General features: G+C 55.5%; 53 protein-coding genes (1 of these 53 running past the window's edge). 23 read left to right on the top strand and 30 right to left on the bottom strand.

Annotation, left to right across the window (positions count from 1 at the left end):
* The 6 genes from PEH01S_RS00265 to PEH01S_RS00240 form a co-directional block, all read right to left on the bottom strand.
* Positions 1–116: the beginning of a response regulator gene (locus PEH01S_RS00265; protein ID WP_127483540.1), read on the bottom strand. The gene continues 1,480 nt to the left of window position 1, outside the view; 116 of the gene's 1,596 nt are visible here — the first part of the coding sequence; its start codon is at positions 114–116; its stop codon lies off the left edge, out of view.
* Between the two features lie 32 nt (positions 117–148).
* Positions 149–1,852 carry a sensor histidine kinase gene (locus PEH01S_RS00260; protein ID WP_127483539.1) on the bottom strand — a complete coding sequence of 568 codons (1,704 nt, stop codon included), beginning with the start codon at positions 1,850–1,852 and terminating at the stop codon, positions 149–151.
* A gap of 599 nt (positions 1,853–2,451) precedes the next feature.
* Complete coding sequence (locus PEH01S_RS00255; RefSeq protein ID WP_025850880.1) at positions 2,452–3,795, bottom strand: ABC transporter substrate-binding protein; 1,344 nt, start codon at positions 3,793–3,795, stop codon at positions 2,452–2,454.
* A 112-nt stretch (positions 3,796–3,907) separates the two neighbouring features.
* Positions 3,908–4,744 (bottom strand): carbohydrate ABC transporter permease, encoded by an 837-nt coding sequence (locus tag PEH01S_RS00250; protein ID WP_025850881.1) that lies wholly within the window; start codon positions 4,742–4,744, stop codon positions 3,908–3,910.
* Positions 4,745–4,760: 16 nt separating this feature from the next.
* Positions 4,761–5,699, bottom strand: a complete 939-nt coding sequence (locus PEH01S_RS00245; RefSeq protein WP_174807083.1) for a carbohydrate ABC transporter permease — start codon at positions 5,697–5,699, stop codon at positions 4,761–4,763.
* Positions 5,700–5,927: 228 nt separating this feature from the next.
* Complete coding sequence (locus PEH01S_RS00240; RefSeq protein ID WP_127483537.1) at positions 5,928–6,836, bottom strand: stalk domain-containing protein; 909 nt, start codon at positions 6,834–6,836, stop codon at positions 5,928–5,930.
* A gap of 160 nt (positions 6,837–6,996) precedes the next feature.
* On the opposite strand from PEH01S_RS00240, the gene PEH01S_RS00235 reads away from it, so the two are divergent.
* The 4 genes from PEH01S_RS00235 (at position 6,997) to PEH01S_RS00220 (ending at position 11,417) form a co-directional block, all read left to right on the top strand.
* On the top strand, positions 6,997–8,067 hold the full coding sequence (locus PEH01S_RS00235; protein WP_127483536.1) for an FUSC family protein: 1,071 nt from the start codon (positions 6,997–6,999) through the stop codon (positions 8,065–8,067).
* Positions 8,068–8,215: 148 nt separating this feature from the next.
* Positions 8,216–8,812, top strand: coding sequence for an RNA polymerase sigma factor (locus tag PEH01S_RS00230; RefSeq protein ID WP_127483535.1), 597 nt, complete (start codon positions 8,216–8,218; stop codon positions 8,810–8,812).
* The gene (locus PEH01S_RS00225; protein WP_127483534.1) at positions 8,787–9,932 is read left to right on the top strand and encodes a DUF4179 domain-containing protein; all 1,146 of its coding nucleotides are present in this window, start codon (positions 8,787–8,789) and stop codon (positions 9,930–9,932) included. The genes PEH01S_RS00230 and PEH01S_RS00225 overlap by 26 nt, the downstream gene beginning before the upstream one ends.
* 30 nt (positions 9,933–9,962) lie before the next feature.
* Entirely contained in the window at positions 9,963–11,417 is a 1,455-nt protein-coding gene (locus PEH01S_RS00220) for an ABC transporter substrate-binding protein (protein ID WP_127483533.1), read from the top strand.
* Positions 11,418–11,537: 120 nt separating this feature from the next.
* Here PEH01S_RS00220 and PEH01S_RS00215 read toward each other — a convergent pair whose 3' ends face one another.
* From PEH01S_RS00215 to PEH01S_RS00205, 3 genes are all read right to left on the bottom strand, one after another.
* Positions 11,538–11,837: a putative quinol monooxygenase gene (locus PEH01S_RS00215; protein WP_025850888.1), complete on the bottom strand. Its 300-nt coding sequence runs from the start codon at positions 11,835–11,837 to the stop codon at positions 11,538–11,540.
* Positions 11,837–12,832: a helix-turn-helix transcriptional regulator gene (locus tag PEH01S_RS00210; protein ID WP_025850889.1), complete on the bottom strand. Its 996-nt coding sequence runs from the start codon at positions 12,830–12,832 to the stop codon at positions 11,837–11,839. Before PEH01S_RS00210 ends, PEH01S_RS00215 begins: the two co-directional genes overlap by 1 nt.
* A 120-nt stretch (positions 12,833–12,952) precedes the next feature.
* The gene (locus PEH01S_RS00205; RefSeq protein WP_127483532.1) at positions 12,953–13,495 is read right to left on the bottom strand and encodes a DUF1697 domain-containing protein; all 543 of its coding nucleotides are present in this window, start codon (positions 13,493–13,495) and stop codon (positions 12,953–12,955) included.
* 221 nt (positions 13,496–13,716) lie between these two features.
* Between PEH01S_RS00205 and PEH01S_RS00200 the strand changes: the two genes are divergently transcribed.
* From PEH01S_RS00200 to PEH01S_RS00165, 8 genes are all read left to right on the top strand, one after another.
* Positions 13,717–14,262 (top strand): GrpB family protein, encoded by a 546-nt coding sequence (locus PEH01S_RS00200; RefSeq protein WP_127483531.1) that lies wholly within the window; start codon positions 13,717–13,719, stop codon positions 14,260–14,262.
* A 24-nt stretch (positions 14,263–14,286) separates the two neighbouring features.
* Positions 14,287–14,703: a GNAT family N-acetyltransferase gene (locus tag PEH01S_RS00195; RefSeq protein ID WP_127483530.1), complete on the top strand. Its 417-nt coding sequence runs from the start codon at positions 14,287–14,289 to the stop codon at positions 14,701–14,703.
* Positions 14,704–14,728: 25 nt separating this feature from the next.
* The gene (locus tag PEH01S_RS00190) at positions 14,729–14,923 is read left to right on the top strand and encodes a hypothetical protein (protein ID WP_025850893.1); all 195 of its coding nucleotides are present in this window, start codon (positions 14,729–14,731) and stop codon (positions 14,921–14,923) included.
* 8 nt (positions 14,924–14,931) lie between these two features.
* The gene (locus PEH01S_RS00185; protein ID WP_025850894.1) at positions 14,932–15,732 is read left to right on the top strand and encodes a methyltransferase domain-containing protein; all 801 of its coding nucleotides are present in this window, start codon (positions 14,932–14,934) and stop codon (positions 15,730–15,732) included.
* A 6-nt stretch (positions 15,733–15,738) separates the two neighbouring features.
* Entirely contained in the window at positions 15,739–16,080 is a 342-nt protein-coding gene (locus PEH01S_RS00180; protein ID WP_127483529.1) for a cupin domain-containing protein, read from the top strand.
* Between the two features lie 428 nt (positions 16,081–16,508).
* Entirely contained in the window at positions 16,509–17,360 is an 852-nt protein-coding gene (locus tag PEH01S_RS00175; RefSeq protein ID WP_127483528.1) for a muscle M-line assembly protein unc-89 Uncoordinated protein 89, read from the top strand.
* 212 nt (positions 17,361–17,572) lie between these two features.
* Positions 17,573–18,190, top strand: a complete 618-nt coding sequence (locus tag PEH01S_RS00170) for a hypothetical protein (protein WP_025850898.1) — start codon at positions 17,573–17,575, stop codon at positions 18,188–18,190.
* An 83-nt stretch (positions 18,191–18,273) separates the two neighbouring features.
* Positions 18,274–18,732: a DinB family protein gene (locus tag PEH01S_RS00165; RefSeq protein ID WP_127483527.1), complete on the top strand. Its 459-nt coding sequence runs from the start codon at positions 18,274–18,276 to the stop codon at positions 18,730–18,732.
* 70 nt (positions 18,733–18,802) lie between these two features.
* Here the strand turns inward: PEH01S_RS00165 and PEH01S_RS00160 are convergent, their stop codons facing one another.
* The 12 genes from PEH01S_RS00160 to PEH01S_RS00105 all read right to left on the bottom strand — a co-directional run bounded on the left by PEH01S_RS00160 (position 18,803) and on the right by PEH01S_RS00105 (position 33,863).
* Positions 18,803–20,329, bottom strand: a complete 1,527-nt coding sequence (locus tag PEH01S_RS00160) for a DUF4127 family protein (RefSeq protein WP_127483526.1) — start codon at positions 20,327–20,329, stop codon at positions 18,803–18,805.
* Between the two features lie 29 nt (positions 20,330–20,358).
* Positions 20,359–21,036 (bottom strand): N-acetylmannosamine-6-phosphate 2-epimerase, encoded by a 678-nt coding sequence (locus PEH01S_RS00155; protein WP_127483525.1) that lies wholly within the window; start codon positions 21,034–21,036, stop codon positions 20,359–20,361.
* Between the two features lie 29 nt (positions 21,037–21,065).
* A complete protein-coding gene (locus tag PEH01S_RS00150) occupies positions 21,066–22,121 on the bottom strand; it encodes a Gfo/Idh/MocA family protein (protein WP_127483524.1) in 1,056 nt (351 codons plus the stop codon).
* Between the two features lie 40 nt (positions 22,122–22,161).
* Complete coding sequence (locus PEH01S_RS00145; protein ID WP_127483523.1) at positions 22,162–23,025, bottom strand: sugar phosphate isomerase/epimerase family protein; 864 nt, start codon at positions 23,023–23,025, stop codon at positions 22,162–22,164.
* A 30-nt stretch (positions 23,026–23,055) separates the two neighbouring features.
* Positions 23,056–23,943, bottom strand: coding sequence for a carbohydrate ABC transporter permease (locus tag PEH01S_RS00140; protein WP_127483522.1), 888 nt, complete (start codon positions 23,941–23,943; stop codon positions 23,056–23,058).
* Entirely contained in the window at positions 23,943–24,869 is a 927-nt protein-coding gene (locus PEH01S_RS00135; protein WP_025850905.1) for a carbohydrate ABC transporter permease, read from the bottom strand. Before PEH01S_RS00135 ends, PEH01S_RS00140 begins: the two co-directional genes overlap by 1 nt.
* Positions 24,870–24,942: 73 nt before the next feature.
* Positions 24,943–26,289, bottom strand: a complete 1,347-nt coding sequence (locus PEH01S_RS00130; RefSeq protein ID WP_127483521.1) for an ABC transporter substrate-binding protein — start codon at positions 26,287–26,289, stop codon at positions 24,943–24,945.
* Positions 26,290–26,730: 441 nt separating this feature from the next.
* The gene (locus tag PEH01S_RS00125) at positions 26,731–28,257 is read right to left on the bottom strand and encodes an ABC transporter substrate-binding protein (RefSeq protein ID WP_127483520.1); all 1,527 of its coding nucleotides are present in this window, start codon (positions 28,255–28,257) and stop codon (positions 26,731–26,733) included.
* The gene (locus PEH01S_RS00120; RefSeq protein ID WP_127483519.1) at positions 28,254–30,527 is read right to left on the bottom strand and encodes an AraC family transcriptional regulator; all 2,274 of its coding nucleotides are present in this window, start codon (positions 30,525–30,527) and stop codon (positions 28,254–28,256) included. Before PEH01S_RS00120 ends, PEH01S_RS00125 begins: the two co-directional genes overlap by 4 nt.
* 460 nt (positions 30,528–30,987) lie before the next feature.
* Positions 30,988–31,917, bottom strand: coding sequence for a metallophosphoesterase family protein (locus PEH01S_RS00115; protein WP_127483518.1), 930 nt, complete (start codon positions 31,915–31,917; stop codon positions 30,988–30,990).
* 158 nt (positions 31,918–32,075) lie between these two features.
* Positions 32,076–32,849, bottom strand: coding sequence for an MgtC/SapB family protein (locus PEH01S_RS00110; RefSeq protein ID WP_127483517.1), 774 nt, complete (start codon positions 32,847–32,849; stop codon positions 32,076–32,078).
* Positions 32,850–32,861: 12 nt separating this feature from the next.
* A complete protein-coding gene (locus PEH01S_RS00105; protein ID WP_127483516.1) occupies positions 32,862–33,863 on the bottom strand; it encodes a PHP domain-containing protein in 1,002 nt (333 codons plus the stop codon).
* Between the two features lie 389 nt (positions 33,864–34,252).
* On the opposite strand from PEH01S_RS00105, the gene PEH01S_RS00100 reads away from it, so the two are divergent.
* The 6 genes from PEH01S_RS00100 (at position 34,253) to PEH01S_RS00075 (ending at position 38,178) form a co-directional block, all read left to right on the top strand.
* Positions 34,253–34,693 carry a GNAT family N-acetyltransferase gene (locus PEH01S_RS00100; protein WP_127483515.1) on the top strand — a complete coding sequence of 147 codons (441 nt, stop codon included), beginning with the start codon at positions 34,253–34,255 and terminating at the stop codon, positions 34,691–34,693.
* Positions 34,690–35,205, top strand: coding sequence for a GNAT family N-acetyltransferase (locus tag PEH01S_RS00095; protein ID WP_025850913.1), 516 nt, complete (start codon positions 34,690–34,692; stop codon positions 35,203–35,205). Before PEH01S_RS00100 ends, PEH01S_RS00095 begins: the two co-directional genes overlap by 4 nt.
* A gap of 4 nt (positions 35,206–35,209) precedes the next feature.
* Positions 35,210–35,731 (top strand): hypothetical protein, encoded by a 522-nt coding sequence (locus PEH01S_RS00090; protein WP_127483514.1) that lies wholly within the window; start codon positions 35,210–35,212, stop codon positions 35,729–35,731.
* Positions 35,732–35,741: 10 nt separating this feature from the next.
* On the top strand, positions 35,742–36,383 hold the full coding sequence (locus PEH01S_RS00085) for a histidine phosphatase family protein (RefSeq protein WP_127483513.1): 642 nt from the start codon (positions 35,742–35,744) through the stop codon (positions 36,381–36,383).
* Positions 36,384–36,479: 96 nt separating this feature from the next.
* A complete protein-coding gene (locus PEH01S_RS00080; RefSeq protein WP_218032690.1) occupies positions 36,480–37,190 on the top strand; it encodes a GNAT family N-acetyltransferase in 711 nt (236 codons plus the stop codon).
* A 94-nt stretch (positions 37,191–37,284) separates the two neighbouring features.
* Positions 37,285–38,178 carry an ATP-grasp domain-containing protein gene (locus tag PEH01S_RS00075; protein WP_127483511.1) on the top strand — a complete coding sequence of 298 codons (894 nt, stop codon included), beginning with the start codon at positions 37,285–37,287 and terminating at the stop codon, positions 38,176–38,178.
* Positions 38,179–38,182: 4 nt separating this feature from the next.
* On the opposite strand, the gene PEH01S_RS00070 is transcribed toward PEH01S_RS00075, so the two are convergent.
* Positions 38,183–39,466: an NCS2 family permease gene (locus PEH01S_RS00070; protein ID WP_025850918.1), complete on the bottom strand. Its 1,284-nt coding sequence runs from the start codon at positions 39,464–39,466 to the stop codon at positions 38,183–38,185.
* 713 nt (positions 39,467–40,179) lie between these two features.
* Here PEH01S_RS00070 and PEH01S_RS00065 point away from each other — a divergent pair.
* The 3 genes from PEH01S_RS00065 (at position 40,180) to PEH01S_RS00055 (ending at position 42,556) form a co-directional block, all read left to right on the top strand.
* A complete protein-coding gene (locus PEH01S_RS00065) occupies positions 40,180–41,151 on the top strand; it encodes a nucleotidyltransferase domain-containing protein (RefSeq protein WP_164827586.1) in 972 nt (323 codons plus the stop codon).
* Positions 41,152–41,158: 7 nt separating this feature from the next.
* Positions 41,159–41,632, top strand: a complete 474-nt coding sequence (locus tag PEH01S_RS00060) for a VanZ family protein (protein ID WP_127483509.1) — start codon at positions 41,159–41,161, stop codon at positions 41,630–41,632.
* Between the two features lie 69 nt (positions 41,633–41,701).
* Positions 41,702–42,556 (top strand): Rpn family recombination-promoting nuclease/putative transposase, encoded by an 855-nt coding sequence (locus PEH01S_RS00055; protein ID WP_025850922.1) that lies wholly within the window; start codon positions 41,702–41,704, stop codon positions 42,554–42,556.
* 90 nt (positions 42,557–42,646) lie between these two features.
* On the opposite strand, the gene PEH01S_RS00050 is transcribed toward PEH01S_RS00055, so the two are convergent.
* The 3 genes from PEH01S_RS00050 to ilvB form a co-directional block, all read right to left on the bottom strand.
* A complete protein-coding gene (locus PEH01S_RS00050; protein ID WP_246062743.1) occupies positions 42,647–43,162 on the bottom strand; it encodes a hypothetical protein in 516 nt (171 codons plus the stop codon).
* Between the two features lie 233 nt (positions 43,163–43,395).
* A complete protein-coding gene (ilvN, locus tag PEH01S_RS00045) occupies positions 43,396–43,899 on the bottom strand; it encodes an acetolactate synthase small subunit (protein WP_127483507.1) in 504 nt (167 codons plus the stop codon).
* Positions 43,900–43,902: 3 nt separating this feature from the next.
* Positions 43,903–45,711, bottom strand: coding sequence for a biosynthetic-type acetolactate synthase large subunit (ilvB, locus tag PEH01S_RS00040; RefSeq protein ID WP_218032689.1), 1,809 nt, complete (start codon positions 45,709–45,711; stop codon positions 43,903–43,905).
* A gap of 125 nt (positions 45,712–45,836) precedes the next feature.
* Between ilvB and PEH01S_RS00035 the strand changes: the two genes are divergently transcribed.
* On the top strand, positions 45,837–47,894 hold the full coding sequence (locus tag PEH01S_RS00035; RefSeq protein ID WP_127483506.1) for a LuxR C-terminal-related transcriptional regulator: 2,058 nt from the start codon (positions 45,837–45,839) through the stop codon (positions 47,892–47,894).
* A gap of 97 nt (positions 47,895–47,991) precedes the next feature.
* Here PEH01S_RS00035 and PEH01S_RS00030 read toward each other — a convergent pair whose 3' ends face one another.
* The 5 genes from PEH01S_RS00030 to PEH01S_RS00010 all read right to left on the bottom strand — a co-directional run bounded on the left by PEH01S_RS00030 (position 47,992) and on the right by PEH01S_RS00010 (position 55,130).
* Positions 47,992–49,557 (bottom strand): response regulator, encoded by a 1,566-nt coding sequence (locus tag PEH01S_RS00030; RefSeq protein WP_127483505.1) that lies wholly within the window; start codon positions 49,555–49,557, stop codon positions 47,992–47,994.
* Positions 49,535–51,430 (bottom strand): cache domain-containing sensor histidine kinase, encoded by a 1,896-nt coding sequence (locus PEH01S_RS00025; protein WP_246062742.1) that lies wholly within the window; start codon positions 51,428–51,430, stop codon positions 49,535–49,537. Before PEH01S_RS00025 ends, PEH01S_RS00030 begins: the two co-directional genes overlap by 23 nt.
* Before the next feature lie 112 nt (positions 51,431–51,542).
* Entirely contained in the window at positions 51,543–53,225 is a 1,683-nt protein-coding gene (locus tag PEH01S_RS00020; protein WP_127483640.1) for a type 2 periplasmic-binding domain-containing protein, read from the bottom strand.
* A 47-nt stretch (positions 53,226–53,272) separates the two neighbouring features.
* Entirely contained in the window at positions 53,273–54,160 is an 888-nt protein-coding gene (locus PEH01S_RS00015) for a carbohydrate ABC transporter permease (protein WP_025849083.1), read from the bottom strand.
* Positions 54,161–54,179: 19 nt separating this feature from the next.
* Positions 54,180–55,130, bottom strand: coding sequence for an ABC transporter permease (locus PEH01S_RS00010; RefSeq protein WP_036713624.1), 951 nt, complete (start codon positions 55,128–55,130; stop codon positions 54,180–54,182).
* Positions 55,131–55,390: 260 nt separating this feature from the next.
* On the opposite strand from PEH01S_RS00010, the gene PEH01S_RS00005 reads away from it, so the two are divergent.
* Entirely contained in the window at positions 55,391–57,442 is a 2,052-nt protein-coding gene (locus PEH01S_RS00005) for an alkaline phosphatase (protein WP_127483503.1), read from the top strand.
* Positions 57,443–57,671 lie beyond the last annotated feature (229 nt).

Below are 57,671 nucleotides of genomic sequence, written 5' to 3'. Positions count from 1 at the left end.
TTGACGCTGGAGTACGTATCCGCGACGATCTGCAGGCCGAGCGCGTTCCAATCGATCAGCTGCTTCAAATATTTCAGCATCGGCACATCATCGTCGATGATCAGGACTTTGTACATGACTATCCTCTCCCGTTGTCCATTGTCGCCCGTCAGGCTCGCATATTCAAAATAACGGTCAAGCCCCCGGACGGATTCGCCTGAAGCTTCATCGTCGCATCCGGCCCGTACGTCAGCCGAAGACGCTGCAGCACGTTGATCAATCCGACCCGCCGGTATGTCTGCGGTTTATCCGTCTCGGGCCCCTCCAGCATCCGGTTCAGCGCCTCCCGCTCCGCGTCCGGCATCCCCTCGCCGTTATCCGTTACCCGGATTTCGAGGCGCGAGCCCAGCCTTTCGGCCTCGATGTCGATTCTCGCATCGTCCAGTTTTTCGGCAAACCCATGCAGCAGCGCATTTTCGACAATCGGCTGCAGCAGCAGCTTCGGCACCTCGAATTCGGCCGCCTCGGGAGCCAACGTTACCCTCAGCTCGACGTGCAGCTCGCTGCGCAGCCGCATAATGTCCATATAATGCTCAAGCAGCTTGCATTCCGCGGCCAAGGAGGTCGGCTCGTTCACCTTCATATACGCCCGCAGCAGGCTCATCAGCGAATCGATCTGGCGGCTGTGCAGCCGGTCGCCGCCCAGAATCAGGCTGCATTTGATCGAATTAAGCGTATTGATCAAAAAATGCGGCCGGATTTGCGCGAACAACGCCTGCAGCTCGATGACGCGCTTCTGCTCCTGCTCCTGCTCAATGTTCGTGATGAGCTGCTCGATCTCGTCGAGCATCCGGTTCCACGTCTGTCCGAGCTGGGCAATCTCGTCCTTGCCCTTGCCCTGAAACCGGATCAGCCGGTTTCCCTGACTGAACTGCTTAGCCATAAAATCCAGCTTCTGAATCGGCCGGTGCAGCCGCTTGGCCAGCAGCAGCGACACGATGAAGAACAGCGCAAAGAACGGAACGACGAACAGCATGGCGATATAAAAGATTTTATAAATTTGCCCGGTCACTTCTTGGTCGGACGTCTCATAAATCATTTTCCAGCCGGTCTTGGACAGCACGGCTTCGCTCCGCAGCGTTTGGTCGGACGCGCCTCCGCCGCCGAACAGGACGGAAGCGTCCCCCGCGATAAGCCGTCCTTCCTCGTCGTATAACGCAAAGGTGCCGGAGGCCGCCTGCCGGAACAGCTTCTCGAAGTACGGATTCGTAATGCCGATGTAGAGCGTAGCCAAATAAGCGTTGTCCGCCGGGTCCCGGATCACTCTGGCCGCGTAATAAACGGGCTCGCCCTTGCCTCCCTCGGTCTGGACGCGGCTCAGCCACTGAAGCCGCTTCGGCGTATCGAGGTCGACCTGAGACTGAAGCTGCTCCCAGTGCTGGCGGAACGGAGCCAGCTGATCCGGCTCGCTGGACGGGATGATGAAGCCCTGGCCGTTAACCAGAAACATCCGGATATCCGTATTGAGCGTCTTCGCCAGCACCAGACCGAAAAAGTCCTGAATGTGCTGCTGTCTCTGGTAATCGGCAAAGCTGGCGATTTGCCGGGTATCGGTGAAGCTGCGAAGCTGAGCCCTCGCGCTCGGATCTTGTATGAAAAAATTCGACGCATACGTCAGATCGTCGATCGTCTTCGTAATATCCTTCGCCATCACGTCGACAACCGACTGGTTGGTGAGGCGAATTTTCTCCATCACCGCATCCCGCGTCATAGACAGCAAAAATACGGACACGATGACGATCGGCAGCAAAATGAGACTCAGAAACGAGAGCTGAATACGCCGGTAGTAGGAAAATTGAAACATGCTGTTCATGGTGTCGAAAGCTCCCCTCTCTTTCCTGTCCCCATTGTATCACCGGTCCTGCGCCGACCCAAGACGTTTGCTTCGACTAAGCAAAAAATAAAGGAACGGATCTGCCGCTATCCTGCGCGGTTCCAACGGCTTGAGCAAATAGAGGAACGTACGTTCGTTATCCATGTCGAATTTGATTTGGTGCAGCCCATTTTGCCCATATAACTCACCCAGGATGCTTTATTCCTGCTTTATCGTCCGTTTCGCGTTCATTAACGCATCTGCGATGCGCTATTTTTAGCGACCGTGCCCGGAAAAGCCCGCCGCGGCCTCCGTGCGCTTCCTGTCATACCCTCTAACGCTGGTGCAAACCGGACTCTGCAGGCGCAGCAGCCTTGGCCACAGGAGAGCTCCCGCTCAGCGTACGTCCCGCCTTCCTCCGTTGCGGCTCTGCGCGGCGGACGTTCGTTTCTCCGCCCTCGCTCCACTCGGACTGCCCGCTGTACAGCGGCAGCCGGTCTTCCCGACGCTCCCTCGCACGCTAACGGTATGCCCATCGCGAGTCCGCCCGATTCGTCGTGGCGCAAAGAAAGGACGCCCTGCGGCGCCCCTTTCCTTGACTACTTTTTGCTGTTCTCTTTGATGATTTTGTTCGCCTGCTCGACCATTTGCTTCTGGGCGTCCTCGGCAGACTTGCCGTCCAGAATGAACGAGCTGAACCCGTCTTCGAGCACTTTTTTCAGCTGCGGCGCATACGGCGCAACGACCTCGGACGGAGCCGGCGCGTGGATGCGTTTGTCGAACAGCGCTTTGTCAAGCGATTCGGTGTTGAAGAGATCTTTGCTTTTCGCGATCGTGCCTTCGATGATTTTCTTGTCGTCGGCCTTCTTCCAGCCGGACAATTCCTTCCTCGCATCCGACGTATTCGTCGTTACGAAACGGATGAATTGATATGCTTCGTCTTTATACTTCGAACCGGCAGCAACGGAAATGAACTGTCCGCCGATGCTCGTTTGACCGAGCTCCGCATCCTTCGAGGAGCGCGGCACCGGCGCGAACGCCACTTTGAAGTTATGCGGATACTTCTGCACGTCCGCCGAGTCGGCAACCATCCAACTGCCCGTAACGAGCATCGCCGCTTTTTCGTTGAAGAATTCCGTCCGGTACGCCAGCTTCGCGCCTACGACGTCGGCGAACGGCGTCGTGGACTTGTCTTCTTTCTCCATCGCGCGGCGGAGGTTGAAGAACGAAAGCATCGACGGATCGTCGAATTGGGTCGTACCGTCTTCCTTCAGGAACGGATTCCGCTTCTCGTTGAACAGAATCGGGTTGGCGTAATCGCCCCAGTTATGGAAGTAAGCCCCATACCGTTTGTTGTTGCCCTCGCCTTTGGTCAGCTTCTTCGCGTATTCGCGGAAGTCGTCCCAGGTCCAGCCGAGCTCCGGCACCGGCAGCTTCGCTTCATCAAGCGCCTTCTGGTTCAGCAGGACGATCCAGTTGCTGCGCTGGTACATCGCGGCGTAGTTTTTGCCTTTGTACTTCGGATTGACGTAGTACTCATCTTCCGGCTTCACGTTCTCTTTAGCGTACATATCGTCCAGAGGAGCCAGCACGCCTTGCGCCGCGCGGGCCAGCGTCTCGTCGATGCTCGGGAACAGCACCAGGTCGATCTGCTCGCCGGAGGACATCGTCACGTCCAGTTTCTTGAGCGTCTCTACCGAGTTGCCCGGCACGAGCGGCACGGACTCGACCTTGATGTTCGGGTATTTCGCCTGGAACTGGTCGATGAGCGCTTTCGTCGTCGCCCCCATGACCTCGTTGTCCCAGTTGTAATATTTCAGCGTAACGTTCTTCTGACCGCCCTCGCCTGACGCTTCCTGCTTCTCCGCCCCTTGGCCGCAGCCGCTCAGTACGGAAACCGCAAGTACCGCCCCGCTCAACAGCAACGCGCTTGTTTTCTTCATGTGAACTCCCCCTCGGGTCATGATGATGTAGGTCTCTATAGCTGCATTCTAAAGCTTTCCCGTCCAAAACGATGTGTCTAATTTTTGCCTGTCCCGTGCAATATTTTGACCTTTATCCCTTCACCCCGCCGAGCGAGATGCCGTTAATGACCTGCTTCTGGAGCACGATGAAAATAATCAGCAGCGGCAGGATCGCGGAGAGCGAAGCCATCATGATCACCGCGTAGTTGTCGGCGAATTCGTCCTTGAACATCTGCATCCCCAGCGGGATGGTGTACAAACTTTTATTGATCAGAAAAATAAGCGGCGTCTGGTAATCGTTCCACGTCCAGATGAACTTGATGATGCCGACCGTCGCCAGAATCGGCTTACAGAGCGGCAGGATGATGCTCCAGTACGTTTTGAAATAGCCCGCGCCGTCGATTTTGGCCGCCTCGATAAAATCGCTGTGAATCCCCATCATAAACTGTCTGAGCAAAAACGTGAAGTAGATCGAGAACATGCCCATCAGAACCATGCCTGCGTGCGTGTTGTACATATGCAGCCATTTCATCAGAAGATAGCGCGGCACGAGCGTCGCCTGCTCGGGAATGACCATGAACGTCAGCAGCACGCCGAAGGCGAGATCCCGGCCCTTGAAGCGCAGCTTCGTGAACGCGAACGCCGCCATCGACGAGAAGAAGATCGTGCACGCCGTCATGATCAGCGCCAGCTTGAGCGAGTTCAAGTAAAAGAGATAAAACGGCACCTTGCCCAGCCACACCTCTTGAAAGTTGCCGATAAAGTTCCAATCCTGCGGAATCCAGCGGATCGGGAACTCCATGACGTCCTTCTCGAACTTCGAGGCGGCCGAGATCATCCAGATCAGCGGAACCAGGAACAACACGGAGAACGCTCCGAGAAGGATCGTCAGGAGCCATTTGGTGAGATCGAATTTTCGTGCAGGCATACCCTTCTACTCCTCTCTAGTAATGTACTTTGCGTTTCTGGAGCTGCCAAGTGGCAAGTGTCGCCAGTCCGACAATCGCGAACAGGAGCCAGGAAATCGCGGAAGCGTAGCCCATCTTGAAGTTGCGGAAGCCTTCCTCGTAGATCCGGAAGACGATCACCGTCGAAGAATCGTTCGGTCCCCCGCCGGTCATGAAGGCGACAAGGTCGAACACCTTGAACGACGACATCAGCAGCGTGATGAACAAAAAGGACGTCGTCGGCCCGAGCAGCGGCAGCGTAATCTTCGTAAACTTATGCCAAGGCGAGGCGCCGTCGATACTGGCCGCTTCGTACATTTCTTCGGGAATGTTCGTCAAGCCCGCCAAGTAAATGACAATCTGGTAGCCGATGCCGGCCCAGATCGCAATAATAATGATCGAGAGCAGCGAGTAGTTGGAATCCGCCAGCCATTTGGGCGGGTCCGTGATGCCGAGGCTCATCAGAAACTGGTTGATTGGCCCTTTCGAAGGATGGTACAGCGCGCTCCATACCGCGCCAAGCGCGACGAGCGACGAAATGTACGGGATGAAGAAAGCGACCTTAAAATAGCTTTTCCCGTAGACGCGCGAATGAATAAGCACGGCGAGAATCAAGGCGAGCAGCATGCCGACCGGCACCGTGAGCACCGTGTAAATCAAGTTGTTTTTGAGCGCCATCAGCACTTTCTCGTCATCGAAGAGCTTCGCAAAGTTCTCGAGTCCGACAAATTTAATGGAAGAAATGCCCCCGACCAGGTTCCATTCGCTGAAGCTGAGATACAGCGAGAACAAGACCGGAAATACGTAAAGCAGCACGATCCCCACAAATTCGGGAGCCAGAAACAGCCAGCCGACCAGCGCTTCCTTCTTCGAATTGTTCCATCTGGATTTGGCCGCGCCGCCCGCCTTCCGGTTCGCAAGCTTGTTTGTCTCCATCGTCATCACCCCTGTAAGTGAACAAAACTATTGTTGATTCTTACTATATAAGAGGCTCCTCTCCCCGCGCTGCGGACGATTCTGACCGAGTTGTGCAAAATTTTTACCATGCAGGCAGGATTAGAAGGAGCGAAGCGGGCGATTTTATTCGACGTCGGGCATAGCAAAAAGGACAATCCGGGTTGAGATTCAACCTGAATTGTCCTGCATCGGAACAATTAAAGAAGATTACTTCTTCTTAAAGTTTTTCACTTCTTCCAAGGTGATGACATTTGCTTCGATTAAAGGCGTCATATCTACGATTTCTTTGGGACCTGCTTTTAATTTGTATTCTTTTCCATTGAACTTAATCCTGCCTTCGTAGCCGTTATGATAAGTCCAGCTGCCTTCCAAATCGATTCCCGTGTTGCTTTTGTATTTTTTCGCAATCGCGCCGTACAGGTCATGGAACTGCACTAAATGAGCTTTATTGACGTCTTTTTCCCAATCAATTCCTAAGTCTTGAGCCTTCTCTCTTTCCTTTCTGACTTCTTCGGAAAGGGTCTTCGCTTCTTCCAGAGTAATAAGTTTCGCATCGATGAGAGGACTGATGTCCACATTAATATGGCCGTTCGCTATCACCGTGGTTAATTTATACTCTTTATCGTTGATCAGAATTGTAGTTTTATCCCCCAAACCGCCTCCGCCGCCGACTCTGTAGTTCTTTTTCTCTAAAACCTCCGTCAAATCCATTAGAGAAAAATAGTAGTCTTCGTTCAACTGGGTGTCGGCTTTCGCCGTTTTCTCAGCTTCCGGGCTTTGCGGTTTCTCCGTTACAGGATCTTGAGGCTTCGCGGTTTCGGTTTTCACGGGGAGCGCATATGTCGTGTTTGTCACATTGGTCAGTTCAATCGTTTGGGTGTCTTCTTTATACGACACGGTGTAGCCAGTTAATTTCCCTACCTCGCGGACCGGCAAATAAGCCGTCCCCTCATACACAAGCGGGCTCGTCTCCAACGGAGTTTCCACACCATTGATTTTGAAATTGAACTTCGCAAAAACCGCCTTGATTTCTTTACCGATATCTTCCGCTGCAAATGCCGTCGCAGCCGACCCAAGCATCATCCCTACCGTAAGACCGACAATGAGTTTCTTCACCCTGCCAAACTCCTCTCCAATTATGGAATAATTTGTACAACCTTAAGACGGAACTTATACGACGAATGTTTCATTTTTTTCTATATTTTTTCATTTTGCCAACAAGCCCGGATTCCGTGTAAGATAGTCGTGAATACTATTTATTAAAGGAGGGGTGACTGTGACGTTCGGAGCCCGCGTGCTGAAAACGGGGATTGCGGTTACCCTGGCACTGTATATTAGCGTCTTGGTCGGATACACGCCGCCCGTCATCGCCGGAGTCGCTGCAATTTTTGCGATGCAGCCCTCTATTTACCGGTCGTGGCGTTATTTCCTCGAACAGCTGCAAACGAATACACTCGGCGCCGTGCTGGCCCTGGTGGCCGGTATGATTTTCTCGAACGACCCGGTTGCGGTCGGCATTGTCTGCATCCTTGCCATAATGATCTGCCTCAAACTCAAAATGGAGGAAACCGTCGGGCTGACGCTGGTAACCGTCATTGCTGTCATGGAAGCGTCCGGGCAGTGGGATTTCGCGCTCAACCGGTTTTTGCTGAGCTTAATCGGAATCGGCTCCGCATTTTTGATCAACATTACGTTCTTCCCTCCCCGCCCCAGAGTGCAGTTCGTGAAGCAGATCGAATCGATTTTCTTCAAAATGTCTCTGCTGCTGCGCACGGTCATTTCGGACGAAATCAAGGAAAGCGTATTCCGCGACGAAAAGCAGGCGTTGGAAGGAGCCCTCAAGTCGCTGACGGACAAGTACACCCTGTTCGAAGAAGAGCTGCATAAGCTCAAGCGCGCCAAATTTAGCGAGGCCCGGCATTTGGTCGTCTACAAGCAAATGCTGCACACGCTGCACAAAGGGATGGAAGTGCTGGAAGCCGTGGAGGAGCATTATTTTCAAGCGACCCGTACGCCGGAGATCGACCGGGAGTTCGACCGCCATCTGGAGAAGCTGATCAAGTTCCACGAGCACGTGCTCTTGAAATTCGAGAATAAGCTGAAAGCGGACATTTCCGAATCCGCAGTCATCGAGGTGGAGAACGAGCGCTTCCTGAAGCAGCTCATGAGCCGCTACGCCGATGCCAGCGACGGCGACCTGCGCCTCTCGATCGTAGCTGCGGCCATGTACGACTACGGCTACCAAACCGGCAGGCTGAACAAGCTGGTCGAGCAGTTCGACCGCGGCGCGGAGGACAAGGAAAATGAGCTGCTGGAATCCGTGTCGTCGTGGATTACTAAGAAGTAAGCGAGCGGCCCTTTTGCAGAAGATGCTCTGTAAGAGGGTTTTTTGTCGTCTGAAATTCTTTAAAGGGAGAATTTTGGTTCACGTCACGAAACGGTTTTTTCATTTCGTTTTATATTATGTAGACGGCAATACATAAGGAGGCGATACTTTGGAACGGCCAAGCCCCGGGGCTGAAAAGATTGCATATAACTCGGAAGTCATCGAATCCGCCATAGATCAGGTGAAATCGGGTGACAAACAAGCGTACGCCTTCATTATTCGCGAATTTGAAAAGAAAATATATACCTACTGCTATTGCATACTAAAAAGCCGCGAAGGAGCGGAAGACGCCACGCAGGATATATTCATCAAGGCCTATCAAAATATAGACCGCTACGAGAAGCAAGCCCCCTTCTCCAGGTGGCTCTACAAAATTGCCTATTATCATTGCTTGGATCAAATTCGAAAGCAGAGCCGTTGGCAGCAGCTGGTATCGCTCTACCGTGAGCGGCAGTCATTATTGTTTTCATCTTATGACAACACGGAACAAGCCGTTCATGAATTGCTCACGCATCTTAACCGGGAAGAGAGAAATATTCTGCTGCTCAAAGTGGTCGAGCAATACAGCTTCGAAGAAATAGGCCAGATCATGGATTGCAAACCGGCAACGCTGCGCCAGAAGTATGCACGGCTTCGAAAAAAATTGACCAAGCAAAAAAAGTATGAAGGGGGGGTGTCCCATGGAGAAATGGCCAAACGAACCTGATACCTGGAACTTATCTCACGCCCGGCGTACGATTCAAAATCTGGAGATGCCGGTGAACAGCTTCAGCGACAAAATTATGAGCAGGCTCGACGAGCAGAGAAGGGGAAATAACAAAAGTAAGCTGATGAAAAAAGTTTTCTTTGTCACCTCGGCGGCAGCGATCATGGGAGTCGGGATCATCGGCAGCGCTCTGGTTTCACCGGCTATGGCGGAAGCATTGAAGGGCATTCCGCTGGTGAACAGCGTCGTCAAGCTGGCGGAAGACCTCACGGGCAAGACCTATACGTTCAACCAGGCCGAACCTTGGAGCATGGGTGAAGATTCAGGCATGGTCTATAAGGCGGAAGGCACGGAATACAGTCAGATCATGTTGAATTCAAACGGTGAAGCCAAAGATATCTTAATGAACGTCAAGTGGAGCGATTTGAAGGACTCCTATAAAAAAGAGATGGAAGCGGCTCTTCAGCAGCTATTCCCCGGCCAAAATACGCAAGTCGACATCGTGGGAATCTCGGTTCAATACGGCCTTCCGGCAGACTATCCCATAAAAAGCGGCGCCGTCTATCTGAACACCCGCGTTCATAATACGTTCATCGAACTCGAGAACGGCAAGCTTCACAGGGTGGTCAGGAGCCTTGCGAATGAAGAAGTAGATCAGGCGGCGCTGAAGGCGGCCGAGTCCATATTTGCAGGCGACGGTCTGGAAGGCTTGCGGAAAGGTCCTTTGGATAATCCAAGTCTTGTAAGTCAAGACGGCAAAGAGGTGTATCAGCTTCATTTTGCAGCTTCCGATAAGTTTCCGGTGGGAGTTGTAGTAGAACAAGGGACGAACAGAATCGTTAAAGTGGTGGCTGGCGATCTGCAGGATAAAGTAGATGAAATCCCTAAAGTAGCCGATAAAATAAACGGATACAGCGAAGCCGAATTGCTGAAAAACGCAATGGTTCAAGCCAAGCAATTATTGAAAATCGATCTGGAAGGCTATAAAGCGACCAAGGATCCGAAAATGATGTCCGTCGTTTATTTTATCAAAAACGGCGCGCCGACCGTGGTAGGTCTCCATAATGCAAAGGGACAATTTTATCATCTAGGGTTCGAAGAATACGATCGGATTTTTTAAGGAGTCTACTTTTGGAAAAGGATGAGGGCAATGAAACTAGGTCGTACAGGTTTAACTGTGGGGTTGGCTTTATCCGTGCTGGCGGCGGGCTGCAATTCCGGCAACCCGGCCGGCTCCGACGAAGGGAAGGGCACCAAGACGTTAAAAGAACTGGGCAAAGACGAAAAAGCCAGTATTAAAGTTGTTTATTACGACAAAAACGCCTTTTTCAATCAATACGGCAATCTATTCTCGGCGAAATATCCGAACATAGAGGTGCAAGTTGTAGAAACGCATGACATAAGCGGCCCAGGCAAGGACATGAAGAAGGAATTCCAGAAGCTGATTGACGAAGAGAAGCCGGATGTTCTTGTATTTCACTCGCCCGACTTGTTTAAGGAATGGGCAAATGACGGAAAGCTTTATAAGCTTGATGAAGTCATTCGGCAGGATAAATTCGATACGGAGAATATCGTGCCGAGCGTAATGGAGCTGATCAAATCGAAAGGCGATGGCAATATTTACGGTTTGGCTCCGTATTTCTATAGTCAGGCGTTGTTCTATAACAAGGATTTATTCGAGCAGTACGGCGTGCCGCTGCCGAAGAATAAGATGAGCTGGGAAGAAGTGCTGCAGCTCGCCCAGCGGTTCCCGAAGGACGGACAGGGGGACAAACGCATCTACGGATTTGCCAGAAACTCTGCCGATTGGTCCGTTTACGGATCAGAAAATAAAGCGCTCCATTATTATCTGATGAGACAAATTGGAGCAACCAGCGGAATGTCCGATATAGACCCGGATAAAGGGGTGACCCTCCAGACCGAGGGCTGGAAACATGCGCTTTCGTTGGCCGCGGCAGCTTTGAAATCGGGTGCGGTCTATACGGGACAGACCGGAGAAATGCCGGCATCGGCCAATTCGGAAGAAGAACGGTTGAAGCAGGATCTATTCGTGACCGGTAAAATTGCAATGACCATTGAATCGCCTTATATGATCGGCAACATCCTGCAAGCCAAAGAAAAGCTCAAGGACGTCGCTCCCGTCAATTGGGATGTCGTCACCGTGCCGGTCGATCCGAAAAACCCCGATGCTTCGAGTTCATTTGACGTTAGTGAAATTTTCGCCGTCAATGCAAACAGTTCCAGCCCGAGAGCGGCCTGGGAGCTTGTCAAATACGTGAACAGCGACGAGATGGCCAGATTGCTGTCCAAAACGGAAAATTTCGGCTTTCTTTCGCGAACAGCTTATGTGAAGGAGCGGGACGGGCGCAGCTTGGAGCCTTTCTATATGCTGTACATGAGCGATAGCGGCCTAATGAATGGAGACGAGAAAATACCGCCTGAATTCCACGATCCCTATGGCGAAATGGCGGGGATCGAGATTCAAGCGGTCATCGACGGCAAGAAATCGGTCGACGAAGCGCTCCGGACAATACAGGCTAAAGGGCAGGAAATCTATATCAGGGCCAAGCAAGCACAGGAGGCTGAAGGTCGGAAATCCGGCTAACCGGCGACGTTCTGGAACCTCGGATGTAACCGAATCGAATGCACATAAAAATGAGTCCCGCCGGCGATGCGTTGGCAAGGGACTCATTTTTCATTGATAAGATCGCGGCCCTCCGGGCATTCAAAACCCTTTTCCGCCGATCGGCCGGACCTTTACGCCGCCGACCTCCGCGATCAAATGCCGGCAGCGCCCAATGAGCTCGCGCACTTTTTCGTTCTTCAGCGATGCGGCATGCGCCTCCTGGCTCTCCCACAGCTCCGTGATCCACAGAACGTCCGGATCGTCTTCGGCCTCATGCAGGATGTAATAGATGCAGCCCTCCATTTCGTTCAGCGTATCGGCTTCCAGCATCATCTTCGCAAGCTCTTCCCGTTTTCCCGGATGGGCCGTCATTTTTCCGAACATGGCGTATTTACTCATCATTCATCTCCCTTTCTACTTGTCTGACCGGATAACATCGCTTCGTAATGCGCGAGTATGCGGGCGCCGGCTTCCGTCATTTTCCGGAGAAGCAGCTCGGACTCAATGTGCAATGCCGTACTGTACGGCATCAAAAAATAAGGCACGTACGTCTGCAGTGTCGAACGTTCCAAGCGGAATACGGCCTCTTCGGGCCTTCGCTCCATAAGCGCATGACCGAACAGCCAATGCCGGCACAGCTCGTTCAGCACCTGTTCCTGGGCCTTGATACGCACGGTCTCGAACTCCGCGGGCCCGGACGGATCGGGAAGCAGATTGCCGAGCAGATGATCCTTGGCGGAGAACCCGGCCGGACGCTCGAAGCGTCCCTCGGTCTCCCGCAGCCCGCGTATGCGGTCCACACGGAAGCTCCGTATCTCCCCCCGGTAACCGCAATGCCCGACCGCATACCAGCTCCCTTTCCAGAAGACAATGCCGTAAGGATCGAACAGCCGCGGAGGAGAGGCCGCCCCCTTGCCCCGGTCATATTCCATTTCCAGCGTCCGCCCCTGTCCGGCCGCCTCCTCCAGCATTTGCAGATAAGCTTGATACCCGCCGTCGGTGGGCGGATAAATGACCGACAAACCGCCGCTGTGGCGCTCAAGCCGGTCCAGCTGCTTCTCGTTCGCGTAGCGCTTGAGCTTGTCCACCGCCCGGGCCAAAGCGTCCGAGTAAGGGTACCCCGCCTCCTTGGCGAAAATCGCAGCGTGAATCAGTCCCTTCTGCTCCTCGGCATCGAAAACGAGCGGGGAATCGGCGAAACGGCTCAGGATGCTGTAGCCGCCGTTTGGACCGGATTCCGCGACGATCGGCACCCCGCTGGCGCATAGAGAATCGATGCAGCGGTAGACCGTCCGCACGTGAATTTCCAGCTCCTCCGCCAGCTGCTTGGCGGTCATCCGCTTGCCCGAGCGCAGCATCCAGAGGATCGCTAACATGTTGTCCGCTTTCGTCATGGCCCAAACCTTCTTTCGCGGAGCTTTTCCCCTCATCATAAGTATAATTTCAGATCCCTGACAGAAACGGTCAGTCATTCGAGCTCGGCCATTCTTTCTTTTCCGGGAGGAAGTTTCCCGTTAAGCCTGCATCGCCTTCGCCAGCGCGGCCAGCTTGTTCATCGTATTCCAATTGCGCGTTGTCGCCGTATCGCCCAGCTTGTGCAAATGTTTCGCCAGCTTGGAATCGAGTATGCTTTGACGGAACAAGAAGTAAATCTCGCGCCCATGGATGTGATATTCATCGATATCGCGTTCGCTGGCGGACAACAGGTCAACCACCTTCTGCGGCGGCGCTTCGGTCCATATGGAAACGTGGATGCTCTCGCCTTCCGTCAAGGGAATATTCGCATAACGGCATTCCGCGACGATTCGCTCCAGTTCCCCGGCCGTTCTTAACACAACGGTGATCGAAATGCCAAAAACCGCTCGAATCTCCTCTTCGATCCGTTGGCGCAGCGTTTCCGGGCCCTCTTCCGATTCGAACAGGACGTTGCCGCTTTGAATATACGTCTGGACCCGGTGCAGGCCCATCGCTTCCAGCGCGCGCTTCAGTTCGGCCATCTTGATCTTATTGTGTCCGCTCACATTAATTCCCCGAAGCAGCGCGATATAAATCGTCATTTTGCCACCTTCTCTGCAGTTTCAATATCAAGCCAGGCGTTCCGACGTGAAATGCTAATTCTTAGTATACCTTCGCTGTACACGTTTGAGTATCTTTTTCAGGAGTGGCGCGATGAGGTCCATGACGGACAATCGCCAATGCTGTGTTGTTTTTTCGCGGCAAGCCAAATTTTGCTATACTAACTGGGAAGTCACTTAAACGGAACAGCGCGAGGTGAATTATGAAAGACCCGGTTATCATCTTACCTTACAACGATTCGTGGCCTGCCGAGTTCAAAACCATCGGCGAGCGCATAAGACAAGCCTTGGGAGACGCCGCCATACGAATTGACCATGTCGGGTCCACTTCCGTGAAGGGGATCGACGCGAAGCCGGTTATCGATATTCAAATTTCGGTGAAGCAGCTTGCATCCCTAGAGACTTACAAGCCGCAGTTGGAAAGTGCGGGCTTCCTTCATCGCGAGGATAACCCTGACAAGTCCAAAGCCTACTTCAGAGAACGCCCGGGAACGAAAAGAACCCACATCCATGTCAGGGAACATGGCAGTTGGTCCGAGCAGCTGACTCTCCTCTTTCGAGACTATTTGCGCGCTCATCCCGAAGCCTGTACGGCCTATGTCAAGGAGAAGCATCGTTTAATGGAGCTATACCGGAATGAGCGGGAGAAATACGTGGACGGGAAAGCCCCCGTGATTTGGAGCATTTTGCAGCAAGCGCACTTCTGGTCTCAAGAAACAGGATGGAAGCCCGGAAAAAGCGATCTATAAAACACAAAACGGAGGAGAAAAACGATGAACTACCATTTGGAAAGGGTTGACAGCGGGTCCGACGAATACGGGTTCGTCCGGAATCAACTGCTAGCCTACAATCTCAAGAACGTGGACGCTTCCTTCGAATTCATAAACTTCGTTGTCAAAAACGGTAGCCAAGAGATCATCGGCGGGCTGTTTAGCCGTCGGTTCGGTGAAGGGATTTTTATTGAAATGCTATGGGTAGATGAAGGCTCGCGTAAATTGGGACTGGGATCGCGGTTGCTTCAAGAGATCGAACAGGCCGGAAGGCGGCAGGATGTAAAGTTCATTTATTTGGACACCTTCAGTTTCCAGGCTCCGGATTTTTACTCGAAACACGGTTTCGAGGTGTTCGGGACTCTGGAGGATTTCCCGGTCCAGGGGTGCAAGAAATACTTTTTAAAGAAGACTTTGTAGCAGGTAACGTTGAGGAGGCGGGAACATGGGGAAAGCCAAGCTAATCGCCCACTCCATTCCAGCTGCCATCGTGTCAAAGGATTCGGGTACCCCAAAAACACTGTCCAGCGCTGTTCTTCTAACGGATGAAGAGACGCTGGACAAATGGATCGATTACAACATGCTAATCAACGAGGACAAGAACTGTTCGGCTATTAATCCAACGTACCTAAAGGGGTGATATATCCTATGGCTTCCAAGACCGCATCATTCTCCAAATCGATCCAGTCCTACTTAGCCTATACCCGGATGCCTTGGGGACAGTTGTTCTATGCGACTGCCTGGCATCAAATCGACCGTTTTCTCGAAGCCTCCGGACAATCGATACTGGATATCGGGTCCGGATTCGGCATCACCAGTTCGGAGTACGCCAGAAGAGGGAACCGGGTAACGGGAATCGACCCTACGCCGGAAATGATCGAATTCGCCAAGCAATCCGCGTCGGACAATCATCTGAGTATCGATTACAGGGTATCCACGTTTCAAGAGGAGCTTGCCTTGCCGGGACGGTATGACTGGATATTTTGCCATAACGTCCTGGAATATGTGGAGGAGCCCGGAGACTTGCTCAAGCGAATCGGCTCTAAGCAGAACGGACGCGGTTATTTATCGCTCATCGCTCATAACCCTGTAGGGAAAGTAATGAAGAAAGCGGTTATTGTTAAAGATCCTGAGGAAGCCTTGCACAGCCTCGAAAGCGATCAGGAATACAGCAGCGTGATTCAAACGGATATCACCACGTATCCCTATGAACAGCTGCAGCAATGGCTTCAGGAAGCGGGCTACGAGGTTCTGGACCGTTGCGGCATCCATAATATTTACGGGTACATTGCCGATAATGAAATCAAGCGGCAGGAAGAATGGCATCGCCGGGCTATGAAACTGGAATTCGAATTAGGACATCTTAGTCCTTATAGAGATATTGCAGTGTTCACCCACCTCATCGCCCGAAAAAAAATCATAGCCTACCCTACAAATAGCAAAGGATGATACGCCATGAAAACAAACCAAGGATTCGAAGTTGTTAATCTGTCGCAATTAAGCGGCAGCGTCAAAGAGCAATACCGCAACGTGGTCGTCAGTACCGTTAACGAAAGCTGCCTTCGGCTGGCCGTATTCACCGGCGAATACCAATGGCATTATCACCCGGCCTCCGACGAGCTGTTTATCGTGCTGGAGGGCGAACTGTTCATCGATTTCCAAGACCGCGACACCGTGTCTTTGAAAGCCAACGACTCCATTACCATCCCGGCCGGCGTCGTTCACCGGACAAGGTCGGAGGTGCGGACGGTTAATCTGTGCTTCGAGCATACGGACGCCGATACCGTGTTTGTTTAACCTGAAAACAATATTAATGGAGGAACCCATGCGGTTTTTGGGGACGGGTGTTGGAAGACAGCATGCAGAATTGTATAATATGGTACAAACTCAAGAGAAGAATTTGCAATCTGTTATATGATGATAGCAAAGAAGTGTTGAATCCCCAAATGAAGGATGATTATGAGCAAGTCATACATCATATTAAGGATTGTATGGAACATAACAAAAAAAGTGAGTATCTCGATGTTACATCCGCAATTCAGGTGATCAAGATACGGGACGCCGTATTCAAGTCTTGAAGCAAAAAACCTCCTTGCACGCCAATCCGCTATGGCCAGCCCTTTCCTTAAACTTTTTTAGTAAATTGTTTAAAATATGAATGAGATTAGACGATATAGTAGAATAAGGATTTCTTTATAAAAAAATTACGGAGGAGGATCATGTTCATGCGCATTTCCTTTGACTCACGGCCCTCGTTTGTCGGCGCATATGGTAGCCACACTTACGCTCGGCGATCCAACGCGAACGAACAACAAGAGCACAAGCAGCAGCAGGATAAGGTTACCATCCGCAAGCCTTTCCTTAACGGTCCCGGTCAAAAAACAGCGGCTACGGCACTGGAGCGGTTAATGGAGCAAAAGCAAAGCTTAACGGAACGCCGTGGAAATTATTTAAGCGAGGCTTTGAAAAAAGGCACGAGTGCGGAAGCGATGAAAGCGGAACTGGAAACCATCGACAAGCAAATCCGAGAGCTGGAAGAACAAATGAGAAAAATCCAAATCGAAGAGCAACGGAAAGCAGCTGGATTGGATGAAGAGAGCAAGAAGAAAGCCGAGAGGTCGAAAGATGTCAGTCTTGGCGTCGGCTCCCCGAATGAGCGGTCCCAAGAAGACTCCGTTTTATCTTCAAATACCATTCAAGCGGTTGTGTCAGCGAGCCAAGAAAAGCAGAATTTCGGCCGCATCAAGATGGCGCAACATACGCTGCGAACGGAGGCCAAAGGCTGGGAGCATAGCGATCCTGCACGCTCAAGCGAATTGAAGGAAAAAGCCGAGAATTTAACCGGCAAACTTATGGAACTCTCCGGCAATATCACAAGCAGTATCGCTAATGCGATCCGAGAGGACAAGAAGACCGCGTCCGCCTTGCCCACGAAACAAACGAAAGAAGAAGAAAGCGTGGATAAGCCGCAGCAATCCGGTACGAGACAGCTAACGACGCAGGAAATCGAGACGTATTTGGAGAAACGTAAAGGAAGTAAATCTCCCGCCGGAACGATCGTGAACTTGACGCTGTAAGCTAAATCGCACATGAGAGGATTCCCGGTTACCCTTCGGATTTGGGATATTTCCAAAATAAAGCGCGTTTCTATGGCGGAAAGGTTGCAGTAAGCGGCAGACCCCATCCCTCATGAAAGGTGCTTTTTTTGTTCCGGACACCTCCAAAAATGGTGAAACCATGGAAACGCCTCGCCGTAAGCATATACAAACTAGATGAGGAGTGGTGCACCATGTGGAAGCCCGTCGATACCCGATTTTACGCCAAACGCTTGCCCGTTGCGATCGCTGCGATCGACGACGGTGGCGAGGCCGATTTTATTCGTACGGTGCTGGAACAATTCAATACGGTTACGCTGTTCCATGCGATCGGCACGCCAGGGGATTTTCTGCAAGTGATCGGACAAGGAGTGGAGAACGCTCCCCCTTACCTGATCATTAGCGCTCATGGGGACAAGGGCGGGATTATTTTCGGCGAATATATCGAAGAAATTGACGTTTCCAGCTTGCACGATGAGGTCATGCTTCCGGAGACGATAGGCCAAGCGATTAACCTGCCGGGAACGGTTGTCATCAATACGGCCTGCTCTGCGGGCGTGGAAGAAGCGGGAAAAGCTTTTATGCAGGGAAACCTTAAAGCGTATATTGCCGCCGATATCGATGTTTCGGGAGAAGCGGCGGCGCTGTTCATCATGCACTTTTTCCATCGGTTGATCAAGACGGAATCGTTGGAAGATGCATGGCAGCACGCAGCCGCTTACGACGAGGAGAGCCGCGCCTACCGATTGTACGTACAGGACGGCTTCTATCAGCTGACGCCGGAGGGACAATGCAGCAAGACTGCGTATTAAGCTTGGGAGCACTGCAAGGCAAAGCTTCATCGAAAGTAACCAGATTATGGAAGTAATCTGAATCGGTCCGGGGAGGAAAACGAATGCTGCGGTTATTCCGCTACAATTGGATGGTAAGGGACGAATGGTTTGAGACCTTCGGGGCAATAAGCGAGGACGAGCTGCTGCGCGAACGCACCGGCGGAGTCGGCTCCATCCTGAAGACGCTATTTCATATCGTCGATGTGGAGTGCAGCTGGATTCGGGCAATCAAAGGCGAGCCGGACCCGGAACCTGCTTTCCATGACAACGCCAGCTTGGACAAAATCCGGCAGCTGTCCGCGCAGTATCGGAGCGAAGTCGAGGACTTTCTCGTCCATTGGACAAATGAATCCGACGGAGACCCTGTTACGCCTTCCGGGATGAACGAAACGTTTACCCAAGGCGAAATTTTAAGACATGTGATCGCCCACGAAATCCATCATGTCGGACAATTGTCCGTCTGGGCCAAGGAATTGGGCTTGCAGGCGGTTTCGGCGAATTTTATCCGGAGAGGCTTGTAGATAGGCAGCCGCCAGCGCCTTCCGGCTTCTCACCAGGGCTGGCGGTTGCTTTGGCTAGGACAAAGCCCCTCTATCTCCTCTCGACACGCACGCGCAGGCCGACCTCGAACATCCGGCTCCACGGCATTCGGCAGTCGTCAATCACGACGCGATGCCCATCGTCATCAATCTGCTCCCGGGCGAACCGCTGCAGCTCCCGCTTCACGAGGTCCGCCACCGCCCCCCGCTCCCCGTCGACCGAGAAGTACGTATGTCCCATAGACGGCAAGCACGACTGGGTGACCTGCTGACGGACGGAGGCACAGTAGCCCGCGTCCTCTACGAACCGCAAGGCCAGAAAATCGCGATGGCCCGGCGTATCACCGTACAAGTAATAGAGGAGCCCCTGCGCGAGACAGGTGCCGAGCGTATTGCCATTGGTGTTCCAACCCGCGTAGGCAGCCAAGCGGAACAGCAGTCCCTTTTGCCGGAGCAGCGCAAGCAGCTCCAGATCGGAGCCGTTGGCATAAGCGACGTCGGCGACCAGACACGGCTTCTTCCAGCGGTGAACGACCTCATGCGCCATCTCGGTCAATTCGACGAGGTTCCGCAGCACGGTATATCCGCGGTTCGGATTCGGCAGAGCCTGCTCGCCGGCTTCCATCAGATGCTCTCCCGGCGTATTCAAGCACAGAACCAAGTCCGCTTCGCTGACGGAGGAAGCCATCAGCGCGCCCGCCGCCACGATGTGGCATTTTAGCGTCTCGTACAGCATCCGGTCTTCGTACAACGGCGTTACGAACGGACCCTGCACGCTTGAAAAATGCGGGTAAATGAGCGGACGGACGCCCATAAACCCGTTGATCATACGGGCCAGCAGCGTGCAGCCGACCTCATCGGCTCCCGGGTACATATGCACCTGGAGCTGCAGACTCAGGCTCCGGATATGCTCGCGCACGCGCTGCTGGTCTACGGCCGTCAGCCCGAAGGGCGCCGAGTCGTCCTGCGGCACGATCATGAAATCGACGACCCGTTCCTTCACCAGTTCGACCGCCCACCGGTTGACCTGCAAATTAACGTCCCGGCGGTCTGTGTAATCCTGCCACACCTCGGCAGGAATGGCCGTATCCAGCCGTTTCAGCTCCGCAAGCTCCTTCTCGTCCGCCAGCCCAAGCTCCGCCCGGTGCCGGAGCACCCCCCGCCGGAAAATATCCTTGCCCCACGTTTCGTAATAGTCCGGCTCCTCGTCGCTGCTCGAGTAGCTCGGACAGCGCATGATCAGGTTAAAGGCGTACAGCCGCAGCTTCGGATTGATTTGCTTCAGCTTGCGCAGCCTATCCAACCGCTCCCGGCACTGCTCCGGGGACAGCCGGTGCAGCCTCGACGGCACGATCCCGCCGTACACCAACGTATCCAGCGATACGATGGCACCGTCAGCTTCATCCGCTTGCTCGAACAGCCAGGCCCACAGCCGCTCCACGTCCGCGGGCGATGTTTTGCGCCCCATCGCTCCCGGCTCCGGCCTCACAAGCCGAAAGTCCGTACCGGCAGCCAAATCGGCCGGAAAATCGAAGTTGCACGGACGTTCGTCCAGCGGAACATATAATATGGTTCGCATGGCTTCTCCCTCCTCCGGCCGCTTCAGCTCTAGCCGCTCTCCCGAATGGCATGCACGAACCGCTCGGTAATGTGCTGCGGACGCGTAATCGCCCCGCCGATGACGACGAACTGCGCACCCGCGTCCAGCGCCCGCTTGGCGTCCTCCGGCCTGCCATACCTTCCTTCCGCGACAACCGGAACCTGTACGGCCGCGGCCAAGCGAGCCACCAACGCAATGTCCGGCCCGGCCGATTGCGTGCTGTACGGCGTATAGCCCGACAAGGTCGTCGATATCCAGTCGACGCCGAGCTGCGCGGCGTACCGACCTTCCTCCTCGGTCGAAATATCCGCCATAATCAGGATGCCCCGCCGCTTCAGCTCCTTCACCGTATCCGCCAGCGTCCGGCCGTCGGGCCGCGGCCGGTTCGTGCCGTCCAGCGCAATAATATCCGCGCCGGCCGCATGGACAGCGAGCGCATCCTCCAGCGTCGGCGTAATATATACGTCGCTGTCTTTGCTGCTTCGTTTGTTCAAGCCGATCACCGGCACGGCAACCGCTTGCTTCACGGCAAAAATATCCGCGAGCCCGTTCGCGCGAATGCCGACCGCCCCGCCAAGCACGGCCGCTTTGGCCATCTCTGCCATATGATGGGGACCGAAGAGCGGTTCCCCCTCATACGCTTGGCAGGAGACGACCAGGCCTCTCTCGGTAATTCTTTGTCTCATCATATGATCTCCCAACCGCAAATAGGATGCTAAAACCGGATTTCCTCGCCCGACTGGGCCGATTCGTAAATGCCGCACAGCATTTTCATCATTTCCACGCCGTCCTGAACCGGGCTGATCGTCTGTTCCCGGCCTTGGCAGCAATGGATAAAATGATCGATCTCGTTCTGGAAGCCGCGTTCGAAATCGAAGGCCAACTGATCGATCTGCGGCGTGACGTTCAAGATCGTATCGTGCCGCTCCGTGACAATCGTCAGCTCCGGCTCGACCTCGACTCCGCCTTTGTCCCCGTACAATTTGACGGCGAATTCATCTTTCTTGGCTTGAAGCGTGAAGCTGACGTCAACGAGCAAGGAGGCGCCGTTCTCGAAACGGATCAGCGCGTTCGCCAGATCCTCCACCGTATTGTGCTCATTGTAGTCGGCCGCCTTATAGTAATCCAAATGTTGAATATGGCTTCGGTTGCCCAGCTTCCGGTACGCATTGCCGCTGATCGATTTGACCTTTGGCTTGCCCATCAGGTACCAGCACAGATCGATGATATGGACGCCGAGATCGATGAGCGGGCCGCCGCCCGAGCGCTCGATGTCGGAGAACCAGCCGCCCGGATTGCCGAGCCGGCGCAGGCAGGTCGCTTTGGCGTAATAAATTTCACCCAGCTCGCCCGCATCGATGAACTTCTTCAGCACGCGCACATTGGTGCCATACCGGCGCACATAGCCGATCTGCAGCGTCTTGCCGCTCCGGCCGACCGCCTCCTCTACCTGAAGCGCCTCCTCCACCGTCTTGCACAGCGGCTTCTCGCACAGCACATGCTTGCCCGCCTCCAAGGCGGCTATGCTGATGGCGGCGTGGCTGTCGTTCCACGTGCATACGCTCACCGCGTCGATGTCGGGATCGGCAAGCAGCTGCTTGTAATCCGTAAATATTTTTCCCGCCCCGTAGGCTTCCGCCTTGGTTCTTGCCCGCTCCCCGTTCAAATCGCAGATCGCCGCAAGCTCCACCTCCGGGTTGCCCGCATAAGCCTTCAAATGCATTTCCGAAATGCTTCCCGCTCCGATAACGCCGATTCTCACTTTACTCATGACGAATCCTCCCGATCCGAATATACTAAAGCTTAAAAGTTTACAGTTCCTTCCACAGCGTACGGACGTATTCCATGCCGATTTTGGCTCCCTGCCTGCAATCTTCCATGCCTTCAAACTCGATGGACACGTACCCGTCGTAGCCCGACGCCTTGATGATGCGCAGCACCTCCGGCATATCGATGTCGCCTTGACCGACAATCGCCCCGCGCAAATAGCTGCCGCCCGCCGACCGGAACCATCCCTCGCCGGGATTCCGGTACGAAGGCCGGACGTAAAAATCCTTCACGTGCACCATCGAGGCGATGGAAATATTTTTGCTCACGGCCGGAACGGACAGCTCGTCGACGCACAGGAAATTGCCCACATCCAGCGTCGTCCGGAAATTGTCCCGGCCGACCCGTTCCACCAACCGCTGCACCCGGTCGCTGTGCTGGATGTAATACCCGTGATTTTCCACGCTGGTGACGATGCCGTACGATGCGGCATGGTCGGCTACTTGACGGCAAGCCTCCGCCACCCGCTCCAGATCAGCCTCGAACCGGGAGATCGTCGTTTCCGGCAGCGGCCGGGACGCCGCATCGTGCCGCATGAGCCGGATGCCCATGCGATGCGCTATATCGACGTGCTTTTTGACCCGCTCGATTTCCGCCAAGTACGCCTCGTCGGAGTCCGTCACAAAGTTGGCCCCGATCGCGTAATTGGACAGCTCGATGCCGCACTGCGCCGCTTTCTCCCGGATCCGGTCCGCCAGCTCCGGCTGCTCCAGCAGGTCGTACTCCAGCGGCACGATTTCCGCATGCTCGCCCCCGTTCTCCGCAATCCATTCGATTATGTCCAGGATGGTCCAGCCTTCGCGCTGCACCGCCTGATACAAGCTGTAGGAGCTGATGCCCAGCTTCATTGTCGTTTCCTCCCCGGATGCTGCTGTATGTTATTTCATCCCCGTGATGGAGATGCCCTCGATAAATTTTTTCTGCACGAAAAAGTACATAATGATGATCGGAACCGTGAACAAGGTCGAAGCCGCCATCAGCTGTCCCCAAGCCACTTGATTCTCGCGGATGAACTGCTTCAGCCCGATCGACAGCGTCCACTTCTCCGGATCGTTCAAATAAATGAGCGGGCCTTGAAAATCGCCCCACGCCGCAAGAAACGTGAACAGCCCCACGGTTAATATCGCCGGCTTTGCCAGTGGAAGGATAATTTGCGCATAGATGCGGAACTCCGAAGCGCCGTCAATCTTCGCCGACTCCGTCAGCTCGTGCGGGATGCCCATAAAGAACTGCCGCACCATGAAAATGTAGTACGCCATCCCGGTGCCGAACCACGAGGACAGCACGATCGGCCAGTACGAATTGATCAGCTCCAGCTTGTTGAACAGGACATAAAGCGGAATCATCGTCACTTGAAAAGGAAGCATCAGCGTGCTCATCATCACGAGGAACAGCGCATTCCTGCCCTTAAAATGAATCCGCGCAAACCCATAAGCGACAAGCGGCGCGATCACGACGACGCCGAGCACGCAAAGGGCGGAAATCCAGATCGTATTCATCGTATATTGGAAAAACGGAATGGCCTTCATCGCATGGACGTAGTTGCTCCACTGGACCGTCTCGGGCCACCACCGGACCGGCACGACGAAGATTTCTTCGTCGGTTTTGAGCGACGTGATGACCAGCCAGATGAACGGCAGCAAAAACAGCAGGCCGACGAGCACGAGCGGCAGGTGCGCCGCCCAGCTTGAGCGTGCCCCGAGGGCGCGCTTCCGTTTATTCCGGCTTACAGAGAAGGAAGACGTTGCGGCAGTTGCCTTGGACATTAGCGCTCACCTCCGTAATACACCCAGCGGGCCGATGTTTTGAAAACCAGAAAGGTCAGCAGGAAGACGATGACGAACAGTACCCAAGCCATCGCCGACGCGTAGCCCATCCGCAGGAACGAGAACGCTGTCTGGTACAAGTACACCGCGTAGAACAAAAGCGAATTTTCCGGCCCGCCGATCGCCTGCCCGTTACCGTCTGCGAACACGTAGCCTTGCGTGAACATTTGCAGCGCCCCGATGACGCCCATGATGACCTGAAACAGCGTCATCGGCGAGATCGCCGGCAGCGTAATATGGCGGAATTTTTGCCAGGCGTTGGCTCCGTCGATCTCCGCCGCTTCGTAATACATGCGCGGCACATCCTGCAGGGCGGCCAAATACATGATGCTCGCCGTCCCCGTTCCCCAGAAGCCCATTAGAATCAGCGCGGGCTTCGTCCATTGCGGCTCCAGCAGCCAGACGGGCTGCGGCAGTCCCAGCATGCCCAGCAGCTCGTTGATCAGTCCGTACTGCGCGTTCAGCAGCCACATCCACAGCAGTGTCGCGGCGACCGTCGGCACGAGCGTAGGCAAAAAATAAATCGTACGGTAGAGCGATTTTCCCTTCACGTCTTTGTTGAGCAGCATGGCAATGCCGAGCGCGAACGCCAGATGCGGGAACAGCCCGAACACCGCCATAAACAGTGTATTGTACAGCGATTGCCACACCTTGCCGTCTGCGACCAGCTCCGCGTAATTCGCGGCGCCCGCCCACTGCGGGGCTTCGAACAGGTTGTACTCCGTCAGGCTGTAATAGAACGAAGAAACGATCGGCAGCAGCTGAAACAGCAAAAATCCGATCAGCCACGGACTGATAAAGCACAACCCGACGAGGAGACGCTGGCGCTCTCTGCGCTTGATTCCGATTCGATTGACTGCATCCATCTCCGGTCCTCCTCCTCTTCGATGTCCGGGGCGCACGAAGGCGTGATGACCACCTGCGCGCACCCCAATATTCTTATTTCTTGTTCGCTTTATCCGCTTTCGGCTGGATTTTGGCCACGACGTTATCCATCGCCTGCTGCGGCGTGATCTGGCCCTTGAGCGCTTTTTCCGTTTCCTCGTTCAGCGCCTGCAAATATTCGTTGATATAGACGCTGTTCGGAAAGCCGTTCAAGTTCGGGCTCTTCGCGCTCTCGAAAAATTCCGACAGCGACTTCGTCGCTTCGTTCTTGGTCAGCTTCGGATTGTCGAGCGCACTCAGCAGCACCGGAATCGTCTTCGCTTTGGTCGCATACTCGATCTGCACATCCTCCGACAAGAAATACTGCATCACTTTCCAGGCCGCTTCCTTATTCTTCGCTTTGGCCGGAATGAACATGGCGACCGGACTGACCATGCCCGCGTTTTTCAGCTCGGGCCGGTCTTTCGGATAAGGGAACGGAGCTACGCCGATCGCTCCGCCTTCGCCGCGCTTGTCGTTGTACATGTTCTCCCAGCCGATCATCATGCCGAGCTTGCCGGTGACGAGCGGGTCCTGCGGCGTGTCGGCCTTGCCCATGCCGGATTTGAACTTGGAGATGCCCTCGCTGCCGAACTCCTTGTAATATGATGCTTGGTAAGCGATCGCATCGACGTTCGCCTTCTGGGCGGCCGTCAGCTTGCCTTTGCCGTCATCCCAGGAGCCGCCGAAGATGATCGGCCAGAAGACGTTGTCGATCCACGGATAGTCGGGGATGAAGCCGACCTGCTCGTAGCCGTTTTTGCCGTCCTTCTTGGTCAGCTTTTTCGAGACCTCGAACATCTCTTCGAGCGTTTCCGGCGGCTTGGAAATTCCCGCGTCCTGAAACATCTTCTTATTGTAGTACAGCCGGCTTGCCATGCTCATCGAGATCGGGAAGCCGTATACCTTGCCGTCCACCTTCATGCGTTCCAAGGCGGCGGGGATGATTTTCTTCGTATCGAAGCTCGCCTGTTTGACGAAATCATCAAGGCTCAGCACCGCACCCGCTTCGGACCACGGGCCGATGTTGTTCCAGAACGTGAACATCAGATCGGGCGCGCTGCCACCCGAGATCGCGGTGAGCTGCTTTTGCGGGTCCTGGTTACTCAGCGCTTTGACTGTAATTTCGTTCTGGCTGGCGTTGAAAGCCGACACCATCTCATCGAGGACGGCCGCTTTATCGCCGGTGTAATGGTTCCAAAGCTGAACCGTTACTTTCCCTCCCGCCTTCCCGTCGCCGGAAGCGGCTCCGGTCCCCGTTCCGCCCGCATCCTTTCCCCCGGAGCATGCGCTAAGTCCTGCCGCCGCCAGCATGGTTGCCAGCAGCGCCGTCATCGTTTTATGCGTTGTTTTCCGTCTCATGTCAGCCACCCTTTCGATATTGTGTTTACGGTCGTGCCGCCTTTTCTACCCCACGGCGCCCCGGACGCTCCGGACTTGCCGCTTCGGGCTGATCAATGCCAATGTCACTCAGCCGATCCTTGGGCAAAATCGTCTCGCCCCGTCTCCTTCCATCTGTCAAAGCGTCCCGGCAGATCGGGAACGCTCTCCTCCAGCGGATAACAGCATCGGACAAACTTAAATGAAAACCACCTCCTATAATTGATGTAAAAACGGAATTATCCCCCATAAAAGGACACACTTCGGCACATTATTCCTCCGTCCGCCCCCTGCGCGCACGGGATGCCGGCCGCGGCTTCCCCTCTCCATGAGAGAGGGGGGCGGCTTGCGCGAACCGGTTTCCGGCGCTTGCCTGCCTTTCCGCTGCAGCGCGGCCGCTTCGGGCAAAATGCGCCGGACGCATCAATGCCGCTTGTTCCGCAGGAACGCGTCGATCTGGCGCTGCAGCTCCGCCCCGATCGCTTCCAGCAGCGGACCGGCTTCGGCTTCAAAACGCGGCCACGCTTCCTCCGGATCGAGCACTCCGTTAAACAGCGGCGTGTAGTACTCCGCTTCGATCCTTGCATACGCGTTCAGCTCGTTCTGTACCGGGGTCCCGTCGAACTGGAACCCGGTCAATAGATCCGGCGTAAAATGCTCCGCCCGCCGAATAAACCAGTCCAATGCCTCGGTGCGGTCATCGGTCGCCGGTATGCGGTCGTCGTCCGGGTTCCAGAGCCAGACGTACGGGAACTGCTGATAGCCGCTTTTCAGCGTCCGGTAACGGTCCGTTCCCACGGGCTTCCAATGAACGCCCGGAAGTCCGTACGCCAGCAGGTCGTAGTTGTCCTTCTCGTTGGCCCAGTTGAGGAACTGGATCGCCTCTTCTTTATGCTTGCTGGTCACCGGAACCGCAATAAAATTCCATTGGGCGAAATTCGACAGGTTCGCCTTCGGAACGTCCTGATAAAAGGTCACGCTCTCCAGCTCTCCGCCCGGTACATGCCGCTTCAGCCTTTCCTGATGCCCCTCGCCAACCGAGAACGAGCCTGCCGGGAAGACCGCTACCTCGCCCGAGAAGCCCGGGTCTTGAAAATCTTTGATGCCGAGCACGTCCTGATGCATAACGCCGTCCACATACAGCCGGCGCGCCTCGCGAATCCAATCCCGCACCGGCGAATCCTTTTCGTGAAACAAATTGCGCACCTTACCGTCATTATGCTGATAATACAGCATCAGACTGCTGCCGAGCGCCTGCGTCGGCCGAATCTGGTCCCGCGCATCGTCATAATGCCGGAACGCCGCCTGGCTGTAAAGCTGCTGCGACGTGTTCCCCGCTGCGATCAGCGGCACGATGCCCGTCTCTTTCTCCTTGAGAAGGTAAGCGAACCGGATCAGCTCTTCGTAGCTTTGGATCGGCGGGACGCCAAGCTTCTCGCGGAGGTCCTTGCGGACGAAATACGAGTGGCCCATCGCATAGGAGACGCCGAGCGGGATCGCCATAATTTTGCCGCCGTACCGGTTGGCCTCCCACATCGGCCGGGGACGCTTGGCGAGGATCGTCTCCCCGTACTTCTCCAGCAGCACGTCGAGCGGCTCGTAGTATCCGCTGGAGATCATCTCGCTCAAATGCAGCCATGGCGCGTCGAAGACGAGATCGATTTCCTCGCCCGAAGCCAACGCCACTTGGGATACGTGGCCGAAGTCGTTCCACGGCACGAACTTGATGTCGAGCCTCACATCGAGCGTTCCCGCCAGACGCCGATGCGCTTCCTTCAGCACAAGGTCGTAATCGGGGACCCGATCGCCCGGGAGCATGATCCGGAGCGTCACCGGGGGACGGGCGTCGGCCGGGGACGTCCGGCCCGCATCGGAAGCGGAGGACCCTCCGCAGCCCGCAGGCAAGAGCAGCGCAGCGAACAAGCAGCCCCATCGCAGCGTCCGGTTCATTCCGCCTCCCCTCCTTCCCCTTCGGTATGGTGCAGCCGGAATTGGTTCGGGGTCAGCCCCGTCGCTTTTTTGAACGCCGTGAAATAATGGCTCCGCGTCAAAAATCCCGAACGCTCCCCGATATCCGCCACCGACATGCTTGTCGTAACAAGCAGTTCCTTCACCTTCTCGATCCTTGTGTTCAGGATGTAATTCGAAAGTGATACGCCGCGTACTTCCTGAAAAATGCTGCGGGCGTACTTGGCCGACAGCGAGACGTGCTCCGCAATCGCTTCGACGGACAGCATCGGATCGTGAATATGATATAGGACGTAATTGATCATCTCCTCCGCAAGCTTCTCCTTCCGGTCGCCCCCTTTGCGGGAGCTAAGCTGGTCCATGACGGCGAACAGCTCCGCCTCCAGCCAATGCCGCGCCTCCTGCAGCGTCGAGAACCGGTCGAGCTGTTTGTCGATGCCGTCCACGCCCTGCAGCGCCCGAAGCTTGTCGAATTCCTTCATGATCGTAAATAAAATGACGGTCAGCCTTACCTTGCATTCGGAGTATTTGACCGCCGCCATCTGCCCGAACAGCTCCTCCAGCAGCAGGACGACCTGGTCCTTCTTCCCGGACTTGACCGCGACAAGCAGCTTGTCGAGGCTCTTCGGATCGGACAACGGCTGCAGCAGCCGAACGTAGCTTTCGTAATCGCCCTCCGTATATACCTTGTCTTCGCCGCTGATGAATTTGAGCAGGGTAAGCTCCAGAACGAAATCGTAGACGGAGCGCAGATCGTCTTCCAGATGCTTCACATCGCTCACCGCTGCGGTCACCTGAAGCCGGACATACGTCGCAATATGCCCCTTGATCGTTTCCAGCAGCTTGCGGACTTCGGCGTCGCCCCGGTCCAACCCGATCAGGAAGACGATGTGATCGCCGGCCAGGTCGATCGTCTCCAGCGTGCCGCCCTCGCCCGCGATGATTTCTCCGGCAATGTTGCCCATCGCGTATTTGAGCAGCTGGCGGGAAGCAAAATCATACGTTTCGGCCACGTCCCGGTAGGCGTCGATCTTGACGACCGCAAGCCGGATGAGCTCCGACGCCAGGAGATCCGATTCCCGGGCGATCCCTTCCCGCAGCGTCCGGTTCATTCTTCCCTGCAGCAGCCACTGGCGCAAATATTCCGCCTTGATCAAGCCGGAATGGCCGCGAAGCGACTGGTGCATTTCGTCAACCCGGCTGGACAGCAGCTCGATCCCGTTTTTCAAAATGCTGTACTCGTCGCCCGCAGCGGGGAGAGTCAGCGCGGAATGGCGCGACTCCTGCGCGATGCGGCGCTGCAATTGGTCCGCCAGCCTGCGGAACGGCTTCACCATCCGCCGGGAATTCCAGAAGGCCGCCAGCAGCAGCAGCACGAGCAGCAGCAGCGAGTAGCCGATGATTTTCGTCTGGAACGCTTCCGCTTGATGCTTAAACGCTTTCAACTCGGTTAACGAATATACCGTCCATTTCTGCGAAGCCAGCGGTGCGGAATTGACGAACAATTGCATTCCGCGCACGGTCACGACCTGCGTCTCCGAACCCGTGGGCTTCAAGCGGCGCAGCTCGTTCAGGAGGACCGCGTCGTTCTCCCTCGTCCCCAGCACATTCCGGCCGTGGCCGTCCACAATCATCAAATCCATGCCAAGCTCCTTGTTCAGACCGAGCAGATTTTCCTGCAGCGCCCCGTTGTCCAGCAGGAGCACGAGATAGCCGCGGTGGTCTTTCTTGGCCGGCGTAGACGGAACGATGAGCGCGAGATAAGGCTCGCCGCCGGTTTCATGGTAAAAAAATTGCAAAAAGAGCGGCCGGTCCTCCCGGATCTTCCTCAGCATCGCCGCATCCCCGAATTTCTCGAACGAAACGAGCCCCTTGAGCGAGTCGATCACCTGCTCCTTGTGGACGTTCACCAAATAGGCGCGCTTGATAAACGGCTCGGTCGACATATAGTTCGTCAGCGCATGGAGCGCATCCATGTCGTCCAGCGGGCGGGGGCCGGCCGATTGCAGCCATTCCTGGACCGTACGGTCCTGATACATGTGAAGCCCGTACGATTTAAGCTTGTTCAGCAGAAACTCGGTGCGGCTTGCGGTTTGCAGCATCGTATCGCGGTTGAACAGATCCATTTGCGAGTAGGCGTATTTCGAGAACTGGTTCGCCAAAAACATGGAGAACGGAATAATGATCATCGTAAAGATCATTCCGATCCACAAATAAATTCGAACGTAGTTCTTAGAAAATAAATGTCGCATCGTCCAACCTTCCTTGCGAGTCTGTCGTAGTAGTCACCGTCCTCATTATACTATACATCCGATTTCGGACATCCGTATGGGACTGATCGAGATAAGGCAAGTTGGCGTATCGGAATTTCCCCATAAATCCTTTAAAGCAGCTGCCCGTGTATTCCAATTATTTTCAGACGCTTCCTGCACCGGAAGATTTCCTGCCCACATCGTAGCATTCGCCCCCGGGATTCGCCCAGTTCTCATTTGCCCAAAACGGTTCTCAAACGGCGGAAATCCGCTATTTTCAAGGCATCCGTTCAGGTTCGGCATGTATTTTCCCGGATCGGCACCCTCTTCGATAACTGCCAAAATGAAAACAGGCGACAGCCGAAGAGGTGCTCTTCCAGCCGTTCGCCTGTCCGCAATGCAGCTTTATTTTGCAGGGGCCCCCTGCCCTGATATATCGCGCGTTCCCTTCGGCTCTTCTTTAGCGCGTCTCCGGCCGATGCTCCGGCTGCTCCGTCACGACCGTTCCGTCCGCCAGCCGCAGCCAGCTCTCGAAGCTTCGTTCGCCTTCGCGCAGCCGGATCACGCGCGCTCCGCGCGGGAAATCGTCCCGGCCGTACGTGTTGTAGCCCGTCGCCCGGCCATAGCACAGGCGGACGCCGTGAAGCGTGCCGCAGTAATCGTTGACGTGATCGTGGCCGGCGAACGTGCCCATGACGTCGCCCATTTCGACGAGCGCCGCAAACAGTCCCGTGTTGATCTTCGGGCAGCACACGTTCTCGTACTTATGCCCGTAGCATACTTCGCGCTCCCATACCTCCGCATATTCCGGCAGCGGGATATGGAAGAACGCCAAAGCCGGCAGCGGCGTGCCGCCGTTGTTCGACGTATAGGCGGCGGATTGCCGGACGTACCAATCGATCTGATCGCGGCAAATCCAGCCGTAGCCCTGAACGTGCGGCAGCGTGGACATGCAGCCGGAGTCGAAGCCGTACAGCAAGGCGGCCGGACGGCCGGACGCCTCCCGGACTTCAAGCACATAATTGCCTTCTCCGGCAATGTCCGACGGACCGCCCGCCGCTAACGCGTACTCGTAGCCCGACACTTTGTTCATCAGCTGCTGACGGGTGATTTTCATCTCGGTATCGTGATTGCCGAAGACGACCGCCCACGGGATGCGTTGCTTCTCGACGATGGAAACCGCCCGGTCGAACCGGCCGAGCGGATCGTCGCATTCCTTGTCTTCAATGACGTCTCCGGTGAAGTAGACCAGATCCGGCCGCTCCGCTTCGAGAACGTGCTCCATCAGCTCCAGGGTGCGCCGGTCCGCGTCGCCTCCGGATTTCATATGCACGTCGGTGAACTGCACGATCGTAAACGTCCGGTCTTCCCGAAAAGTTAAAGCTTGCACTTGAATCGCTCCTCTTCGCTAGTGTTTTGTCGCGCTGCCGTTTGCCGGAAGCTCTTGGAGCCTTCTCGTTCGCGCGGAGCGGTCCGGCCCGCCGGATCCGTGCGACGGCGATCCCTCGAGATCGAACGCATACCGCCGGCGGCATCAGCAGGGCAAAATTAGGCCGTCTTTTCCGCCGTTTCCGCTTTATCTTCGTGCCCAAACGGCTTCCATCCCGGCGTCTCTACCTTCACCATCCCCGGAAGCACAATCAGCTCCTGCACGACGTGCTCATATTGCCCGGCCGTCGTCTTGAGCGCCATGCGTACGCTTAAGGCATGGCGGAAGCCTTCCTCCGTTTCCTTGACGCGGCTCTCCAGATGCAGCACGGTGACGGAGGCGCCCGCAGCCTTGATCCGGTTCAGCATTGCACCGAGATTCCCGTCCCCGTCCCATAGCTCGACCTCCACCTCGCGCTTGCGCTTCGCCTTCGCCAGCGCCGCCTTCTCCACCTTGTTCAACAGGAACAGGCTGACGATAACCGCAGCCGTCGAGACGGTAGCCCCGTAGTAGAAGCCGGCGCCGGCCGCAAGACCGATGGCCGCCACGACCCAGAGCGAAGCCGCGGTCGTCAGCCCCGACACGGTCGACCCCGTGCGCAGAATCGTGCCGGCCCCGAGGAAGCCGATGCCGCTGATCACCTGGGCGGCCAGACGGGCCGGATCCAGCCTCACGTTCGCTTCGACCGCAAAGTCGGAAAAACCGTAGCTCGACAGCAGCACAATCAAAGCCGAGCCCATGCAGACCAGAATATGCGTGCGAAATCCGGCCGAATGCCCGCCGATTTCCCGCTCCAGGCCGATCAGACCGCCCAGCACCAGCGCCGTTATAATGCGAAGCGTCAGCTCCGCATAACCGATATGCCACACATCCGGGGTCAACGACAGTTCCATGGGGACCTCCCCTTACCGTCCAAGCGGAACGGCGATCCGTTTCTTCTCGTGCACGTAGATGATTTCTTTGTACCCGATCCGGGCCAGTAAATCCATCGCCTCGTCCAACTGCGTCCCAATGTCGTCCGGAAAATGAGAATCGGAGCTCAACGTAACCGGGACGCCGTGTTTATGCAAAATATCCAGAAAAGCCGGACTCGGGCAAGCTTCCTTGACCGGGTACCGGTAAGCAAGCCCGGTATTGATCTCGGTCGCCACATCCGCCTGCTTGAGCGCACGGGCCACGTCTTCGTACATCGGCAGCAGAAGCTTCTCCTCCGGCCGGTAATTGAACACCTTCAGATTGTCCAGGTGCGCGATAATGTCGAACAAGCCGCTGGAAGCCGCCATTTTCACGTAGTCGAACAATTGCCGATATAGTGCGAGCAGGTCTTTTTCCTTGAACAGCTCCTGCGTTTCCGGGTTGTCGAACCCCCAGCCTTCCAGAAAATGGACCGACCCGATCACATAATCCAGCTCGTACCGTGACAGCTGCTCGCCGAGCTCCGCCTCACCGCCCGGGAAAAAGTCCGCCTCGACCCCGAGCGATACGGGCACGCCCGCAGCCTTCGCCCGGCGCACCGCCTGAAGATACGGCTCGATGGAGCATACGCAGACACGGTCCAGCCAGTACCGCTGCAGCCGGCCAAGCGGCGTATCGTCCACGATCATGTGCCGTTCGTAATACGGCCGGAACTCGGTAAACCGGTACAGATGATCCACCATTCCGAACCGCTCGATCCCGCGCTGCCGCCCTTGTTCGAAATAAAAGGCGAGCCATTCGTCACTGAAGCAGCCTGCCGCAAGCCGCTGTTGAAGCAGCTCTCCCAGCCTGTTCATCCATTCGAGCGAATGCGGCCGGTCGCCCAGACGCCCAGTCTCCCGATGCACGTTCTCCAGCGCACGCGCCGTGCGCTGCAGCCAACCGGTCGAGTACGGCCCCTCCTCCAGGTGAAAATGAAAATCCAGCTTCATCCAGCTTCCTCCTCGCTCCGTCGATTGAAAAAACTCCGACGAAAAAGTCAACCTAAGCTTTGCACCATTGGGTAAATCGTTTGTTGATTTTTGCTTACATCATTTTATTCTTGTGGTTTCTTGTTGATTATTGTAGTCCTTTCTGCATCATCCGTCAATCTCAAAATGAATCGGGCGATGACAATCCCCTTTGGCAGGACGAGCATTTATGGCTTTGGAAAAACTTTTCAAATCCTTGTATACTGAAGTCATAAGGAAGCTTTCTGGCAAAGCCGAATAGACGGTTAACGGGCTTTATCATCATGATTATCAATAAACCGCTTCCCTTTATCTTTTATACCCTTAACCTTTCACATCGTTTAGATCACACACCCAAAGGAGCGATCCCCTTGCTAATCGATATCAAATCCAGATTGGACGAACCCGAAATCGCGGAGCTTCTCGAATATTCCATTTTTCCGGACCCGGTTCGGCTGGAGCAAACCTTAATCGACTACAAGCGCAGCGAAGAGCTTGAATTGTACGGCTACGAAACGGACGGGAAGCTGATCGGCCTCGTCGGCTTCCGGATCGGTCCCGGGCGCGTGATGGAGCTGCGGCACATTGCGGTCCAACCGGACTATCGGGGACAAGGCTATGGCCGCGGCCAAATTTTGGAGCTGATCCATCTCAAAAACCCCGCTGAAATCGTCGCGGAAACGGATGAGGATACGGTCGATTTTTACCGGAACATCGGGTTCGAGATTGTCAGCCTGGGTGAAAAATATCCGGGTGCGGAGCGGTTTCGCTGCACCTATGAGGTTGAGCCGGAGGAGGAACGGGAAGGATGAGCGCAGCCGTTGAAATCGTCGAAATTCGGGCATACGAGCCGGAATCGTTGGAGCAGCTGGCCGGACTGCTGATCGATGCCGTGGAGAGCGGCGCTTCGGTCGGCTTTTTGCCCCCGTTAAGCAAGGACGAAGCCGTGAATTATTGGAAAAGCGCGCTGGAGCCGGGCGTCGTCCTGTGGGCGGCCAAGCTTGATCAGACGATTGTCGGCACCGTACAGCTCCAGCTCGCGCAAAAAAAGAATGCGGCCCACCGGGCGGAAATCGCCAAGCTGATGGTCCATACCCGCAGCCGCAGGAACGGCATTGCCCGCGCTCTGATGCTGGCCGCCGAAGAGCGTGCGCGCGCCGAAAGCCGGACGCTGCTTGTGCTCGATACGCGCGCAGGCGATCCGTCCAACCTGCTGTACCGGTCGCTCGGATATGTGGAGGCGGGACGCATTCCCCGCTACGCCCGCTCTGCGGACGGCAGCTTGAGCGACACCGTATTTTATTACAAGGAGGTCGGGCTATAGCGCCATGAAGCATCTCCTGCTTCTTCTGGCATGGCTGCTGGCCATCCAGCCTGTCGCGACGCCGGAGGCAGCCACGAAGCCCGCGCAAGCCAACCAAGCAGCGCCGGATCCGTTCTCGTCTAAGGTCTCCTTACTAACCCATGCGTTCGAAAAGCTGATGGCCCTGGAGCCGAGTCTGGATTCCGATATGGAATTTATTTCGCTGGATTGGCAGATGACGGACTGGAAGCTGTCCGAGGACGAACGGAACGAACTTATCGGTCATTTTCATACGAAGTACGGCGTGGAAATCCTTTTCGACTCCTACCCTCAATTAAGAGAGAAAAACAAGCTGGACCCGAAAACAAACAGCCTCTACGGCGTCCTGCTCAATATCGAGAAGCTGGAAATTCATTCGCCGGACAGCGTAACGGTCACCGGCGGGAAATATCACTCTCCGTTAGGAGCTGCGGGAATGACCGCCACTTGGCAGAAAACGAAGGATGGCTGGGAAATCGTTAAAATTACAGATAATTGGATCAGCTAGGAGGCTTCGGATGAACAAAACAACCGTATATTTGGTCCGGCACGGCCAGACGGAATGGAACGTGGAGCACCGGTTTCAGGGACATCAGGATTCTCCGCTGACGGAGCTCGGCGTGAAGCAGGCCCGTTGGCTGGGCGAAGCGCTGCTTGAGCAGCCGCTCGATTGGATCTACAGCAGCTCCAGCCCCCGGGCAGTCAAGACCGCCGAGCTGATCCGCGGCAGCCGCCCGATTGCTATTACGGAATGCGACGAAATGAAGGAAATCAATCTCGGCGAATGGGAAGGACAGATCGTTACCGAAATTGCGGAGCGTTACCCCGAAGCTTACGAGCACTTCTGGCGTCAGCCGGACCGCTTCCGCGCAGCTCAGGCGGAGACGTTCGCGGAGGTGGAGCGGCGCGCCCTCGGCAAGCTCCGGCACATTGTGCGCGACCATGCCGGGCAGACCGTGCTGATCGTGACTCATACGGTCGTAGTCAAATTGCTGATGGCCGCTTTCGAGCCAAGGCCGATCGAGCAGCTATGGGAGCTTCCGTACATTCATCCGGCCTGCCTGTGTAAGATCGAGTTTACTGAGGACGGCAAGCCGGACATCAAGCTGCACGGCGACATCAGTCATTATCAGGAACCGCTTCTGCCCGCGGAGGGATAAAATAACGCGGCCCTGCCGCATAATCCGGGAGGTCTGGGAATGAGCATCGTACAAGTAACCTCAGATAATATCGCTCGGGAGCACATCTGCTGCGCCATGTCGGACAAGAAAGCCCAGCGGGGCGTCCGTCTGAAGAAGGAGTGGCTGGCGTGCCGTTTTCAAGAAGGACTTGTCTTTAAAAAGCTGGACGCCAAAGGCAAAGTGTTCATCGAGTACTTGCCTGCCGAGAATGCTTGGGTACCCATCGATGCGCCGGACTATACGTTCATCAACTGCTTCTGGGTGTCCGGCAGCTTTAAGGGGCAAGGCTATGGAGCGCAGCTTCTGCAGGAATGCATCCGGGACTCAGAGGGCAAAGCGGGTATCGTTGCGGTATCGAGCCACAAGAAGCGGCCTTACCTCTCGGAGAAGTCTTACTACGTGAAACACGGTTTCGAGGTGTGCGATACCGCCCCTCCCTATTTCGAGCTGCTCGTCAAGCGGTTCGATCCGGACGCTCCGCTTCCCCGCTTTAAAGAGAGCGCCAGGCAGCAGGGCGTTGCGGATGGCGACGGGCTGGTCGTGCTGTACACGGACCAATGCCCTTTTACCGATCATTATACCGGTGAAGAGCTCGACGCCATTGAACGGGCATACGGAATCCCGGTGAAGCGCGTGAAGCTCACGACCAAGGAGCAGGCGCAAAACGCCCCGTCCGCCTTCACGACGTACAGCGCATTTTATAATGGAAAGTTTGTCACGCACGAGATTTTGACGAAAGCCAAATTCGATAAGCTGTGGAACACGCTCGGGGAGCCGCGGGGCTAGAAGCGGGGCGGTTTTATCCGGGGCGATGCGGCAAGTCCGGCACCTGCGGGAGCCGCCCGTTCCAAAGCCGGATTTGCCGAAGGAGAGAGTAAGCGTGAACATTGTATTTTGCAGCGATCCTCTGGATCCGAACATGGCGGATGCCGACTACGAGCTTGAGTACCGCACGGCCGCAGGGCTGGGGCTCCCCGTCGAGCTGATCTCGCTCGAAGACTTGCTGGACGGGCAGGCGGCACGCGCAGTCCGCAGAGTCCGGGAAGCGGACACGGCAGAGCCTGCGGTTTACCGCGGATGGATGATGAAGCCTGCGCATTACGAGCAGCTGTATACGGCCTTGCAGCAAAAAAACATCCATCTGATCAACACGCCGGAACAGTACGTGCTCTGCCACCATTTTCCACATAGCTATGACTTCATTAAGGAGCATACCCCCGAGAGCCGTTGGCTGGACATTGCTGCGGTCCACTCGGACATCAACCGCGTCCATGAAATGCTGGCTTCGTTCGGCAGCCGGCCGCTTCTGCTGAAGGATTACGTCAAATCGCGAAAGCACGAATGGGAGGAAGCCTGCTATATTCCCAATGCATCCGACCGGCAGCAGGTGGAAAAGGTGCTGCGGACCTTCATCGAGCGGCAGGGCGACGGGCTGAACGGCGGCATCGTGTTCCGCGATTACGTCGAGCTCGAACAACTGGGGGTGCACGGAAAAAGCGGTATGCCTCTATCGAAGGAATACCGTCTTTTCTTCTACCGGCACCGGCTGATCGCGGCGCACAATTATTGGGAGGAAGCAGCCTACGACGGGGAACGGCCGGACCTAAGCGTGTTTATTGCGATCGCGCAGCGGATTCGCAGCAGCTTTTTCACCATGGACATTGCGAAGACCACCGCGGGCGAATGGCTGATCATCGAGGTCGGCGACGGCCAAGTATCCGGTCTTCAGGATATGACGGATGTCGAGGCTTTTTACCGGTCGTTTCTGGACTGAGAGGTCAGATAAACGGCAGGGCGAAGTTCAAGACGAATAAAGCGGCGATCACGGCGAACACCGGGGAAATGTCCCGCCTTTTGCCCGCCGCAAGCTTCAGGATCGGAAAGGCGACGAAGCCGAGCCCCATGCCGTCCACGATGCTGGAGGTGAGCGGAATCCCGGCGACGATTAGAAAAGCCGGCAGCCATTCGGACAAATCGTCGAACGGAATATCCTTCACGCCTTGGAGCATCAGCCCGCCGATCACAATCAGCACCGGCGCGATGGCTGAATCGGGAATCAGCCGCATGAAGGGTCCGAGCGGCACCGCGCAGGCGAAGAGCGCTCCGGCCGTTACGGCCGTTAAGCCGGTCCGGCCGCCGGAAGAGATGCCTGCGGCGCTCTCTACCGCCGTGACCGTCGGGCTTGTGCCCAGAACGCCGGAAGCGGCCACGGAGACGGCTCCCGCCTGAAGGCTTCGGGCTGCCTTCTCCGGCTGCCCGATGAGCCGAAGCTGGGCGTCGATAAGCCCGATGTTCTCGAACAGCACGACGAGCGCGAACGAGAACACCGCGGTCCAGAACACGACGGACGGCAGCCCGGAGAAGGACATCGCCCCGAACACGGAGCCGTAAGCCGCCAGTGAAAATCCCGTTCCTGCGCCGTCCCAATCAAGCTGTCCGGTCATGGCCGCCAAGCCGGTTCCGGCCGCGATCCCGATCAGCAGGTTTCCCGGGACGCCGCGTACATACAAAGCCAAGGTCACGGCCAGCGTGGCAAGGGTCAGCAGCGTGTGCGCATTGCCGAAATCGCCGAGTGCTACGATCGACGAACTGCCGGGGACGACGATGCCTCCTTTTTGCAGTCCGATGAATGCCAAAAATAAGCCGACGCCCGCACCGATCGCATGCTTGAGCGAGTCGGGGATCGTGGCGGCAAGCCGCTTGACCAAAGGCGTAAAGGCAAGCGCCGAGACGATCAAGCCGGATACGAAAACAGCCGCCAGCGCCTCCGGCCAAGGCAGCCGCATCCCTTGGACAATAGTGTACGAGAACAGCGCGTTAATGCCCATTCCCGGCACGATCACCAGCGGACTGTTCGCCCAGAAACCGACGAGCCACGACCCGATGCATGCCGCAAGCGCCGTCGCGATCACCCCTGCCTCGTACGGAATGCCTGCATCCGCCAGGATCGATGCGTTGACGGCCACAATATAAACAGCGGTAACAAACGAAACGACGCCCGCGGTCATTTCCGTACGGACGGTCGTACCGTGCTGCTGTAGAAGAAATCTTTTGGTTAGCATGCGGCATCCCTCCCGAGCGACAACGCGCGCCCTTTGTCCATAGTTCCACAGCTTCAATGCATTTGGTAAGACATGTCTACGCAACCAGGAATGGAAACTCTTGCTTTATTGTTAACCTGTTCGTCGTAATCTTATGACAGATCTTTTTTGCGGGAGGCGGGGAGGATAGATCCTGCAGAGCCTACGGACTATTTGGCATGATATCGAAAAATATTCCAAGAACATCTATCCCGAGAAAACGGCTGAACTATCCCATATCGTTCACCATATCCCTACAGAGGACCTGGCGATAACTAAAAAGATGTATGAGAGCGCTATCCCCCAATTTACTCGTTTAAAGGAAGCTTGGAGTCAAGAAAAGGACATCAAACCGTTTTATTCGCGGTTATTCCGGCTCTTGGAAGAGCTGCTGTTATTCAATAAAGATTGGGAAGAGTGCTGCGAGTTATGTCAAGGGGCTATGTATTATTATGTTGAAAAAAACAGGCACATTGTACTGAAACAATGTCGCAGCTGCGGAAATGTTTACGATGCGGACAAGAACGAAAGACTGCCGGTTTATCATGCTTACGAGCTGCGAATCGCCCTTAGAAGCAATCTCTCGCACATAGTCGGACCCGATGAATGGATTTAAGCAACAAACTGGAACTTCTTGTTAAAACGAACCGTCTGTATTAGAAGCCACTACTTTTATTTTTCGGGAGGTCATGTCATTGAATTATACTTCGTTTTATGTCGACCTTGCTCAGCAATATGCGCAGCAGCAGCCAATCTCGCAGCAGGTTGGCATTTTGGCGGGCGGCTCTGTGGGACGCGGCGAAGCAGATCGGTTCAGTGACTTAGACTTAAATGTCTATACGTCGAACCAAGAACAGCCGCATTACAGCGCCAATGTGCTATTTCAGGAGCACGTCATTCAGCTTCATGTCCACCCGCTGCCGCAGATGGAGCAAATTATCGGTTCCCCGTGGGATTTCCGCTTTCTGGAGGAAGCCCGCATCGTTTCGGACCCTTCGGGACTGCTGCAAGCTTTGATCGCCGATGCTTCGGCATATTTTCAATCGCCGCAAGGCCGGGATAAGATGTTGTCCCAGGCCAAGGCCGCAATAGCGGAACATCAGGCTTGGCTTCAGGAATGTCTGGACGCTGAAGAACCGTTGACGGCCAGCTTCGCTGCCGATGCCGTTTGGGCGGATGCGGCACAAGCCTACGCCTATTTTGTCCATGGCGCGATGTCGACCGGAGGATTGCTGCCGATCATGAGACAGCTGGACTTGTACCCGGCCTATCGGGAGATTCGGTTCGGTGCAGGCAATATCGAGCCCGACAAACTGCTTGCGTCACTTCAGGCGTACCGCGCTTACTTGCGCGAGCGGAGCAGCGATGCGGATGCCTTTGCGCTGCAATCCGTTCAAGACGAGCTCGCGGCCCGCAAAGCGGCGCGTTACCGTGAAACGGGCGACCCGGATAATCTCGCTTGGCAGCTTTATGCCGAAGCTTTCTGGTGCTATCTTGCCGCGACGGATGGCCGGACGTTCGAACAGCATGTCCGGGAGCTGCCGGAAGCGATGCAGGCGCATCTTATCACGCTCGGCTTCCGCACGTATTCTAAGGAGCAGATGCACACCTTGCTGAAACAAGCGGAGCACTTGATCGCTCTTTGCGAAGAAGGCCGGGTGCGGTAACGATACCATGCGGAGAAAAAAGAGAGGCCCCCGCAATCTATGGACCGCCGCCGCATTCCTCTTGTATACGTCCTGCATGCTGTACATGATGTTTGTCGGATTCGGACGGTCCGTTCATGCGGACGAGCTCCGTTACAACCTGCATCCTTTTCGCACGATCGGCCATTATTTTATTTACTTTGACTCCTTTAACTTTTCCATTGTGTTCATCAATCTGGGCGGAAATATCGGAATGTTCGTTCCTTTCGGAATGCTGCTGCCGCTCTTGTTCCGGGGCTGTCGCACGTTTCCTGGCTTTTCGCTCGGCTTCGTCGTTCCGCTGGTCGTTGTCGAGCTGCTGCAGACGGTGCTGCGTGTCGGTACCGGCGATATCGACGACATCATTCTTAACTACGCGGGCGCTTCTCTCGGATATGTGCTGTACAGGGTTGTCTTCGGCAGGAAGCGCCACAAAGGCTCGTCCGGTATTTCTATGATGTGAAAGCAATCCTTATGTCTGAACGTTATCCGTCGTGGTATAATAATGAGGCAGGGAAATGGAGTTGAGAGAATGACCGACAGACTCGATCCTAAAGTCGATTTCGTTTTCAAACGCATTTTTGGCGTCGAAGAAAATAAAGACGTTTTGTTAGATTTTTTGAATGTAACCCTGAGAGAAAGCGAGCCTTCTCCGATCACGGACATTCAGATCCTCAACCCGTATATTGATAAAAATGCGCTGCATGACAAGCAATCGATTCTTGATCTGCATGCCCGCACGGCGGACGGAAAGCAAGTGAACATCGAAATTCAACTGTTCAACCGCTACGATATTGAGAAACGGACGTTGTATTACTGGAGCAAAATGTATTCCAGCCAGCTTGAAGAAGGGCAAAAATATAAAGATTTGAAAAAGACGATCACCATCAATATCTTAAATTTTAACTTTATCCCGAATGATCGTTACTATAATCTTTTTCATTTGCGGGAACACCATACCGGGTTGCGGCTTACCGATGATATCGAGATCCATTTTATGGAGCTGCCCAAGCTGCAGACGCAAAGAGCCAGCTTATCGGATAAGCTGGTGAAATGGCTGTTGTTCCTGAAAGGCGTAGAAAAACAAGAACTATGGGAGGTCATCGCCATGAACGAACCGACATTGCAAAAAGCGATGGATACGCTGGAGTTTCTGAGCCAGAACGAAGAAGCCCGGCGGTTGTATGAAATGCGGCAAAAAGCGCTGCACGACGAAGCGTCCATGATCGATGGAGCCAAAGAAGAAGGAAAGCGGCAAGGAAAACGGGAAAAAGAAATTGAAGTTGCCAAAAACTTGCTGGAAATGGGCATGGACGTGGCCCAAATCGCCAAAGCGACGGGCTTGCCCGAAAGCGAAGTCAAAAAATTGAAAGAGCAGCTTCACTAATTGCCTTTGCTACAATTTCATCTGTCGTTCAGGAAAACACGTCCAAAAGGACGTGTTTTTTCTTGATCCCCGCTGCCTCCCAAAGCCCGTTTAATCTTCATCCTCCGCGTCCTCTTCCCTCTCGACTTCGAACGTTTCCATCCAATATTTCGCCCGAAACGCCACCATTTCGTTCGGCGAATCTACTAATGGCGAAATAAACCCTTCCGCGTCCTCGTCGTTCCATACAATCGTTTCAAAATATTTCTCGATCACCGCATAGCACCAAGACGGATTCATCGGTTCTATACGTTGTTTCAGCCCCGGTATGGCTAACTCCGTCATCTCTTCAGGCATATATTCGATGGCATCCAATGCCCAATAATGGGGAGCGTTGGCATCCTCTTCGTCCAAGATTTGCAGCAAATACTCGATATAAGCGGGATTCGGATGATTCAGCACCGACCCGATCCAATAGTGAGCATGCACCCATGCTTTTGTGACAAGATTTTCCGAAATGTAGGCAATGGTTTCTTCCTGAACTTCCGCTGGGTCCAATTCGCCCACTCGATCTCCCAGCTCGTAACGCAGCTTATCCGCCTCGTTGTAATCTGCAGAATGCTCCATTTTATCAGTATAAATCTTGATAAGTGTTGCTAGCCGACCCGCTTTCTCCATAAACTTCTCTCCATCTCTTGATCGTGTTGTACAAAAGGGTCCTGTCAAGCGTTCATGCTTGCCCGTTTCGCGGGTATTGGAACGGCTGCTCGACGGATAGCGGCGAGGCAGCTTTCACGAACAGCCCTTTGCTAAGATCCATTATCCCTCAAGCTAAGCTGGAAAGAAAAGGGGAACTTTCGTTAAAAGGAAGCGATACCCGCTTGGCCTTCGCCGCGGTTCATGGCCGTCTCCCCCGTACGGGTCAGCTCCAGAATGCCGTACGGCTTCAGGACGTGCAGGAACGCGTTGTTTTTGTCCGTATCTCCGACGACCTGAACGACGACCGAGTTCGTGCCGATGTCAATGACCGAGCACCGGAACGTCTCGACGATGCCGAAAATTTCCGGCCGGGTGGCAGGCTCCACACGCAGCTTCACTAACATCAGCTCCCGCGAAACCATCGGATAGCGGCTGACATGGACGACGCCGATCACATCGATGAGCTTATCCAATTGGCGGCCGATCTGCTCCAGCGTCGTGTCGCTCCCCTTCAGCGTAATGACGACCCGCGACAGCCCTTCCTCTTCGGCCGTGCCGACGGAGATGCTGTCGATGTTGTAGCCACGGCGCCCAAACAGCCCGCAAATGCGCTGCAGCACCCCGGGATGATTGTTGACGAGGATGGAAAGCGTGTGCTTTTGCATGCCCTACTCCGCCTCCAATATCATATCGCTTAATGTCTGCCCTTGCGGAATCATCGGAAACGCCAGCTCGTCCTTGGACACTTGAAAATCAATCAGCACCGGCCCCGGCGTATCCAGCGCTTCCTGCCACGCCTGTTCCGCCTCCCGCTTGTCGGTTGCCCGGAGCCCTTTGACCCCGTAAGCTTCGGCTAATTTGACGAAATCCGGGCTCCCCGACAGATCGATATGGCTGTACCGGCCGTCGTAGATCAGCTCCTGCCACTGCTTGATCATGCCCAGTGTCCGGTTGTTAATGACGACAATCTTCACGGGAATTTGATGAATGGCGCAAATCGCCAGCTCCTGCGCGCACATCTGCATGCCCCCGTCCCCGTTGACCGAAACGACCAACCGGCCGGGATGCCCCACCTGCGCCCCGATGGCTGACGGAAAGCCAAAGCCCATCGTGCCCAAGCCGCCGGAGGTGAGCAGGGAACGGGGATGCTTGAATTTGTAAAATTGCGCCGTCCACATCTGATGCTGCCCGACATCCGTCGTCACGATCGCTTCGCCGTCCGTCGTTCGCGAGATCATCTCCAGAACGTACTGCGGCTTCAGCTCCGTCTCGGAATCCCGATAGGTCAACGGGTAGTCCGCTTTCCACCGCTTCACTTGCTCCAGCCACGCTCCTTCCTTCGGCCGGAGGCCCGAGGACAAGGCGTTCGCGGCTTGCAGAACCTGCCTGGCGTCGCCGGTAATGGGCAGCGCGGTCGGCACCAATTTGCCGATCTCCGCGGCGTCGATATCGATGTGCGCGATCGTGGCCTGAGGCGCGAAGCCGTCAAGACGCATCGTGACGCGGTCGTCGAACCGCGCGCCGACCGAGAGCAGGAAGTCGCAGTGAAGCAGCGCCTGATTCGCCGCATACGTTCCGTGCATACCCGGCATGCCGAGCCACAGCTCATGCCCGCTTGGAAAAGCGCCCAGCCCGAGCAGCGTCGTCGTCACCGGGACGTTCAACCGGCCGGCGAACACCGTCAGCTCCTCCGCTGCGTCCGCCTGCACCGCCCCGCCCCCGGCGAGAATCAGCGGCCGCTCCGCCGCTTCGATCGCCAGCAGCAGCTCCTGCACCTCGCTTGCTTGGACCTCGGGTACCGGACGATATCCCCGCACGGACACCGTCTCCGGGTAGCGGAAAGCGGTAACGGCCGCCGAAACGTCCTTCGGAATGTCCACCAGCACGGGACCTTTGCGGCCCGTTCCGGCGATGTGGAACGCTTCCCGAAGAACGGAAGCCAGCTCCTCCACCTTGCGGACGAAATAGCTGTGCTTCGTAATCGGCTGGGTGATGCCGACGATGTCGGCTTCCTGAAAGGCGTCCGTGCCGATCAGCGAAGTCGCCACATTGCCGGTGATCACGACCAGCGGGATCGAATCCATATGCGCCGTCGCGATGCCCGTAACCAGATTGGTCGCTCCCGGTCCCGACGTCGCCAGGCAAACCCCGATTTTGCCGGTTGCCCGGGCGTATCCGTCGGCGGCGTGGATGGCCCCCTGCTCGTGCCGGGTCAGAATATGGCGGAAATGCGGATTCCCGTGCATCGCGTCATAAATGTACAGCACCGCGCCCCCGGGGTAGCCGAACACGCACTCCACCCCTTCAAGCAGCAAAGTGCGCAGCAAAATCTCCGAGCCGCTGACCCGGTCCGAGGCAAGCAGCTTGGCGCGAAGCGCCTCCCGTTCGGCGGGATCCCCCTTTCCGCTGTAACATTCCGGGCCTTCCCCGGCTCCAAAGCCGCTCAAGCGGCGCGCTTCCGTATCCAATCTGTTCATCGTCCTGCCTCCGTCTCGTGAGATTACCGTTACTTTATCACGGGGTCGTAGAAGCAGGTACTACCCATTGGTTGACACTAATAGTATACTTTGTGATAAAAATACGGACGGCAGGTGAAGACGCGTTGGACACGAAACGAACGGAGCAGGCTTCTGCTTTTCAAACGATAGGGGAACGGCTGGAGCGCTGGCACGCGGACGATTTTGTCGGCAGGGCGTTCGAGCTTGGGGTGTTCGAGCAATACGTGACGCAGCTGACAAGCCGTCAGGAACGGATCATTAACGTCTACGGCACCGGAGGGATGGGCAAAACACAGCTGCTGGAGCGGTTCCGGCGAAGCGCGGCGGACCATGGGGCTTGTTATTTGGGGATCGATATGCGGGATTATTTGAACAATCCGGCCGCCGTCTGCGGACACCTTCTGCTTGAGCTGGGAGCGTCGTTTAACCCGGAGGAGCCCGCGCTGGCGGAGCAGTGCTTGGATAGCATCCGGCAAAAGGCGGAGGAGACGCGCATCGTGCTTGGCATCGATCACTACGAGGAGGCGGGCAGTCTCGACCGGTGGTTTCGCGAGACGTTCATTCCGAAGCTTCATTCGAATATTCTTCTCGTGATCGCAGGGCGGTTTCCATTGGCGGGGTCTTGGCAGCTGTCTTCCGCTTGGCAGAAGCTGATCGTGCCGCTTCCCTTGTCCGAACTCAGCTATGAAGAAACGCAAGCTTGGCTGCTGCAAAACGGCATCGGCAACGAAAAGCTTCGGGAAGCGGTGTGGATGCGGACGTTCGGGCACCCGCTCTCGCTGTCGCTTCTCGGCCCGATAGCCCGCGAAAGCAGAAGCCCCGTCGGCTTCCTCCCTCTAAATGCGGGAGACCCGCTGGAAGACCTTCTGCGCCAGTGGCTGCGGGAAGCGCCGGACGACGAGCTCCGCAGGCTGATCCTGACCGCCGCCGTCCCGCGGACGTTTAACCAGGAGCTGCTCTCGCTGCTGGAGGAACGGGACATTCCCTATTCGCTGTTCGACCGGCTGATCCGTCTGTCGTTCGTACGGCGCTGCACCGGCGGCTGGCAAATGCACGATTTGGTCCGGGAAACGACCCGGCGCACCTTCCGGGAACGGATGCCGCAAACCTTCGGGCAGTACGGCAAAAAACTGGTCGAAACGTATTATTCGCGGATTGTCCAAGCTATTGCCGTCAAGCAGGACGTGTCGTGGGAGATCGCCGAGATGATTCCCCATACGGACAATCCGGTGCTGCGGGCGCATTTTCGCCATGCCCCGGGGTCGGGGAACTATCTGGAAACGATTGATGCGCACAACCTGAACGATGCGGAAAATTATATCGACCGGCGCAAACGGGAAGCCCGCAGCTGGAGAATCGCCTGCTCAGACCCGGAATCGGACACGGTGTTCCGCTTCACGATGACGGCAGAGCAGACGCTGTACCGTCTGACGGGGCTCGATCTGCCCCGGATGCTGCAGCTTGGCTGCGAGCTGCGCCTGCTCCGCAGTCCCGAGGGCCGCGTCGCCGGCTTGACGGCCGCCGTGCCGATTCACGAGCGTACGCTCGATTTTCTCGCGCAGTCGCCGATATCCGGCGCGTATTTCGCCAGCTTGCCGCCGGGCGAACGGGCACGGTACCGCACGCCGCCGGAGCAAGCGGACGCCACCTTTCTGTATACAATCGATGTGGAAAATCTGGAAAAAGAAGAGCTGCGTTCGGACATTATCCACCTGCTGTTCGAATCCATGATGGCCGGCCAGGTGCTGCTTACCTCCCCGCCCCCGCTCGAATACTTCGAGCTGGCTTACCGCAGCCTCGGCTTCGAGACGGTCCCCGGCGCAGAGCACCGCGGCTACGACGGCAAGACCCCGACACCTACGTACCGGGTGGACACGCGTAAGGAGAAGCTGCCTGCGTTTCTGGACAGACTGATCCGCAGCGCAGGGAAAACCAATCCATCTCCGCCCGGGCCGGCGGGAGGGGAAGCCTTCGACTTCACGCCCAGAGAGCGCGAAGTCGCCGACCTGCTCGTGCGCGGCGATACGAACGCGCAAATCGCAGCCGCTCTGTACATCAGCGAGGTCGCCGTGAAGAAGCACGTCAATGCGATGCTGCAAAAGACCGGACTCAAAAACCGGACGCAATTGGCCGCGAAAATATGGGACAGCCGCAACGGGTAGCCTTTGGGGACAGCCCCTTCCGAATCACGGCCATTCCCGCTTGCGGTGCCAGTCCTGCCTGCTACGGAAAGCCGGACGTTTCGTACAGCAGAAGCCGCTACCGCTTCAGCACTTCATGCAGCTCCCGGTATTCCTGCGGGCTGATCCCCTCCATTTCCTTGAACACGCGGCTGAAATGCTTCGTATTCTCGAACCCGGTCATCCCGCTGATCTCGTACACTTTGAGTCCGGTCGTGACAAGCAGCTCCTTGGCTTTGTCAATGCGCAGCTTTTTCAAATAGCTTACAAAGCTCTCGCCGGTATATTCCTTAAAGGCTTGGCTGAAATAGGAATAGTTCAAGGACACATGATTGGAAACGACGGCCATGTTCAAATCTTTATGGAAATTATCCCGGATATACTGCACGGCCTGCTTCATTTCTTTGTGATCGATATAGAACGTCTTCATGCTGCGCACATAGTCGTCCAGCCGATGCAGCAGCCCCTCCACGCTGTGGTAATAATCATGAAAATAATAAAAATTCCAAAGGTCTCCGACCTTCTTAAACAACCGGAGAATCTCGACCGATTCGCCCCCGTAAAGGTGAAACACTCTGTCAAAAACCAGCTCGTTGAATGCGCGGCTGACGCCTTCCAAATACGCAATATCGTATCGCGCTACCGTCCGGATATCGAGAATTTCCATGAGCAGCGACGTCATTTCCTTTTCCCTGCCGGCTCCCAGCATATTGGCCAGCTTTCTGATCTTGTCCGCAGGGATCGTAAAGTCCTTGCTCTTCCCGGCGATGCGCTCGTAGGAGACGACCCCCGGCGCAGATTGAAGAAACGTATATTTCAGCGCCTGCTCCGCTTCTTGATGAGCCGCCCGTAAGCGTGTCACGCCTTGGGTATAGCCGCTCACTCCCATGCTGAAGGCGAAATAACCCGTTTCCGCGATGCGTCCGGCCAAAAACTGAAAGAGCTCGCGGCCCCGGGCGATCAGCACAAGCTGATTCTCCTTATCCCATACGTGCGCACGCTGTTGTCCGGCCGGCTCGGGAGCGTTTTCAAGCTCGGCTTGGATGCGCCCCAGAAATTCGGACGGCCCCATCCCTTGGACGGAACCGCGATATTGCAGCACCCCAAGCTGAAAGCCCTCCTCCAGCCACTCCAGACCGCATCCCTTCAGCCGCTCCGGCAGCCCCGGCTCCTCCGGATGCGGATGGCGCAGCAAATAGCTTAGCTGACTTTCCCGGTAGGCTTCCTGCTGCCGCATCGAGCTTGTCAATTGTTCGTCGATGCGTTCCCTCTGCTTCAGCTCTTTCTCCAGCTTCAGCATCGTACGGGCCAGCTCGTCACGGACGATCGGCTTGAGCAAATATTCCGACACATCGCAGCGGATCGCTTCTTTCGCGTATTGAAAGTCATCGTGGCCGCTCAAAATCACGACGGCCGGCCTCCGCTCCAGCTCCTGAATCCGCTGAATCAGCGCAATCCCGTCCATCACCGGCATCCGGATGTCGGTAATCACGACGTCCATGGGCACCCGGTTCAAGAGCTCCATCGCCTCCGTTCCCTCTTCGGCAAAATCGAACGTATAAGCGTCCGGGAACAAGCGGTCGATCATCGCTCTCAGACCGAGCCTGATATTTTTCTCATCGTCAACGATAAGCACTTTTCTCATCCGCAGACAACCCTCCCGATAAGATCAAATAGGGCAGCTTTATCGTCACCCGGGTGTAAGCTCCCTCCTCGCTATCCACGGTCAGTCCGTACTCGCTGCCGTAGTGCATGGCGATCCTTTGCATCACATTGCGCAAGCCGATCCCTCTGCCCTCCTGCTCCCCGGATCGCCCGTGTCCATATTGAGCCTGGAATCGAATGTCGTCCATAACCAGCTTCTCGCGCAGCTCGGCCAGCTTCTCCTCCGGCATGCCGGCCCCATTGTCCGTCACCTCAATGCACGTCGATTCCTCCTCTCTCCAAGCGCGAATCCGAATCGACATCCCCTCCCGCCGCGTGCGTTCCGTCCGCATGCCGTGCTTCACCGCATTTTCCACAAGGGGCTGCAGCGACATCTTCAGCATCTCCTGCTCCCGGTATCCTTCGGGAATATCAAGCTGCAGGTCGAGCTTATCGTCATAGCGCATATTCATAATGGCGACGTAATTGCGGATGTGCTGCAGTTCATCCCGAAGCGGCACGTACTCGCTCGACCACTTCAGGCTGTAGCGCATCAGCGACCCGAGAGAGGTCAATGCGTCCGAGATAGTGTACTGCGCCTCCACTTCGGCCAGCATCTTCAGATTCTCCAGCGTATTGTAGAGAAAATGGGCGTCGATCTGATTTTTAAGAGCATGCAGCTCCGCCTCCTTCGTCGCCGCTTGTTTATTCACCGCTTCCACGATCAGCTCGTTCATTTTCTTCATCATCTGCCGGAAATGATGCGCAAGCTCGCCTACCTCGCCGCCCCCATTGATATCGATCTGCACATTCAGATCCCCCCGGCGCACCTTTTTCATCGAATCGCGTAAAATGTGCAGCTTTTTCAAGATCAGCGACTGCAAAAAATAAGTGATCACGGACAACAGCGCGATGAGGACGACCGCTGCGGCAATGAAGAGATTGCGCGTATGCCGAATTTGCGTCACTTGCGTTTCCAAAGATACGACATTGAGCAGGTAGGCGTCCATCTGGTCGATCGGCGTCGTCAGACACAAATACGGCGTATCCCCGACCGTGAACGTAAAGCTGGCCCCCTCCTCATGAGGACGCTCCGCCCAATCGCGCCGAAGCCGCTCCAAGTCGATGTCCTTGAAAAAAGCGCTGCCCTTATCGGTGAATATTCGTCCCGAACGGTCGATAACCAGCATGCGGGATTGATCGTCTTGAAGGGGACTGAACACCTTTTGAAAAAACTTATCGATTTTCATGTCCACCTCAAGAATGCCGACATGCTTGTCGCTCGGGTAATAAATTTCTTTCAGCAGCGAAACATAGGTTGACGCAGCCCGGTTGTCCGCCGTGGCCCGGTTCATGATGTCTTTTTCGTCCTCCAAAATCTCCCATCGGAATTCGCCTCGCTGCTCCAGCACGCTTCGGTACCAAGGCCTTGCGGAAATCCGGCTTTCATGGAAAATCATCGGCCAGATTTCCATCGTATTCGGATTATCCGTAAACAGGCGGACATTCGCAATGTTAGGGTTATTAAACATGAGCCTTTGCAGATTGGAGAACGATTTCGCATTGAAATCGACGAGCTCGGGAACCTCCAGATCGTCCGGGCTTTGCATATAATTCATGAGCTCTTTGTCCGCCGTGTAGAACTGTGCCGTGCGCAGCATAATTTCCATATTATTCAAAATATACGCCTTCTCGCTGAACAGCGCATATTGATTTTTTTTGAGCGTGTCTTGAATCGTATTATGATAAAAGCCGTTAAATATATACCATGAAAACAAAATGATAGGGATCAAAATTATGAAAATATAGGCCCCGATCAGCTTGAACTGTATCGAAATGCGGTCCGTCAGTCGAGCAAGCCTCATGCTCCGCATGTGTTTCATCTCCGTACCCAGTCTTTATCAACGTGTTCCTTTATTGTAATACGGAAAGTAGAAAAAAGCCCGGAGCCCCCGGAAGCCGGGCCCGCGGGCCGAACCGCTTGAATTACTTGGCAAATTGCGCAATCTTTTGGCTGTTGGCCTCGAATTCTTTTTGCTGGTACGCTCTCACCTTCTCCCATCCGGCGGCCTGCCGATCCTTCTGGAACTTGTCGAAGAGCTGATCGAATTCCGCATCGGACTTGGCAAGCAGCAGCTTCGGCAGCGCCTTGCCCCAGAGCTGGGCAATCTTCGTGTTGGCGATCCCTTCGACCGAATTGCCCGTCGGCACGATGTTATCGTATTGCGAGAAGCTTTTCGTCTTGCCCCGGGTCCACGCTTCCGGCTGCTTGATCGGATCGACGCTGGGCGGTGCCCATTTGAGGCTCATGTTCGTATCCATCAGCATCCAGAACGTATGGGAAGCACCGTACTTCTTGTCGAAAGCGGAACGGTCTTTGTTCAGCAGGTCGAGCACTTCGGGCTTGAACTGGTCTTTTCCGTCAATGGTATCGTAGCTGACGCCCTTCTCGCCCAAGAACAAATCCTTGTTCCCTTCTTCGCTGATCAGGTAACTGAGGAACTTGACCGCTCTCGCCTTGTCTTTCACATCCTTGGAGATCAGCGTCACCGTCCAGCCGGCAATGCCCGGACCGGCCAACGTCGGCGGGTCCTGCTTCGCGTTGGCCGGCCCGTCGACGGCAATGTAGGCCGTGTTCGGGTCTTTCTGATACAGCGAAATATTTTGATTGGCCATATCGGAGCGTTGAAACAGCATGGCGAAGTATCGGCCCTGGGCGATCTTCTCTTCCATCTGCGGACGCTTGTCGATGAAAATGTCTTTGGCCAGCAAGCCGAGCTCGTTGGCTTGACGGAACGTCTTCAGCCACTTCACCAATTCAGGGTCGGTGTACCGGTCATAGAGTTTACCGTCTTTTTCGTAAGGAATGGCCAGAAAGTTCGCCAGCATGGAGGAATTCTGGTTCGCATCGAACAGCGAGTAGTTGCCGGTATCTCCAAACTCGTGCAGTCCCAGCGGAATGAGCGGCTGACCGTTTACGCTCGGGAATTTCTCTTTGGCCGCCTGCAGCGCCTTCAGAAACCCTTCCGGCGTTCTCATATCCGGCTTGCCGAGAGCTTCGTACATATCTTTGCGGACCAGAAAGGTCTGGTTGGAAACGAAATTCTCCCCGTATTTTATGTAATCCTGAGGGGAAGAGGACGCATTCGGATACCCGTAGAAATGGCCGTCCTTCTGCGTATACCAAGTGGTCTTGGCCGGGTCCGCCACTTTGAAGAAGTACGGGTCGTATTGCTTCGCCAATTCGTCCAAAGGCAGAACCATGCCCCCTTCGATCATTTTCTTGACCGCGTCCTCGTACCACCCCAGCGTAATGAAATCGGGCAGCTTGCCGGAAGCGATCATCGTATTCAGCTTTTCGTTTTCGTTGCCGGCCGGAACGATAAAGTTGATGTTCACGCCTGTTTTCTTCGTCACGTATTGGGAGGTCGGATCGACACCCCACTTGTTCGGAAACCAGGAGAAGTTCAAATACCAGTCGAACGTAATCGGCTTCGTATCAGACTTCCAGCCCGGCTCGTCGGGATTTCCGGCTGGAGCCGCCGGGTCTGTCGAAGCGGTTTTCGCCTCTTTGGCCGGTTCGTTGCCGCGATCTGCGGAACATGCGCTCACGGATACGGCCGTGACCAAGGCAAGCAGCATAGCGAGCGTTTTGCGCGTTTTACTCATTCCCATCTGCGTTTTCCCCTTTTCTGTATCGTCATAGTGATATGGAATCAGCCCTTGATCGAGCCGATCATGAAGCCTTTCACAAAATACTTCTGTAAAAACGGATATATGATCACGATCGGCAAGGACGTAATGACCATCGTCGCCAGCTTGATCGACTGGGAGGACACGGACTTCGCGATATTGCCGGAGGTGGCGGCCATCATCTGATTGGAGCTGGATTGGGCCACGACTCTGTAAAGATACGTCTGGATCGGTTGAAGCTCGCTTTGATTGATGTAGATCATTCCCGTAAAGTAATCGTTCCACTGGTACACGCCGTGGAAAAGCGCAATCGTCGCAACGACGGGCATCGAGACCGGGAGAATGACCGAGCGGAAAATTTTGAAATCGTTCGCCCCGTCCAGCTTCGCCGCCTCCTCCAGCCCGTCGGGAATCTCCCGGAAGAACGCCTGGAAGACGATCAGATCAAAGAAGCTGAACATGGCCGGAATAATGTAAACCCAGAAGCTGTCGAGCAGCCCCAAATCCCGAATGAGCAGGTACGAGGGAATGAGCCCGCCGCTAAAAAACAACGTGACCGTGCCCAGCATCATATAGGCTCGGCGCCCGATCAGCTCTTTACGCGAGAACGCATACGCTACCATGGCGGTGAAAAGCACGTGAACGACCGTCCCGACGACCGTCTTGGCGACGGTCACGCCCATCGCCAGCATGATGCCGTCGTTGGCGAATACGGCCAGATAGCTGTCGAAGCTGAACACGCGGGGCCACCAATAAATGCCGCCCCGCATCGCGTCGTTGCCGTCGTTTAAGGAATTCACGAGCACATACCAGATCGGGTACAGCGTGACGAAGCAGATCACGAGCATGAAGACATCGTTCAGCCGGTCAAAGATCACCTCCCGCGGCGTTCTGCGGTTCATGGAAACCATTCTGCGATCCTCTCCTTTCCTAGAATAAGGACGTGTTGTTCAATCGCTTCGTGATATAGTTTGCCGAGAGCAGAAGAGCGAGCGAAATGAACGATTTGAGCAAGCCTACGGCCGTTGCATAGGAGAAGCGGCTTTGCTTCAGCCCGACCTGATACACGTACACGTCGACGACGTTGCTGGCGCTCTCGTTCAATTGGTTTTTGAGCACGAGAATCTGGTCGAAGTTCGAATTCAAAATGCCGCTGACGGCAAGAATGAACAGAATGGTAATCGTGCCTTTGATCGCCGGGAGCGTCACGTAAATCATTTTCTGGAACCGGCCTGCCCCGTCCATCGTCGCCGCTTCGTACATTTCCGGAGAAACGCCGGAGATGGCGGCTAAATAAATGATAGCGGACCAGCCCAGCTCCTTCCATATGTCCGAGGTGACGATAATGGTCCAGAAATACCCGGGCTCCGCCAAATAGCTGATCGGCTCCTCGATCAGGTTCATGGCCAGGAGCAGCCGGTTGACGATCCCGACGTCGGCCAGCCAGGTCGCCAAGATGCCTCCCAGAATGACCCAAGATAGAAAATGGGGCAAATAAGAGATCGTTTGTACCGCCTTCTTGTAGCGTACGGATCGCAGCTCGTTCAGGAAGAGGGCGAAGACGATCGGCAGGGGGAATCCGAAGAGCAGCTTGAGCACGCTCATCCCGATCGTATTTTTGACCACATCGGCCAAGCTGTCGTCTTCCAGAAAAGCTTGGAAATGCTCCAGCCCCACCCAGGGCGCTTCGGAAATCGGCGCCGTGATATTGAAATCCTTGAAGGCAATGACAATGCCGTACATGGGGACATAGTGGAAAACGACGATCCATAGGACGCCAAGCAGCGCCATGACTTGCAGATGACGCTGCCCATAGAGCCTGCGAAGCAGCTTAGATGCCGAACGGCTCAAGGCTTCCGGCTCCTGCCGCCGCATCGGCATATCTGTGTTGGGATTCAAATCGACTGCACCTCCGGCCCGCACTTTCGTAATGTAAGCATTTTCATCACTTTCATTGTAGAGGTCCGCCGCTTCCGGCGTAAGGAGGAAAATTTCAGCTGCGGTTGCTTTTTTTCGGGTTTCGCTCGTTTTGGGACAAGCAAGTCAAATTCTTCATAATTTCTTAACGTAATCATTCATTCCGCTTTACACAACTTCCCTATAATCGAGTTGTCCAATTCTAGTGGAGGTGCTTATTTATAATGAAAAAGGCTTTTAAAGTCTTAACCAGCCTCGCGGTCACCGGCAGCCTGCTCGCAACCGGCACAGGATTCGTCTCCGAGCCCGTACCGGCGGCTTATGCGGCGGAAACCGCGCAAGCTCCATCCGTCTACATTGCACCTATCGACCGAGCGAAATTTTTGGCCGGAAGCCTCTTCGACTTCCGTGTGGAATTAAATCACCTGACGGCGCTGCCGTCCTCCGTCAGCATTACGGTGAACGGGCAGGACGCCGAGCAATTTTTCGGCAAGCCTTTTGTGAAAACGAGCACGGACAAAAGCCAGGAGTTTACGATCCGCGACGTCAAAATCGGCAATCCCGGTACGTATGAGGTAGCCGTCAAAGCCGACAACGGCCTGGCGAAAACCGTGAAATACGAAGTCGTGCTCGCCGACCAAGGCGGCAAAAAAGCGAAAAACGTCATCCTGTTCGTCGGGGACGGCATGGCTTTTCCGGATGTGACGATGTCCCGCATCATGTCCAAAGGGATCACCGAGGGCAAATACAACGGCCTGCTCGAAATGGATAAGTTCGACCAGCGCGCCGTTGTGACGACCTCCGGCATGGATGCGCTCGTGACGGACTCCGCCAACAGCGCCAGCGCGTACAATACCGGGCACAAGTCGGCCGTGAACGGCCTGGGCATCTACCCGGACAATACGGAAAGCTCGCTCGACGATCCGAAGGTTGAGACGCTGGCGGAAATGCTGAAGCGCACCCGCGGCATGTCGGTCGGCGTCGTCTCGACGTCCGAGATCGAAGATGCGACGCCTGCCGCCGTCGTCTCCCATACGCGCCGCCGTTCGGACAAGGCGGACATCGCCGAAATGCTGTATAAGCTGCAGCCGGAAGTGATTTTGGGCGGCGGATCGGCTTACTTCCTCCCGAAATCGACGCCGGGCTCCAAGCGGAAGGACGAGAAAAACCTGTTCGACATGTTCCAGCAAAAAGGCTACACCATCGCGGAGAACGCCACCCAGCTCAAAGCGGCGAATGCGCCCGATAAGCTGCTCGGCCTGTTCCACACGGCGGACATGAGCGTCTACTACGACCGCTCGACGAACAACAAAGCGGAGCTGAAATCGTTCACGGATCAGCCGAACCTGTGGGACATGACGCAAAAAGCGCTGGATGTGCTCAGCAAAAACGATAAAGGCTTCTTCCTGATGGTCGAAGGCGCAAGCATCGACAAGCAATTGCACCCGCTGGATTGGGAGCGCGCGGCTTACGATACGATCGAGATGGACAAAGCGATCGGCGTAGCCAAACGGTTCGCCGAGCAGAACGGCGAGACGATGATCGTCGTCACCGCGGACCACTCGCACTCCGTCAGCGTCGCGGGAACGTACTGGGAAGGCGACGGCAAATCCGGCCGCGAAGCGTTCCGCACGTATGAGGATTCCAAATTCCCGACGTATGTCGACGGCAACGGCGACGGATTCCCGGATCATCCGGACGTAGACCGCAAGCTCGCTGTCGTGTTCGGCTCCTACCCGGATTACTACGAAGATTACAAATTCGACCCGGTGCCGACTTCCCCGTCGGTGAAAAACAAAGAAGGACGCTATGTCGCCAACCCGGCGAAGCTGGCGAATCCCGACGATCCGAACCGCGACCGTTTCCTCCGGCCGGGAACCGTTAGCCCGACGACCGAAAGCGTGGGCGTGCATACGGCCGATGACGTGCCGCTGATGGCATACGGCCCGGGGTCGCAATATTTCAAAGGCACGATGGATAACACCGATGTGTTCTTCGGCATGGCCAACGCGCTTGGCCTGAACGTATCCGATGCGAAATCGGACGGCAAAAACTGGGTTCCGCTGGCCAGCTTCGTGAATATGATGGGCGGTACGGTGAAATTCAACGCGTCGGCAAGAGAAGTTACGATCCAAATCAACGACAGCACGATTGTTTTGAATCTGGGCAGCGGCAAAGCGACGAAGAACGGCAAAGATGTCACGCTGGAGCATAAATTCGAGAACGGCACGACGTTCGTGTCCGGCAGCTCGATCTTGGAAGTGCTCGCGAAGTAAGCAAGGCGCGCGAGATCAAACGATACGCGGAAATTACGGAGTGAATGGAGGCGTTACCCATGCGGCTTGAACCAAGAGGCATGACCGCCTTAGCCGTCGGCCTGATCGCCGTTGCGCTCCTCGTTCCCGGCTGCAATCAACCGGTTCCCCTGTCTTCCGGGGGGCCGGTTGATTCTTCCGTTTCGGCGGCAGCGTCCGCCCCGGCGGCGGAGACTTCGGCTGGCGGGGC

Origin of the sequence: Paenibacillus ehimensis NBRC 15659 (assembly GCF_004000785.1) — a bacterium.
In the GTDB taxonomy this organism is placed as follows: Bacteria; Bacillota; Bacilli; order Paenibacillales; family NBRC-103111; genus Paenibacillus_G; species Paenibacillus_G ehimensis.
The sequence above is the reverse complement of the archived record's forward strand: the minus strand, read 5'-3'. Positions and strand labels throughout refer to the sequence as shown.

What these genes read in the sequence shown, in the direction of transcription:
- PEH01S_RS00260 (WP_127483539.1), bottom strand. Translation starts at nt 1,852, where the DNA reads ATGAACAGCATGTTTCAATTTTCCTACTACCGGCGTATTCAGCTCTCG.
- PEH01S_RS00255 (WP_025850880.1), bottom strand. Translation starts at nt 3,795, where the DNA reads ATGAAGAAAACAAGCGCGTTGCTGTTGAGCGGGGCGGTACTTGCGGTT.
- PEH01S_RS00250 (WP_025850881.1), bottom strand. Translation starts at nt 4,744, where the DNA reads ATGCCTGCACGAAAATTCGATCTCACCAAATGGCTCCTGACGATCCTT.
- PEH01S_RS00245 (WP_174807083.1), bottom strand. Translation starts at nt 5,699, where the DNA reads ATGGAGACAAACAAGCTTGCGAACCGGAAGGCGGGCGGCGCGGCCAAA.
- PEH01S_RS00225 (WP_127483534.1), top strand. Translation starts at nt 8,787, where the DNA reads ATGGAGAAATGGCCAAACGAACCTGATACCTGGAACTTATCTCACGCC.
- PEH01S_RS00220 (WP_127483533.1), top strand. Translation starts at nt 9,963, where the DNA reads ATGAAACTAGGTCGTACAGGTTTAACTGTGGGGTTGGCTTTATCCGTG.
- PEH01S_RS00215 (WP_025850888.1), bottom strand. Translation starts at nt 11,837, where the DNA reads ATGAGTAAATACGCCATGTTCGGAAAAATGACGGCCCATCCGGGAAAA.
- PEH01S_RS00210 (WP_025850889.1), bottom strand. Translation starts at nt 12,832, where the DNA reads ATGACGAAAGCGGACAACATGTTAGCGATCCTCTGGATGCTGCGCTCG.
- PEH01S_RS00205 (WP_127483532.1), bottom strand. Translation starts at nt 13,495, where the DNA reads ATGACGATTTATATCGCGCTGCTTCGGGGAATTAATGTGAGCGGACAC.
- PEH01S_RS00200 (WP_127483531.1), top strand. Translation starts at nt 13,717, where the DNA reads ATGAAAGACCCGGTTATCATCTTACCTTACAACGATTCGTGGCCTGCC.
- PEH01S_RS00195 (WP_127483530.1), top strand. Translation starts at nt 14,287, where the DNA reads ATGAACTACCATTTGGAAAGGGTTGACAGCGGGTCCGACGAATACGGG.
- PEH01S_RS00190 (WP_025850893.1), top strand. Translation starts at nt 14,729, where the DNA reads ATGGGGAAAGCCAAGCTAATCGCCCACTCCATTCCAGCTGCCATCGTG.
- PEH01S_RS00185 (WP_025850894.1), top strand. Translation starts at nt 14,932, where the DNA reads ATGGCTTCCAAGACCGCATCATTCTCCAAATCGATCCAGTCCTACTTA.
- PEH01S_RS00180 (WP_127483529.1), top strand. Translation starts at nt 15,739, where the DNA reads ATGAAAACAAACCAAGGATTCGAAGTTGTTAATCTGTCGCAATTAAGC.
- PEH01S_RS00175 (WP_127483528.1), top strand. Translation starts at nt 16,509, where the DNA reads ATGCGCATTTCCTTTGACTCACGGCCCTCGTTTGTCGGCGCATATGGT.
- PEH01S_RS00170 (WP_025850898.1), top strand. Translation starts at nt 17,573, where the DNA reads ATGTGGAAGCCCGTCGATACCCGATTTTACGCCAAACGCTTGCCCGTT.
- PEH01S_RS00165 (WP_127483527.1), top strand. Translation starts at nt 18,274, where the DNA reads ATGCTGCGGTTATTCCGCTACAATTGGATGGTAAGGGACGAATGGTTT.
- PEH01S_RS00160 (WP_127483526.1), bottom strand. Translation starts at nt 20,329, where the DNA reads ATGCGAACCATATTATATGTTCCGCTGGACGAACGTCCGTGCAACTTC.
- PEH01S_RS00155 (WP_127483525.1), bottom strand. Translation starts at nt 21,036, where the DNA reads ATGAGACAAAGAATTACCGAGAGAGGCCTGGTCGTCTCCTGCCAAGCG.
- PEH01S_RS00150 (WP_127483524.1), bottom strand. Translation starts at nt 22,121, where the DNA reads ATGAGTAAAGTGAGAATCGGCGTTATCGGAGCGGGAAGCATTTCGGAA.
- PEH01S_RS00145 (WP_127483523.1), bottom strand. Translation starts at nt 23,025, where the DNA reads ATGAAGCTGGGCATCAGCTCCTACAGCTTGTATCAGGCGGTGCAGCGC.
- PEH01S_RS00140 (WP_127483522.1), bottom strand. Translation starts at nt 23,943, where the DNA reads ATGTCCAAGGCAACTGCCGCAACGTCTTCCTTCTCTGTAAGCCGGAAT.
- PEH01S_RS00135 (WP_025850905.1), bottom strand. Translation starts at nt 24,869, where the DNA reads ATGGATGCAGTCAATCGAATCGGAATCAAGCGCAGAGAGCGCCAGCGT.
- PEH01S_RS00130 (WP_127483521.1), bottom strand. Translation starts at nt 26,289, where the DNA reads ATGAGACGGAAAACAACGCATAAAACGATGACGGCGCTGCTGGCAACC.
- PEH01S_RS00125 (WP_127483520.1), bottom strand. Translation starts at nt 28,257, where the DNA reads ATGAACCGGACGCTGCGATGGGGCTGCTTGTTCGCTGCGCTGCTCTTG.
- PEH01S_RS00120 (WP_127483519.1), bottom strand. Translation starts at nt 30,527, where the DNA reads ATGCGACATTTATTTTCTAAGAACTACGTTCGAATTTATTTGTGGATC.
- PEH01S_RS00110 (WP_127483517.1), bottom strand. Translation starts at nt 32,849, where the DNA reads ATGGAACTGTCGTTGACCCCGGATGTGTGGCATATCGGTTATGCGGAG.
- PEH01S_RS00105 (WP_127483516.1), bottom strand. Translation starts at nt 33,863, where the DNA reads ATGAAGCTGGATTTTCATTTTCACCTGGAGGAGGGGCCGTACTCGACC.
- PEH01S_RS00095 (WP_025850913.1), top strand. Translation starts at nt 34,690, where the DNA reads ATGAGCGCAGCCGTTGAAATCGTCGAAATTCGGGCATACGAGCCGGAA.
- PEH01S_RS00090 (WP_127483514.1), top strand. Translation starts at nt 35,210, where the DNA reads ATGAAGCATCTCCTGCTTCTTCTGGCATGGCTGCTGGCCATCCAGCCT.
- PEH01S_RS00085 (WP_127483513.1), top strand. Translation starts at nt 35,742, where the DNA reads ATGAACAAAACAACCGTATATTTGGTCCGGCACGGCCAGACGGAATGG.
- PEH01S_RS00080 (WP_218032690.1), top strand. Translation starts at nt 36,480, where the DNA reads ATGTCGGACAAGAAAGCCCAGCGGGGCGTCCGTCTGAAGAAGGAGTGG.
- PEH01S_RS00070 (WP_025850918.1), bottom strand. Translation starts at nt 39,466, where the DNA reads ATGCTAACCAAAAGATTTCTTCTACAGCAGCACGGTACGACCGTCCGT.
- PEH01S_RS00060 (WP_127483509.1), top strand. Translation starts at nt 41,159, where the DNA reads ATGCGGAGAAAAAAGAGAGGCCCCCGCAATCTATGGACCGCCGCCGCA.
- PEH01S_RS00055 (WP_025850922.1), top strand. Translation starts at nt 41,702, where the DNA reads ATGACCGACAGACTCGATCCTAAAGTCGATTTCGTTTTCAAACGCATT.
- PEH01S_RS00050 (WP_246062743.1), bottom strand. Translation starts at nt 43,162, where the DNA reads ATGGAGCATTCTGCAGATTACAACGAGGCGGATAAGCTGCGTTACGAG.
- ilvN (WP_127483507.1), bottom strand. Translation starts at nt 43,899, where the DNA reads ATGCAAAAGCACACGCTTTCCATCCTCGTCAACAATCATCCCGGGGTG.
- ilvB (WP_218032689.1), bottom strand. Translation starts at nt 45,711, where the DNA reads ATGAACAGATTGGATACGGAAGCGCGCCGCTTGAGCGGCTTTGGAGCC.
- PEH01S_RS00030 (WP_127483505.1), bottom strand. Translation starts at nt 49,557, where the DNA reads ATGAGAAAAGTGCTTATCGTTGACGATGAGAAAAATATCAGGCTCGGT.
- PEH01S_RS00025 (WP_246062742.1), bottom strand. Translation starts at nt 51,430, where the DNA reads ATGCGGAGCATGAGGCTTGCTCGACTGACGGACCGCATTTCGATACAG.
- PEH01S_RS00020 (WP_127483640.1), bottom strand. Translation starts at nt 53,225, where the DNA reads ATGAGTAAAACGCGCAAAACGCTCGCTATGCTGCTTGCCTTGGTCACG.
- PEH01S_RS00015 (WP_025849083.1), bottom strand. Translation starts at nt 54,160, where the DNA reads ATGGTTTCCATGAACCGCAGAACGCCGCGGGAGGTGATCTTTGACCGG.
- PEH01S_RS00010 (WP_036713624.1), bottom strand. Translation starts at nt 55,130, where the DNA reads ATGCCGATGCGGCGGCAGGAGCCGGAAGCCTTGAGCCGTTCGGCATCT.
- PEH01S_RS00005 (WP_127483503.1), top strand. Translation starts at nt 55,391, where the DNA reads ATGAAAAAGGCTTTTAAAGTCTTAACCAGCCTCGCGGTCACCGGCAGC.